This is a genomic window from Gemmatimonadaceae bacterium, assembly GCA_019752115.1.
GTDB lineage: Bacteria > Gemmatimonadota > Gemmatimonadetes > Gemmatimonadales > Gemmatimonadaceae > Gemmatimonas.
In genome coordinates, this window is record JAIEMN010000032.1 from 114,553 (window position 1) to 155,301 (window position 40,749).

Genomic DNA, 40,749 nt, shown 5'->3' on the forward strand with positions numbered 1-40,749 from the left:
TCCGGCGCCCAGACGAGAGGTCCCAATGCGAAAAAACACGGCTGGACCGCAGGGAAGGCCGTCGGGGACGTCGGTGCGCTTGGACGTGGCATCCCCCCTGGTCACCCGTGAGAGCCAGGTGCCGGGGCACGGTGTGCCTCACGATGAGAAGCTGCGGAAGTCGGGGGCCGCCGACGTGCGCGGAAATGCTGTGGTGGAGCGCGCCGGCGGCGGCTTCATCCGCGTGCTGCCCAAGGACGCGTCGAAGCGTCACGGGTGATCGCTGCGACGTGTGGGCGGGGGGGCCCCTGTTTCCGTCGCGTGCCCGTCAGCGGTAGACCCAGTCGAACCGATCTAGCACCACCACGCGCCCTGCATCGATCCGGCGATGCATGTGGCCGCAGACGAGTTCTGGTCGACCCAAGTGGTCCCAAACGTCTTGGACGATCCCTGCTGAGACTGACGGGGTTCCGCCGTGCTCGGCGATCACGTCAGCCGGGGGCGTGTGCGTGATCAGAAGGTCGATGTCGCCCGCTTGGAGGGCGAGGAGCGGGGCGGCGTCGGCCCGGCGGATCGCCTCCTCCTCCGGCCACCAATCCTCACCCGGTACCCAGTACGGGGCGATGTGGTGCGTCTCGGCCCCACCGAGAAAGGCGACCCGGCGACCTGCGAGGTGCAACACCGTACCCCGGGGGCAGTAGCTGAGCCCTGGGGCGATTTCGGTCGGCGCCGTGAGCCCGCGGGTCGAAGGGAAGTGGTGATGGTTGCCGTCGATGAAGTAGACGTGACGGGCCAGCCGACGCCATCGCGCCGAGGGCGGGGTACCCGGTGCTCCGCTGAGATACAGGTCGCCGACCTGCACCACGACGGTGACCTCCGGGGGAAGCTGCTGCTCGACGATCCAGGCGAGGCCGTCAATGTCTTGGTGGATGTCGCCAACGATTGCGAGCATGCGGTGCGGTTTGGGCGTTGGGCCGCAGGGAGGTTGTCGAAAAGGTATAGTGTACTATACACGAAGTGTACTACACCACCCTTGAGGTATACTACACTATCTCTCAGGTATAGTGTAGTATACACTCAGGCGTAGGGATCCGCGTGATCCCCTGTCGCCGCGTCGCTTTCTCGCCCCTTGCCCTCGCCTCCTGAGTATGCGCCCCCCGGCTCGAAGCTTTCTCCGAACCCCCCTCGACCACGTGCTGGGCACGGTCGCGGCCGTGCGGGTCCTGCGGAGCCTCGTCGCGAGTGACGCGCCGACCACGCAGAGCACGCTCATGCGTGAAACGCATCTGACCCGGAAGTCGGTGCGTCACACCGTGGATCATCTCGTCTCGGCCGGCGTGCTCCAGCTGGTCGGCGACCCTGGAGCCCACCTGTACGCTCTGGAAACCTCCCATCCGCTGGTCCCGGCCATCCAGACCCTTTTCGCGGCGGAGCGGTCGCGACTCCCCCAGCTCTCCGAAGCGATCCGGGCGCTCGCGGCGGAGCACGTGCCGCCGGTGATGGGCGCGTGGCTGTATGGCAGCGTGGCGCGGGGTGACGACGACCTCACGAGCGACCTCGACCTCGCGCTGGTGGTAGACACCGCGGAAGCCAATGCCGCGACGGAAGCCCTACGGCGCGACCTGCACCGACTGGGCGACGCGCAGCATGTCCCGATCAACGTGATCGCCTTCAGTCCCGCGGAACTGCTCGCGCTTCCTGACATCAACCCTGGGTTCTGGGACAATCTCCGGGAGGACGCTCGCGTGCTGCACGGCAGTGATCCAGACAGCGTTGCGCTTCGCCTTCGGCGCGTGCTGAAGGCCGAGGCGACGACGACGACGGAGGCGGACCATGGTTAGACAGGGGAAGGTCGCCATCGCGGATGGGCAGGCGTGGGGCTCCCGGCGGCAGGACGCGCAAGCCTTCCGAAAGGCCGCCGAGACCCTCGAAGCCGTGGCCGAAGAGGGCCAGAACTGCAACCCCATCATCGTGCTCATCATCCATGCCGCCATAGCGTACGGTGACGCGCTGACCGCCCGCTTCGGTGGGACGGTGAACCGCGGAAATCACGATGACTTATGGCGTCGGGTGAAGCAGGCCATGAAGGGACGTGCCGACGAGCCCCAGATCTCCCGGCTTAAAGATCTGCTCGGCAACAAAACCGCCTACTCGTACGGCGCCAAGATCGGTCGGCTCAACGATATGCGGGAGATGCTCAAGCAGCTGAAGCGCTTTGAGCTGTGGGCCGAGGAGCAGCTCACGAGCGGGTAGGCGCATTGCGCACCACCCGCAAGCGTTCGTCGCACCGGCCACTCCCGCCGAGCCCACGGCTGAGGGTAGGGTGATGTCGTCCTCTCCTCAGCGTCTCGCTCACGATGACCTTCGCCCGCCGCGCGGTTTCCCGTTCCCTCAGCCCGCATGACCGGAACGCGTCGGAGCCGGACACACCGAGCGGGCGCCTACGTTGCGCGCAACGCCAGACGTATTGGGAACTCCACGCGCGCGTGCTCCTTGGCCAGGCATTGACGGAGGCGGAGCAGCATGAGTTCGTGAAGCTCTCGCCCCTCGTGCGCGGCGGCTGCGCGCTCTGCGAACCGGCACGCTGAACGATACGACGGCCGCGATTCTTGTTTTCAACGCGAGCGGGTCGGGCCGGCGGCGGCGTCCACCGATTTGAGGTAGGCGCGACACCATGCCTGGAGTAGCCGGAGACCAGCGGCTTCGGCCGCGGCGATGCTCGTGGTCTTTGAGACCTCGACGGTGATCTGCTGCGGCGCGATGCCGTCGCCCGAGATCTCGCACATGACCTGATGGCCGGTGAACGTGCTCGTGGACTTCTCGGAAACCCGGATGACACGCGCGCGGGCGGTGAACATGTGATCTGCCAGTGAAGGGGCGGAGAGTGCGCCGGCCGGAGAGCCGCTCGACCCTCCAACCGAACGAGATCTTGAACGTTGTGCACGGTAAGAGAAGCTTGCCCCTCGCGCACCGTCAGGCCCACGCCGTACCTTGCCACGCGTTCATGAAGCCCCCGAGCCTGATCGCGGCCGTAGGGGCGTCGCCGTCCCGCCCGAGGTGCTGTGTCCACAATGCCCGCCCCAATGGCCGCCGTCGCCCCCGAGGTGGCCCTCCGCGCCCTGCGCGACCGCTGGGCCGCCACCAAGGCCGCCGAGCGGGCGAACGCCCAGTCGTACATCCGCGAACTGTGTGAGGCGTTGGGCGTGCCCGCCCCGATGCCCGCCGGCAGCGGCTACGAGTTCGAGCTCCCGATCAAGCTGGTGACGCGGGACGGGACCGAGGCGCAGGGCTTCGTGGACTGCTACAAGGCCGGGCACTTCATGCTCGAGGCCAAGGACGTCGACGGCGGGGCATCGGATGTGGCGTTGCGCCGGGCCTACGGCCAGGCGCGCCAGTACGCCGCCCACGACCCGTCGGGCACCGCCCCGCCGTACCTGCTCGTGCTGGACGTGGCGAAGACGCTGCTGGTCTACCACCGCTGGGGCGGGACGTACCAAGGCTTCGCGGCCGGCCACCGCATCGATCTGGCCACGCTCGATCAGCGCCGGACCGACATCGAGCTGCTGCGCGACATCTGGACGGCCCCGGAGAAGCGCGACCCCCGGCAGCACGCGCAGGCCGTGACCAACGACATCGCCGGAAAGCTGGCTACCCTCGCCGCCTCCCTCGAGGCGCGCGGCTTCGCGTCCGAGCGTGTCGCGAAGTTCCTGATGCGGGTGGTGTTCTCGTGCTTCGCCGAAGACGTCGATCTGCTCCCCCGCGAGGCCTTCCGGCAGACGGTGCAGCGCGCCGGCGTGGAGGGCGACCCGGTCAAGTTCCAGCGCGCGCTCGAGACCCTGTGGCGCGCCATGGACGAGGGCGGGATGTTCGGGTTCGAGAGCCTGCTGCGGTTCAACGGGCACTTCTTCAAGGACGCGGAGGCGCTCCCTCTCGAACGCGCCGACATCGCGCTCGTCCTGGAGGCGGCGAAAGCCGACTGGAAGGACGTCGAGCCGACGATCTTCGGGACCCTGCTGACGCGCGCGCTCGACCCCGTGGAGCGCCACCGCCTGGGCGCGGAGTACACCCCCCGCGCCTTCATCGAGCGCCTGGTGCGCCCCACCGTCGAGGAGCCCGTGCGCGAGCGCTGGACGGCCGTGCAGGCCGCCGTGCTGCAGCTGCGCGAGTCCGGGAAGGCCAAGGATCGCGCCACGGCCGAACAGCGCCTGCGCGACTTCCTCGGGTGGATGCAGGGCTTGCGCGTCCTCGACCCCGCCTGTGGATCGGGCAACTTCCTCTACGTCACCATGCACGTGCTCAAGGACATTGAGTACGAGGTGGTGCGGGAGCTCGAGGCCCTGACCGGCCACCAGGAGCTCCGTATACAGGAGATCGGCCCCGCCAACTTCCTCGGCATCGAGGTGAAGCGCTGGGCCCGTGAGGTGGCCGAGCTGACGCTCTGGATCGGCTACCACCAGTTCTGGAAGCGGCGACACGCTGTCCAGCCGCCGGAGCCGGTCCTGCAGGATACAGGCACGCTGGAGCTCCGGGACGCCGTGCTCGTTTGGGATCGACTAGAGCGCGTGCCCGAAAAGGACCGCCCCGACCCCACCCCGCGTCTGGTCCATCCCGTCTCCGGCGAGCTCGTGCCCGACCCCGCAGCTCGCCTCGAGTACACGGCCTACGTGGGCGCCCGCGAAGCGGAGTGGCCCGCCGCCGACTTCATCGTCTCGAACCCACCGTTCCTTGGGCAGTTCCGCCAGCGAGAGGCGCTTGGGGACGGCTACGTCGAAGCGCTGCGGGCTGCGTATCCGGATGTACCGGATGCCGCAGACTTGGTGATGTACTGGGTCCGCCACGCCATGCGCGCGGTGGCGGAGGGGCAGGCCCTGCGCGCGGGGCTCATCACCACGCAGTCGGTGACGCAGGTGCAGAACCGGCGTGTGCTGGAGGCGGCGGCGGCGCTCGGCGTCCGCCCGTGCTGGGCCATCGCCGATCACTACTGGAACGACAGCCACGAGGACGCACGCGTGCGTGTCGCCATGGTGGTGTTCGCGAAGGAGCCGACGAGTGCGACGCTCGTGACAGTGGACGGCGAGGCGGCGGTGACTGCCACCCATCGGGTACCGCGACTCAACGCGGACCTGACAGCGCATGCAGATGTCGCATCTGCATCTGGGCGCCCGCTGCGCTCGAATTTCGGATTGTCCACACGTGGATTTATGCTTGCCGGCGCCGGCTTCGTGCTCGAGAAGCATGAGGGTTCGCTTCTGCGAGCGCAGCCCGAACATGATCGGGTGGTAAAGCCGTTCCGGAATGGAAAGGATCTCACCACACGTCCGCGAGAGGTCTTCGTCATTGATTTCGCCGGCAGGGTCGAGGCGGATGCCAGGACGTTCCCCGTCCTGTTCGACATTGTTCGAGATCGGGTCAAGCCGGAGCGCGACGCCAACAAGGATCAGGCACGCCGCTTGAACTGGTGGAACTTCGGACGGGCCAACGATCAGTTGCGCGCGGCACTCCGGGCCTTGCCGCGTTACATCGGAACTCCGGAGACAGCCAAGCACAGATTCTTCGTCTTCCTCGACGGCGAGGTGGCGCCCGACAACTCGGTGGTGTGCATCGGCTCCGCCGATGCCTTCCACCTTGGCGTACTGTCGTCTGCCATTCATGGCGCGTGGGCACTGGCGGCCGGCAGCCGCCTCGGGATCGACGGCACCCCGCGGTACAACAAGGGGCCGTGCTTCGAGGCGTTCCCATTCCCGGACCCCTCGCCCGCGCTCCGCAGCCGCATTGCGGACTGCGCGGAGCGGCTTGACCGACACCGGAAAGACGCGCTCGCGCGCAGTGAAAAGGTCGGGATGACGGTGATGTACAACGTCGTGGATCAGCTCCGCGCCGGCGCCGCGTTGTCGAAGTTGGAGCACGAGGTGCATCGGCTTGCCGCGTGCGGCACGCTGCGCGACCTGCACGACGAGCTCGACGCACTCGTCGCCGAGGCCTATGGCTGGTCGTGGCCCGAGCCCCCCGCACTGATCCTCGAGCGCCTCGTCGCGCTCCACGACCGTCGGGTCGAGGAAGAGGCGGCCGGCAGCGTGCGGTGGCTGCGCCCCGACTACCAGATGCCGCGATTCGGACGCGCCGACGAGGCGGCGGCCGCCGCGCCGACGCTCGGCATTCCGGCGGAGACGCCTTCAGCGAAACCGTCGACCGCCTCGGCCGCGGCCACCCCGTGGCCATCCGACGCCGTCGGCCAGATCACGGTCCTGCGGTCCATGGCGGCCACGACCCCGGTCTCCATCGAGGAGGCCGTGCAGCGCCTCGTCGGCGCCAAACGCGAGATCGTGGGCCGACACCTCGAGACACTGGCTATGCTCGGTGAGGTGCGCGACGTGGGCGGCGGGCGGTACGCGGTGGCGGCTGGCAATGCGTAGGTAGCGCCCGACATGCCGATGGTCGCCTTCTTCCCTTGGGCGGTTCAAGAAGAAACGCTCGTCGTCGGCGAGTTCACCATCGCCCCGTTCGGCGCGGCGGTGCTCCTCATGCCACCAGGGCACGCCACAGCGGTGCGAGAGGTCGTCGCGGCCTACGACAAAACAGACGACGACCTCATCGCCCGCGTGCCCATACTGTTCCGCACCGCCACGGGCCCCACGGACGACGTGGCCGACGAGGACGTGGGCGCGCTGTTTCTCGTCGGCGAGATGGTCGCGTGCGCTGCCCTCGCGTCGCGCCAGTTCTTCATGCACGCGTACTGGAATCGCGACTCCTTCCATTTCGTGGTCCAAGGGTTCCGGCCTGACCGACCTGGCGGCGCACTGATCACCTCTAGGCGTCGAGATGGCGCTGCGCCGAGCTATGTACCGGCGAAGCACTATCGGGTACCCCGCCCGTTTCACGTCGGGCAGGGCCGGATGGAGGACCTTGATCGACCGCTTCTCGATGCGCTCGTGGAGGCCCGGGACGATGCCCGAGTCGCCCAACTGCACGACGCCGTGCGAGGGTTCAACGCAGCCAACACCGACAGCCCAACCATCAGCCAGGAGACGGAGCTTGTGCTCTTGGTTGGCGCGTACAGTCGGCTCTGCGACGTATGGGACAAGGACGGCACCGCCGCAGCTGTCCGCGATCTGCTTGACAGGGCGCCGGCGTGGCCCGGCTCGATGCCGGGCACCAAATGGGAACACGCGCCTCTGAAAGACCGAATGGCGAAGAGCAGGAATCCGAGCAGGGTCTACGAGTGGATGGCAGACGCGTATCTCCTGCGCGGCCAGTTCGCTCACGGCCGCGGGCAGTCTCCGTACAAGGGGGCGTGGGGGCTGCGTGATCACCTGTTGCTGGGCACCTACCTCTTCCCGCTGGCGGTGAAGGCGTGGCTTGGCCGCAGCGGTCGATACACACTCAGCCCGACGGAGCTCATGCGGATTTCGGCCTTCGATGCGCTGTCCTCGTGCGATCACTTCGTCGGCGACGAGGGCGGCGGCGAGGGCGATGAGCACCGTCGGCCGTCAGACTTCCCGTGGGTGAGGGTGATCCAGTCGATCCCGATCCAACTGTTCGTCTCCGGGCTGATGCCGCCTGCCGCGCATCGAACTGAGTAGGCGCGCGCCACGGCCACCGCCTCGAACGACAAAGGGAGGCCCCACGGCGGGGCCTCCCTTCTGTGCTGATGGTGTCAAGGATCGGCAAGTCAGTTATCTGGCAAGCCGGTAAAGTCCAAACCAAGCCTGACACGGCGTACTAACAAACAGCGGGGCCGGTCTTTCGACTGGCCCCGCTCCACTTTACCGTGCGCCTTTTCCTCCGTTTATGTGGCGCCAAGACGCTCCAAAGCGCCTGCTCCGCCACACCACACCGCGGCGCTACTTCACCGCATTCACCATGTCGAAGATCGGCAGGTACATCGCCACGATCATGCCGCCTACGACCACGCCGAGGAATACGATCATGACCGGTTCGAGCAGCGAGAGGAGCGCGCTCACGGCGGCGTCCACTTCGTCATCGTAGAAGTCGGCGATCTTGGTGAGCATTTCGTCCAGACCACCGGTCTGCTCACCGACGGCGATCATGCTGATCACCATGGGCGGGAAGACTTCGCTCTTCTGGAGCGGGCCGGCGATCGTGTCACCACCGGCAATGCTGGCGCGCGAGCTCATGACGGCGTCCTGCACCACGCGGTTGCCCGACGTACGGGCCGTGATCTCGAGGCCGTCGAGGATGCTCACACCCGACGAAATGAGCGTGCCGAGCGTGCGCGTGAAGCGTGAGACCGCCGACTTGCGGAGCACATCACCCAGCACCGGCACCTTGAGCAGGAAGCGGTCGATGACCAGCTGCCCCTGCGACGTGCCGTAGTACTGCTTCACCGCGAATGCCGCCCCGGCGCCACCGGCGATGATCGCCCACCAGTAGCCGTTCACGAAGTGCGACAGCCCGATGACCACCTGCGTGGGGAGCGGAAGCTCCTGGCCGACACTCTGGAACATGCTGGCGAAGACGGGTATGACCTTCCACAGCAGGATGACCACGCACAACGCGGCCACGCACATGATCACGGTGGGGTAGATCATCGCGCCCTTCACCTTGCGGACGAGGGCATCGTTCTTTTCCATGAAGATCGCGAGGCGATTCAGGATGGTATCGAGGATACCGCCCGCCTCACCGGCCGCGACCATGTTCGTGTACAGGTCGGAAAATGCCTTGGGATGCTTGCGCATCGCGTCGGCCACCGTGTGACCCGACTCGACGTCGAACACGACCTCACGCACCACACTCGCGAGCGTCTTGTTTTCGGTCTGCTTGGCCAGGATGTCGAGCGCCTGCACGAGCGGCAGGCCGGCGTTGATCATCGTCGAGAACTGCCGCGTGAAAATGACGATGTCGCGCATGCTGACCGAGCCGCCCATCTTCTTCTTGGGCGTGGACTTCGCCTCGTCGACCTTGACGATCGTCAGGCGCTGCCGGCGCAGCTGGGCCACGGCGTCGTCGCGACTGGGCGCGTCGATCGTCGACTGCTTCAGGTCACCGCTGGTGGTCCGGGCCGTATAGGCAAACGTAGGCATTACCGATCTCCTGGGGGATTGCGATACTCAGCGTCGGCCGCCCGCCCCAGCCAGCGGGCGATCGGTGGCACGGTTTCCGATCGGCGTCACCGGAGCCCCGTCGTCGGTCGGCGACTTGCCGATCATCCGCAGGAACTCGTTCGGATCGCCCGCGCACCGGACGCACTCGTCCGCGCTCACCTGGCGCGACACGTACAGCTGGTACAACGCGTCGTTCAGCGTCTGCATGCCGAACTTCTTGCCCGACTGCATCAGCGAGTAGATCTGATGCACCTTGTCGTCGCGAATGAGCGCCCGGATCGCCGGCGTCACCACCAGCACCTCGGCGGCCATTGCGCGGCCGCGCCCCGACATCTTGGGGAGCAGCACCTGCGTCACGATCCCCTCAAGCACGAACGCCAACTGCGCCCGCACCTGGCTCTGCTGATGGCTCGGGAAGACGTCGATGATGCGGTTGATCGCCTCGGCGGCGCTGTTCGTGTGCAGCGTGGCCAGCACGAGGTGACCGGTTTCGGCAATCGTGAGCGCGGCCTGGATGGTCTCCAGGTCGCGCATTTCGCCCACCAGGATCACATCCGGATCTTCACGCAACGCGTACTTGAGCGCCGACGCAAAGCTCTTGGTGTCGGAGCCGACTTCGCGCTGGTTGATGATGCAGTTGCGGTGCCGGTGGATGAATTCGATCGGGTCTTCCACCGTGATGATGTGCGCGCGCCGCTCGGTGTTGATCTTGTCGATCATCGCCGCCAGCGTCGTGCTCTTGCCGGAGCCGGTCGGGCCGGTCACGAGCACGAGGCCACGCGGGCGCTCGGCGAACCCCTTGATCACCGCCGGGACCTGCAGCTCCTCGAACGTCTTGATCGTGAAGGGGATGCTTCGGATCACCATGCTCACGCAGCCGCGTTGCTTGAACACATTGCCGCGGAAACGGCTCAGGTTCGCGATGCCGAACGAGAAATCGAGCTCGTCCTCCATCTCGAAGCGCTTCTTCTGGTTCTCCGTGAGGACCGAGTACGCCAACTGCAGGGTGTCGCGCGGCGTCAGGAGATGGTCCACGGTCGAGTTCACCACATCGCCGTCCACGCGCAATTTCGGCCGCTCACCGGCCGTGATGTGCAAGTCGGACGCCTCCCGCTCGATCATTTCATCGAGGAGGGTGCGGAGCGAGACGGGGGATGGGGCTGGAGGCGTCATTGCGTGGGCAGAGCGGAAATGGCGGGGAATGAGCCCCCCGCGCGCTGGACGAACCGGTGGCGCATGGGAAACGCCACCGTCACAGTTTCTTAATTCGACGTTTCACGGATGACCTGATCGAGGGTCGTGACCCCCTTCAGGACCTTCAGCCAGCCGTCCATGCGGAGGGTCAGCATCCCCTCTTCGATGGCGGCGTTGCGCAGCACCTGCACGTCCGCGTTCTGCATCACCAGCTTCTTCAGGCTCTGAGTCATGAACATGACCTCATAGAGACCCTGCCGGCCCTTGAGACCGGTCCCGCCACAGGCATCGCAGCCGTAGCCGCGGAAATAGGGGAGCTCCCCGAAGGTGGTATCGAGCGACAGCTTCTCGAGGAACGGCACGGCTTCCGGCGTCGCCTTGGCCTTGGCGTTGTCGATCGCCTCCTGCGTGAAACGCAGCTCCCGCAGCGTGCTCGTGGGCTTCACCTTGGCGCCCGCAAACTCCGCCTCACTCGGCTCGTACTTCACCTTGCACTTCGGGCAGATCCGGCGCACGAGGCGTTGCGCCAGAATGAGGTTGAGCGCCGACGCCACGTTGAACGGCTCGAGCCCCATGTCCAGCAAGCGCGTGATGGTCTCGGGCGCGGAGTTCGTGTGCAGCGTGCTCATGACCATGTGGCCGGTGAGCGCGGCCTTGATGGCAATACCGCCCGTCTCCAGGTCGCGGATCTCACCGACCATGATGACGTTCGGGTCCTGCCGCAGGAACGCCTTGAGCGCCGCCGCGAAGGTCATGCCGATTTCGCTGCGCACCAGCACCTGATTGATCCCATACAGATTGTACTCGACGGGATCTTCGGCGGTCATGATGTTCGTGTCGCCGGTATTGATCTTGGAGAGCGCCGAATAGAGCGTGGTGGTCTTCCCCGAGCCCGTCGGGCCGGTGACGAGCACCATGCCGTACGGGTTCGAGATCGCCTCCATGAGCTCCCGCTCGGCGCGCGGCTCGATGCCGAACTTCTCGAGCTCGAGCGTCAGATTGCCCTTGTCGAGGATTCGGAGCACGACCTTCTCGCCGAACAGCGTGGGCAGCGTGCTCACGCGGAAGTCGACCACCTTGCGGCCAACCTTCAGCTTGATGCGCCCGTCCTGCGGCACGCGACGCTCGGCGATGTTGAGCGACGCCATGATCTTGAAACGGGAAATGAGCGCCGCGCGCATCTTCATGGGCGGCTTCATCACCTCCTGCAGCGCACCGTCCACGCGGTATCGCACGCGGAGCTCGTGCTCGAAGCACTCGAAGTGAATGTCCGAGGCGCCCTTGTTCACGGCGTCCACCAGGATGGCGTTGATCAGCTTGACGACGGGCGCGTCATCGACCTGCGCCGCGAGCACGCTGGCATCGGCGCTGTCTTCCTGGTTCTCGAGGACTTCCACATCGTCGTCTTCCGCTGCGATGTCCTGCAGCAGCGACTGCATGTGGATTTCATTCGACTCGTAATGCTTTTCGATCGCCGCGCGCATCGAGTACTCGCCCGCCAGCACGGGGACGATGTCGTAGCGCGTGATGAACTTGAGGTCGTCGACCACCGCCATCGCGTTCGGATCGGCGATGGCCACGGTGAGCTGGCGACCGTCACGCTTGAGCGGCAGAACCGTGTGCTTCGACGCCAATTCGGCGGGGATGAGCTTCAGGAGACGCGTGTCGACTTCGAACTTCGACAGGTCCACGGCCGGCATGCGGTACTGCCGCGCGAGCATGCGCACGACGTCCGTTTCGGAGACCAATCCCATCTTGACGACGGTCAACCCCAAACGCTGCCCCGGCGACTGCGCCTGTTCGGCGAGCGCACGGGTCAGGTTCTCACGCGTCAGAAGCCCTTCGCGAACCAGCAGTTCGCCAAGTTTTTCGGTAGCGCGTCCAGTCAGCGGACTAGCGGGTGCAGCCATGGATAAGGAGTTCCGTCAGACGACGTCATCAAGGAAAGGCGCAATGGATGGAGGGCCCTCACTGAGTAAGGGACTGTGCCGTGAGGAAAACGTCACGAGAGGCAGGAGCAGGCGAACGGTGGAAGGGCCGATGCCACGCACGTGACGGAGGTCCTCCGGCCCCCCGAACGGGCCATGGCGTTCCCGCCACGCCACCATGCGCTGCGCGAGTGCCGGTCCGACTCTCGGTAATCGCTCCAGTTCGGCCGCGGTGGCCGTATTCACATCAATAGGAGGCGGCTCCTGAGCGGGGCCCCGCGACTTCCGCTTACTGGAAGAGGGGCCGGCGAATGACGAGTCGGCGCTCCGATTGGCCACCCGCCGCCCCCGCGACCGCCCCCTCGGCGACGCCGCCCTCGCCGAATCCACCGCCGCCAGCTGGCGGCTCAACGCCGCCGCCCCCGCGTCTCCGCCAGCCAGCCCCCCGGCCGCCACCGCCTGCCGCTCGAAGCGCGACACCCCCACAGCCTGAACCCCCGCGCCGATCAGCGCGATGAGCACCAGGAAGCCAAGGGCCTGCTTTTCGGAGGAGGTCGCCATGCCGCGACAATGCACACCCCAGCGGCCCTCGCGGTAACCCAAATAACGCAGGCGGTGCTCGAACGACGCAGTCCCGCGACGCGTCTGCGCTACCGCAACTCCCCCGCAAAGAACTTCATCTGCAGCACCGCGCTGAACACCAGATTCGAGAACTGCCGGTTGATCGTGCGATCGAACGACACCACATGGCTGCCGGTGAGGTTGAACGTCAGCAGTTCGCTCAGATCGGTGCTCGCGTTCAGGTTGATCGCCCGGCGCCCGTTGTCGGTGAGCACCGCCGGCCGGTCGGCGCGGATGAGCCCGAGGAGGCGGCTGGCGCCCACGATCTCGGAGCGGGCGGTTTCGCTCTGATACGACAGCGCGGTTTGCATCCGCCCGGTGCGGGTGTTCCACGTCGTTGGCAGCGGCAGCGATCGCTCGACGCTGAACCCGACCTGACGGCTGTCGCCCGTAATGAGCGCCCCGGGGCGCTGGTCTTCGCGGTGCTGGCGGGTGAGCCGCCCCGTGGTGCGCAGGTTCCCCATCCCTGACCAGGTGATGGACGCCGAGAGCGGCTGCGAAAACGACAGGGTGCGGTTGAGATCCGTGCCGAGCCCGTTGTCGTTGGGCAGACTCGCGATCTGCTCGCGATACGTATAGCCCCCGCCCAGGATCACGCTGCTGATAAGGGCCTTCCAGCGCGCCGGCTGCCAGTTCCAGGCGAGGTTGAGGTCTGGGCGGACCACCTGCGTGCCGGTGATCAGCGCCTGCGTGCCATCTACCGAACGCTGGGTCCATGCCTCCGACGTCCCCTGCTCAGCGCGTGCCCGCAACGTGAACGACAACGGCAGCCGCAGTTCGGTGGCCACCGTGGTGCGCTGCAGGCGGCCGGCGGAGGTGGCCAGGCGACGGTCGAGCCCACGGAAGGTGCTGATGCCGGCCATGCCGAACTGATAGCCCCACCCCGGAATGAACGACGTGTTGTCGTAGTTCGACGTGAGGCTCTGCTGCCACTGCACATCGATGGGGGAGAGCCAGCGGCTGCGCGCGGCCCCGACGAGGCCGACGAGCAGCTGGCCCACATCGAACGCCGAGCCCACGCCGAGGGTCTGTGCGGCGCCCAGCCGGCGCGGCAGGCGGAAGGTGCCGGTGGTGTCATCGGCGCGGAGCAGGACGAGGGCGTTCGGGTCCTTGGTGAGGCCGAAGGTGCTGGTGAAGTCGGCGCGCGGCCGCCACCAGCCGCGGAGCTGGGGCTGGAAGAGCAGCGACGAACTCAGGGAGCGTTCGCGCTCGAGCCCCGCATCGCGGCCAAAGAGCCGCAGCCGCTCACCCTCGGCGATGATGCCCCGGTTGACGCTATCGAAGGGGGTAAGCGGATTGCTGAAGGCGTCGCGGTAATCGCGCAGGTCGAGCAACTGCCGCGCATTCACCGACGCGCCAATGGACGGAATGGGGCGGAACTCCAGCGCCGCCGTATTCGACCAGAGGTTGTTGAGGCCACTGACCACCTGACCCGTGTCGTTGAGCGCCGCGGCGGCTTTCACAAAGCTCGTGGTGGTGATGGCATTGCGCGCCACCGCGCTGTTGAGGCGGAATTGCGTGGGCGACCAGCGTACCTTCTGTTCACGCCACGCCTTCACCGCCGCCGAATTGCGCCAGCGGCTGGGCAACACGTTGGTGAGCGCGGTAATGACACCCGGCATGGGGTGGGTGCGTTCGTCGCTTTCGAGCGCGAGCCCACCGCCCAGGTTGTAGGCACTCGCATTGGCTTCCTGGAAGGCGCTCTGCGAGCCCATGTTGGACCAGCTGCCACTCACATTGAGCGCGTTGACGAGCGGCGCGTACCAACCGTTCGCGAGGGGCGTCGCACGCCGCAGCGAAAAGCTGTAGGAGGTGCGCTTGTCACTCGGTCGCCGGAGCCCCTGAATGCCGCTGGCGCGGACGTCGGTGCGGTTGACGAACAGCTGATCGATCCCGGTGCCGCTGTAATCGATACTGAAGGGCATGGCGAAGCCGAGGTTCGCCGGCAGGAACCGTTCGAGATGCAGCGTGGTCCCCACCGACACGCCGCTCGTGGTCAGGAACGTGGGCGTTTCGCCCAGCTGTCGGAAATTCGGGTCGCGCCGGCTCATGGACACGCGCACGTCGGCGTAGTCACCGGCGTTCACATTGAGCCCGATCTCGCCGGCCATGCCGATATCGTCCACGACATCGCCGAGCCGGATGTCGTTGACCCACAGTTCGAGCGTGTCGCTGGCGAGTAGCCCGCCGCCGCCCCGCGGCACGGAGTCCACGCGCACGATGCCCACCGCGAGCTCCTGCACGCCCGCGAGATTGGGCGGGGTCACCGCCGGATCGGCGCTGTACACGATGTAGCCGTCCTGACAGACCGCGTAGCGGCGCACGTTCACACCGCGCGGTTTGCCGCTGCGCTTCACGAGTTCGAGATCGGCACCGGTGCAGGCAATGGAGTCCTTGCTCCCTTGCAGGAAGGCGTTTTCCAGCTGCGCGCGCAGCAGCTGGAAGCGCGTGAGATCCACGCGCACCTCGGGGAGCCAGGCGCTCTGACTTTCGCCGGTGTTCACCGGCGTGCGGTACATGTAGAAGTTGTTCTCGTCGCGGCCGATCTTGATGTAGCCGTTGAGCTCTCCGTTGGGCCCCCAGCCGTTGCCGCGGCCGCGCATCCAGAGGCGCAGCGTGCGATAGCCCATGAACGTCTGCGTCCCGCTGCGGAAGCGGAAGAACGCCTCGGCGCGATCGAAGGTGCGGAACTGCCGCCCCGGCAAGCCGGCCTGCAGGCGCAGCGCGCGTTCGTTGACCTGCGTGCGTGCCACCTCGTAGCCGGTGAGACGCGTTTCGGGCGCATCCACCACGCCCGGCGGCGAGGCGTAGGGGAGCGTGGCCGTGGAGTCGGTCGTACCGACGACTCCGGCGATGACGTAGCCGCCCACGGTGCCGCTCGAGTCGCCCGCCATGCCGCTCAGCGGCTCGGCGCTGCGCTTGAGCCAGGGCGCGCCCGGGAGGCGGAGGTTGGCGATGGCGATGCGCACGAAGTCGTCATCGGCGGTGAGCGCGTTGGACACCATCGTCACGCGCAAGGCGCGCATGCGGCGTTCGTTGGGCGCGTTGAGCACCTCGGTCGGGGCCCGCCAGTTGAGGCGTACCTGTACCCAGCAGAGCGAGTCGGCCGTCACGCCCGTACTCGTCGAATCACGCTGCTGAATGCAGCCACCGATGCGCGTCCAGGTGCGCTTGTCGCTCAGGTCCACCGTGAACCGCTTGATCGCTTCCTGCTCGACACTCGCGGCGTTGAGATTGAGCTGCCCGTCGAGGTCGATATCCTCTTCGTCCATGCGGTTGTTGCGCACGGTGCAGTTCACGCGGCTGTCGCCCAGGGCCTGAATGGCGGCGACGGCCTGCGTGCAGAGGGGCACACCGTTCCTGATCGTGGTGACCGGCGTGGCACCGGTACGGTCTACCACCACCAGCGTGTCGGCCACGTCGCCGGCGAGGCCAACGTCATTCTTGATGGCGTTGAAGCTGCGCGTGAGCGGGTCGCGTTCGGTATCGAGGCGATCGAAGCCGACCAGCCGCTTGCCGCGATAGGTGCTGTCGGGGCGCGCGCCGCTGCTCCCCGTCACCGTGAGCGTTTCGGGGGCGAAGGTCACGCTGTTCTCCGACACCTCACCGAAGTCGAACACCAGCGTGGGATTGCGGCGCAGCTTGGCCTGCTCGCTGTGCACGAGTACGAAGAACTCGACGTTCTCCACCGCCGACAGATCCTGCCCGCTGGGGCTCAGCACTCGGCGAATCGAACGCCAGCGGCGCCCCGACGGAGTGAGGCCGACCTGGCTCCGGTCGCCGATGGTCCACGCAAAGCGCCGCTGCGCACTGCCCGGTGCCTGATCGAAAATGCCGCCCGTCTTGAGCGGATAAAGCGTGAGCCAGAGCAGTTCGGCCGCGGCGTCGGCCCCGCTGCCGACCAATCGCACCGAGGGATCGATCTGCGCCTGGGTGAAGCGCGCGATGCCGCCGGTGGTGCTCACCCCAAAGTTCTGGTAGGCGAGCGTGGCCGCGCGATTGAGCGCGAGGGTGCTGCTCCCCTGCCCCGCGAAGGTGCTGCCGAGCGCCGGCCGCGAAGCGAAGTACCAGTTGGACTCGGCGAGGCTGATGGGCGTGTTGGCGGCGCCTTCGAAGCTTTCGAGATAGGCCTGACCGGCGGCGTTGGGCTGCGGCTTGCTCACCGCAAACTCGCCGCGAAGGCCAATGCGCGATGGCGTGGTGGACGGGCGCAGCGGCAGGCGCTCGAGTGCCTTGCTGATGGCCGTGGCGTCCCAGTGCAGGTTGCCGGTGACCCCGGCGACGAGCGAGCCCATCGGCTCGAGACCCAGCGACGGGCGCGTGAGCGACGAGCGCTGCCGCTGCGAGATGGCGGTGAACGCGAACTGCCCGTTCTCGAGCGGGAAGGTGGAGTTGAAGCCCAGGATCGTGGTGGGCGTCGTCACCTGGAACTGCGGATTCTCCTCGTAGCGCACGCTCACCTGGCGCGCAGTGGCAAAGAGTGTATCGGCGCGCGCGAAGGTGATGAGGCCGAGGTCGTACTCGATCGTGTAGTCGCGATCGCGCACGAGGTCGCGCCCATCGAGCACCACGCGTTCGGAGAAGCGGCGGATCTGCGTGGTGGGGAGTGTGATGGTGCGGGTATCCCCGGTGGCGTCGCCGGCGCCGATGTCCGTCTCGTAGTGCAGCATGAGGCGGTAGATCGCCTGCGGCCGCTGCGCCGTATTGAAGTACTCGTTGGGGAAGCTGTACAGCGTGTCGTTGGCCGGGTTCGCGAACGGTTGCGCCAGACCGGCGCGCGCGAAGGGCTGCAGCGACGGGAAGATCAGGAACTGGTCGCGAATGAGCGCGTCCTGCGTGAGTCCGGAGAAGATCGAACGCACGTTGGGGTCATTCGGCCGCGGCCAGACGCGGTTCTCCACATCGAGCAGCGCGGGGTTCGTGGCCTGCGCCACGCCGAAGAGGCGGAGATAGGTCTCGCCGCGCGACGGATCGAGCGGCTTTTCCTGATCGCCCGAGGTGCCGGTGACGATGCGCAGCGCGAGCGACTCGCGCCGCAGATCGGCGCCGCCCAGCCGATAGACCGACTTGATCTCGCGCAGGAAGTACGCGGCGTTGGCCGGCTGCAGTTCCGGCTCCCAGAGGAGGTTGGCGTACTGCGGCGCCGCGGTGAATTCGAAGTCGGGTGTTCCGCCGGTGTTTTCGTTGCGCCCGGGAGTGCCGGCCACGTTGACCTCGTAGGCCACGGCGAGGCGCTCGCGCCCCTCGATCAGCGGCTGCACGAGCACGATCCAGAGGAGCGTGGGGTCCACGTAGTAGTCCACGCCTTCGCGCAGCACCTCGTAGGTCTGGCGGGCGCTGTTGCGGGCCCCGCGCACACTGAGCTGCGGCCCGCGCGGGTTCTGGTTGGCGCCGGTGATGTCCTGCCGGTAGACCACGAGCTTGACCGGGCGCACCGAATCCGGAAGGGTCGACGCCAGCTGACGCAGCCGGGCGCGGTTCAGGATATCGATGTTGGGGAAGCCCCCCAGCCGCCGCGGATCGATCGTGAAGAAGAAGCGGCGCGGCTCGATCTGCATGTCTTCGATGACGCGGTTCACGGCCTGCTGGGTGCGCCCGCCGATCGTGTACAGATTGTCGCGCGAGACGAGCCCCTTCTGCTGGGCCACGATACCGCTGAAGCGCATCGGCCCCCATTTGCCCTCGGCCTGTACGCCGTAGTTGCCGGCCGGGATCCCGGCCGTGAGGAAGCGCGACGCCGGGGTGACGAAGCTGACGTTGCCGACCTGCAGCGACTGCAGCCACGAGGTGGGTTTGCCGTTGTAGCGCAGCCCGATGGTGTTGTTGGCGTCGAACTCGTTCTGCGAGTTGTAGTCGACGTCCACGGCCAGCCGGTCACCAACGGTGCCTTTGGACTTCAGGTCGAACTGGACGTCGAAGATCGGGTTCCAGAGCCCGTTGCAGTTGTTTCCCAGGATGGTCCGCTGCGCCGCCGTGCACCGGTCGTTCTTGAGGCGCTCCATCTTGGACTCGAGCCGGGCATTCAGCCGGAGCCCGAGATTGTCGCCCAACAGGTCCCGGGCGGCGTTGGCCGCCGCGTTGGCGGCCGCCGGGTTGGTGGGGGCCAGCGGCACGAGGGGGGCCGGCCGGGCGGTCGAGTCACGCCGGGTCGTGGTGTCGCGGCGGGCGGTGGTATCCCGGGGGGGGCCACCCTGACCGGCCAGCGGACGCGCGACCGCGGCGAGCCCCACGAGGAGCCCCAGACCCACCGCCGCAGCGCTCCGGACCACCGGCCCGACCCTGCCCCTGGACCCTCCGGACCACAGCCTGCGCACCGAACTCCGGTCGTGGGGTACCAGCGGCTGCCCCCGGCGCCGCGGTACGGTCTCGAGCTGCGAGCGCAACCGATAGAACTCGTTACGGTGCGCCCTTGATTATGCGGGTAGTCATCGGGGAATTTACGTCGTGAAGCTCCTTACCCGCTATGTCATCCGCGAGCACGTCGGGCCGCTGATTTTCAGCCTGTCGGCCATGACGTCCCTGCTCATGCTGCAGTACGTCGCGCGCCAGCTGGCCAACCTGGCCGGCAAGGGCCTCCCCTGGGGGGCCATCGGCCGCTTCTTCGTGCTGTCGCTGCCGTTCACGGTCGCGATGACGATGCCGATGGCGGTGCTCATGGCCACCCTCTACGCCTTCGGGCGCATGGCCGCCGAGCATGAGATCACCGCCCTCAAGGCCAGCGGCGTGAAGGTGCGCAGTCTGATGGCGCCCGTGCTCTGGTGCGCGCTGCTGCTGTCGCTGTTCATGGTGTGGTTCAACGACCAGGTGCTCCCCGCCTCGAACCACCGGCTACGCATCCTGCAAGGGGACATCGGCCGCACCAAGCCGACGCTCGCGCTCAAGGATCAGGTGCTCAATCCGCTGAGCGAGCAGTTCTTCATGCGCGTCGCCCGCACCGACGCCGCCACCAACCGCATGTGGGATGTCACCATCTACGACCTGCGGAAGGGCACCGAGCGCAAGACGATCTATGCCGACAGCGGCGTCTTCTCGGTGGCGAGCAATGGGCAGGACCTGCAGATGCAGCTGTACAATGGCTACGTGCAGGAGTTCACGCGCGGCGACGTGCGTCGCCTGCAGCGCACGTACTTCATCACGCAGACGGTGAAGGTCGGCGGCATTGCGCAGGGTTTTCAGACCACGAAGACCGACGGCTACAAGGGCGACCGCGAGATGAGCGTGTGCGAGATGCACGCGCGCTATCGGGGCGACGCGGCGGAGTTTCATCGCATCCGCCGCGAGTACGTCGACTACGCCTTCCGCCTCGCCAGGAAGGGGCAGGCGGTCACCGCCCCGCGCGATCGCCCCGAAGCCGATCCGCTCGCGGTGTTGTACTGTGAGCAGTTCCTGAGCCGGGCGGAAAAGCTGCTGCTCCCCGCCAAGGTGGGGGCGCAGCCGCCCGCCAAGCCGGACACGAGCAAGCCCAAGGCCGACACCGCCAAGGCGAAGCCCGACAGTGCCAAGCCGCAGCCCCCGGCGTCGGCGCCGGCGCCGCCGCCGATTCAGGGGATGAGCAGCATCCCCGGCATGACCAAGGCCGACTCGATCGCCATGGCGCGCGCCAATGCCATTGCGATGAACCCCGATTCGGTGCGGCAGGACTCCATTCGGCGCATCGACTCCATCCGCGTGGACTCCATGCAGAAGGCGATGCCCAAGCCGCAGCCGGTGGATACGATCGCGATGCTCACGGGCGCGATCGCCGGCTCGCGGGTGCAACTGCTCGCGTCGCGCGAGGGGCTCGACAATCTCGCGGTGGAGATTCACAAGAAGTTCGCGCTGAGCTTTGCCTGCCTGGTGTTCGTGCTCTTTGGCCCGCCGATCGCGCTGCGCTTCCCGCGCGGCGGCGTGGGCGTGACCATCGGCGTGAGCATCGGCGTCTTCGGTCTCTATTACGTCTGCCTGATGGGTGGCGAATCGCTCGCCGACAAGGGCATGCTCCCGGCGTGGTTCGCCATGTGGATCGCGAACATCGTCTTCACGGTGGCGGGCGTACTGCTGCTCTGGGGACTCGAGAACACGACCGACACCTCGCGTGGCGGCGGTCTCAAGGACCGCTTCGACGACTGGCGCACCTCGCGCCGGCTGCGTCGTGAGGCGAAGGCCGGGGCGCGCGCGTGAGCCGTCGCCTGATCACGCCACTCGACCGCTACATCGCCGGCGAGTTCACCCGCATCTTCGGCATCACGATCCTCGGGTTCCCCGTCCTGGTCTTCGTCATCGACCTGGTCGACAACCTGCGCAAGTACACCGAGCGCAAACTGCCCGTGCGGGATGTGGCGCTGAGCTACCTGTACTGGATCCCCGATACGCTCTTCATGGTGCTGCCGGCCGCGGTGCTGTTCGCGACGGTCTTCTCCATCGGCACCTTTACCCGCTATTCCGAGATCACCGCCGCCAAGGCATCGGGGATCAGCTTCTACCGGTTCATCGCCCCGATTCTGGTGATGGCGATGCTGGCACTGAGCCTCGATCTGGTCTTTGCCGAAATCTCGCCGCCGGCCAACGCCATTCGCCTCAAGCTGATCGAAGGGAAGAACAGCGCCCGCGACAGCGACCGGTACAACTTCGCCTTTGCCAGCGACCGGGGGCGGGTCTACCGCATCTACACGCTGCAGCTCAAGCCCAAGCTCATCGAGAATCTGGAGATCGAGCAGCGGGCCTCCACCAAACAGCCGGGCACGCTGGTCGCGGCCGCCACGGCCGAGTGGCACGATGCGCGCGGTTGGACGTTGAAGAAGGGGGTCATGCACGTGACCCCGAGCCCGACGACGGACTTTTCCTTCAGCTTCGACTCCTTGCGCGACCGCAATTTCCACGAATCCCCGCAGGACCTCCGGGCGAGCGAGCGTGAGCCGGCCGAAATGCGGTTCGTCGAGCTCAGCCGCTACATCCGCACCCTCGAGCGCTCGGGCGCCGATGTGAACCAGCTCAAGGTCGAGCGGATGCTCAAGCTGGCCATCCCGGTGACCTGCCTCATCATTGCGCTCTTTGGCGCGCCGCTGGCGACCAGCTCGCAGCGTGGCGGCGCCGCCTACGGTATCGCGGTGAGTCTGGCGACCACCGTGCTCTTCCTGGTCCTCATCCAGCTGACCAAGGCCATCGGCGGAAAAGGGCTGATGCCGCCAGATTACGCGGCATGGATGCCCAATGTCGTGGTGGGCGTATTCGCGCTCGTGCTGCTCTACCGGGTACGCACGTGAGCCGCTGCGCCCGCCCCGTTTCCCTGACCCTCCGCTGATGCTCGGTATGGATATGGTGCTCCGCCTCGCCGAGCGGCGGACTGGTGGCATTCTGCGCGCGCTCGGCAAGCGCGGCTATTTCGCGCGCGATATCGTGCGCGGACTGCGCGACCCGGGGACCTGGCTGCCGGAAACGATCCGGCAGATGAAGAACATCGGCGTGGACTCGGTCCCGCTCGCGGTCATCGTGGCGGCCTTTCTGGGGGGCGTGACCGCCTTCCAGACGCGCTACCAGCTCTTCCCGGGCGTGCAGCTGTCGGTGGTCGGCCTCATCACGCGCCAGTCCATCGTCCTCGAGCTCGGACCGCTACTGACCGCCCTCGTGCTCACCGGGCGCGTGGGGGCCCGCATGACCGCCGAGATCGGGACGATGCGGGTGACCGAACAGATCGATGCGCTGGAAACACTGAGCTTCGATCCGGTCGCCTATCTCGCCCTGCCCCGGTTCATCGCGGGCGTGATCATGCTGCCGACGCTCACGATCCTCGCCAACGCCACGGCCATCTTTTCGGCGTGGGCGATTCTCGTGACGGCCACCGACGTCCGCACCGCCGACTTTCTCAGTGGCCTGCGGCTGTCGTTCGCGGCCTTTCAGGTGATTTACTCGCTCATCAAGTCCACGCTCTTTGGCGCGGCGATTGCGTTCGTGTGCTCCTATGAGGGGTACGTGACCGAGGCCGGTGCCGAAGGGGTGGGTCGTTCGACGGCGCTCGCGGTGGTAATCGCCTCGGTGTCGATTCTCGTGCTGGACGCCATCGTGGCGGCGGTCCTCGCGCCCTTCATTCAGGCCTGAGCGCCTCCCCCGCTTCCTCTCCCCTATGTCTAGAACTCGACGCGACGAACTGCTGGTGGGCCTGCTGCTGCTGGTGGCGGTCGTCCTCGCCCTTGGCGGCACGATCTGGATCGCCCGCGGCGGCCTCGCGCGCGGCTATCCGCTCTATGCCCGCTTCCCGTGGGGCGCCGGCCTCAAGCAGGGGCAGCCGGTGCTCCTCGCCGGCGTGCAGGTCGGCTTCGTGGATCAGGTCGAACTGATTCCCGACGGCACGATCGCGGTGAAGCTGCAGGTGCAGCAGCAATACAAGATCCCGGCGGGCACCTCGGCGTCGGTCGAACCGAACGGCATCTTCGGCGACCAGCTGGTCGCGCTCACCCCGATCAAGGGCGCCACCGGCTTCATCCCCGCCGGCGACACCGTCAACACCGGTGCCGGCGCGCCCGGCATGACCGCCCTGCTCGAGAAGGGCGACTCGATCGCGGTGAACGTCCGCGCCCTGACCAGCGAAGCCCGCGGGCAGTTCGTGGACAGCGGTGGAATTAAGGAAGTCCGCAAGACGCTCAACGATCTCACCAAGCTCGTTGCCCAGCTCTCCGCCGTCACCGCTGAGCAGTCGAAGCAGCTGACGATGACGCAGCAGCAGGTGCGCAAGACGCTCTCGAGCGTGGACTCGTCGAAGGTGGACTCGACGATCGTGAACCTCCGCGCGACGTCAGCGTCGTTCGAAAAGCTCGCGACGGAATTGCGGGCGACGAATACGAAAGTTCAGGGGCTGACCGACAAGCTCTCGAACGGCACCGGCACCGCTGGGAAGCTGATGAATGATCCGGCGGTATACGCGAGAGTGGATACGCTGTTGATACGGTTGGATTCGTTGGCGGCGGATATCAAGAGGAATCCTCGGAAGTACATAAACTTGAAGATCTTTTGAGAAAGGATGGGGCGGCGCTGAAAGCGCCGCCCTTTCATTTGGTGAACCCCTGAGAGCTCAGGGGGGAGGATGTCAGGGGGTGGGGGTCAGGACTGCGTGGAATTGGCACAATGCGCGTGCAATTGGTGAGACTCGGCTTCGCCTTCGTTCGCATGTTGGGGAATGCAAGATCCCAACAATCTCATGGTGTACCGCCGCGCGATCGACTTCGCGGTGCGTTGCACGCGGCTCACGCGGCGCGTTCGCGCGCGTGAGGCACCGGGTATGGCGTCGCAACTGTCCCGCGCGGCGTGTGCCGTACCGGCAAACATCTCCGAAGGCGTCGGCCAACCCTCGGATCAGGTCTGCGCACGACATCTTGGCATCGCCATCGGCAGCCTCAATGAGTGCGACACGCATCTGCGAATCATCAAGGCCCTATCGCCGACGGTCGGTACGATAGATCCACTGCTAGAGGAGAGTAGCCAACTCCGCCGCATGCTCTTCGCCCTGCGAGCACACCACCTGCACCGAGCCTCGCAGCCCCCGCAGTCCTGACCCCAACCCCCTGGCGTCCTCCCCCCTGAGCTCTCAGGGGTTCACCCAAAAAGAAAGGGGCGGCGCCACCGGCGCCGCCCCAATCCTTTCAACAACCGCTGTCAGCTCAGAACGACACTCGCAGCGACGTCTGAATCTGATAGAACTGACTCGCGCTCGCCCCACCAAAGAACCGGATGAAGCCCGGGTCGAAGGTCGCGACCGGGACCTGCGTCGCGGCGTCGGTGCTGCTCATCGCCTGAACCTGCATGAGCGTGAGGTTCGCGTTGCCCGTCGCCGAGCGGAACTGGCCCCACTTGCTGTTCAGGAAGTTGGCGAAGTTGAAGATCTCGACGCGCGCGGTGAACCGCTCGCCGCGGATCTGCGGCAGCTGCTGCTCGATCGTCAGGTCGACGCGATCGAACATCGGGTTGCGGCAGCTGTTGCGCTTCATGAGCTGGCCACGCTGGTTGGCCAGGCAGGGGTAGTCGGCGATGAACTTGTCGAGCGCCGCCGCCTGCTGCGCCGCCGTGTAGGCCACACCGGCGATCGTGGTGTTCTGGAACGGCTGCTTCGGATCGCTCGGGCCCGTCGGGATGTAGATCGGGTCGTTCGCGTTCGAGCCGTCGCCATTCATGTCGCCACGGCCCGCGTTGCCGCCGTACACGTATGTGAACGGCGTGCCCGACTGCCGGTTGAAGTACATCGTCACCGACGTCTGGTTCTTCTTCCACGGCGCCGTGTAGGTGCCGTTGAAGAGGATGCGGTGCGGCTGGTCGAAGATGCTCGGGCCGAGGTCCTTGTTCGTCTGAACACCCGAGTACACGCGGCCGAACTGCCAGTTCGAGAGCGCCACCGACGACGTGAGGTCGGTGACCGAGAAGGCGCGGCTGTACGTGTAGGCGAGGGCGCCTTCAAACGCCCGGCTGAAGCGCTTCCGCAGCTGGCCCGTGCCGCTGTACGAGTAGTCCTTGGACTGGTTCGACAGCTGGATCACGTTCGAGCCGTAGACCGGGAAGAGCGGCGCCACCGTCGGGATGCCGGTCGCCGGGAAGTTGGCGAAGACCGTGCGGCCCTGGGCGTCGATGCGACCCGTCTGCGGGATGTTGATGTTGTTGTAGAAGAAGTTGTTGATACTGCGCGAGTACAGGCCTTCGAACGTCGCGACCACGTCGCCCGGCAGCTTGCGGTCGTAGCCCAACGTGGCGCGGAGCAGCTGCGGGAACTTGAGGTTCGGATCGGCCACGTTCACCGTGCCGAGGAACGTGCCGTCGTCGAGCGAGCGACCGGCCGAGCCGTTGGTGCGGAGACCGCAGCCACGCGGCGCCACCGGCGTCGGCGTGAACGCCGGGGCCGTGCCGTTCGTGGCCGACACGCCGCCGCCGCAGGTGATCTGCGCGAGGCCAACGCCCGTGTTCTGGTACTGGTTCGACATCCAGACGTACGCCGGGATGCCCTGGAAGAGACCGACACCACCGCGGAGCTGGTTCGTCTGATCACCCGTGACGTCCCAGTTGAAACCGATACGCGGCGAGATCTGCCACTTACCGCTCGGCAGCTCCGACGTGTTGATGCCGAAGTCACGGACCACGGCCGGCGACGACGACGGCTTGTCGAAGAAGTACGGCGCGTCGAAACGGATGCCGTAGGTCGTCGTGAAGCGCGGCGTCACGCGCCACTGGTCCTGCGCATACACCGCGAACTGGCCGGCCGTGAAGTTGGCCGCCACATCACCACCCAGACCGCCCGAGCCGCTGAAGCTGGCCGCCTGGCGGCCGGCAACGAAGTCGGCGAGGGTGTTGAAGGTGTAGTTGCCGTACGAGTTCTGGAGGAAGGCGTTGTACGCCTTGTAGATCTCGTTGCGCGTGCCGATGGCCACGATGTGGTTGCCGAGCGGCATGGTGAAGTTGTTCGCGATCTCGTACAGATCTTCGTTCAGCTGGTTGCCCTGCGAGCTGTTCTCGGTCCCGGCGCGGAAGCCGACGCCCGAGCCCGTGCCGCCGATGTTCTGGACGAGGATCTGCGGGGCAATCACGCTCGGGTTGCGCTTGAAGCGCGTGCGCGTGGCACCGGCCGTGAACTCGTTCGAGAACCCGTTGGCGAAGTTCGAGAACACCTGCATCACCGTCTGATTCGACTTCTCCGTGCGACGGAACTGGTTCGACGTGAAGTTGAACGTCCCGAGCGAGCGCGAGAAATCGTCCTGCTGCTGGTCATTGTAGATGTTGCGGAGCACCACGCGGGTGTTGCCGCTCACCTGCCAGTCGAGACGGGCGAAGGTGTTGAGCAGCGGGTTCTCCACCGACACGAGCCCGGGGCTGCCGGCCGCAATGCCGTAGCTCGAGAGCTTGGTCGTGAAGGAGTCGACCTGCGCCTGCGTGATACGAGCCGTCGCCGAGGTGCTGTTGGCGATGCCGTTCGCGAGCGACGGATCGAAGTACGGGCCGGCGACCGGGTTGAGGTTCTGGCTCGTCTCGACCGTGGCGAAGAAGCGGAGCTTGTCCTTGAGGATCGGGCCGCCGAACGAGGCGCCGAGCTGGCGACGCGTGAACGGCCGCGTGCGCAGGAAGCTCGTGTCGCGCGCCATCTGCTGGTCGCGATACGTCACGAACGCCGAGCCCTTCCAGCTGTTCGTGCCCGACTGCGTCACCGCGTTTACGAGGGCGCCGGTGAAGTTGCCCTGGCGCACGTCGTACGGCGAAATGAGGACCTGGAATTCCTTGATGGCGTCGAGCGGAAGCGCGCGACCGTTGACCTGGGCGCCCACCGTCGGCGACGCGCCAAGACCGAAGCGGTTCGCGAGCGAGACGCCGTCGATCTGGATGTTGTTGAAGCGGTTGTTCTGACCGGCCGCCGAGATGTTGCCATTGGCGTTGACGTTCACCTGCGGGTTCATGCGGGCAAGGTCGGTCACGTCGCGGTTGAGCGTCGGGAGGCGACGAACCAGGGTATCCGACACGACGGTCTGGGCACCCTGACGGGTCGGCGCGAACTCCGCCGCCGCCGCCGCCGCGCGCGTGGTGAGCGCCTGCAGCTGCACGGCGGCTTCCTTGAGCTGGAAGTCCACCGCCGCGGCCTGCGTCAGGCTGACCACGATGTTCTCACGCGTCTCCGGCGCAAAGCCGAGGCGGCGCACCGTCACCGTATAGATGCCGACTTCGAGATTCGTGATGTAGTAGCGGCCATTCTCGCGGGTCGTACCGGACGCGCGGCCGCCGTTGGCGACGTTGCGAACTTCAATGACGGCTGCGCCAACCGGACCCTTCTTGGAGTCGGTAACAAGGCCGGCGATAGCGCCGGTCGTGTTGCCCTGGGCGAAGGCCCGGGAGGCTGGCAGTGCCGAAAGGCTCAGGGCGGCGAGGGCCGCGCTCAGCCAACGCATCATGCGCATAGCGTGAAATCCGTATGAGGGAGGAGGATCACTCCCGGACGGATCGAAAGGGACGGCCGTCGTCGGGAGCAGCGAAAAGCTAGGCCGGCAGGGTGAGCGATTCAAGGAAAGGTCGGTCACGGTCCCGCCAAGCATCCTGTCCCTCCCAACAGCCCGGAACGCCGCGAGGGTCACCCGCCGGCCGGAGCCGGGCGGATGACCCTCGCCGGCTCTCCCGAAGGAGAGCCGAACCGATCACACGGGGATCAGTTGAACGTGTACCGGAGGCCGAGCTGCATGCGCCAGGTATCGCCGGTATTCACGCCGGCGGTGTGCTGGAAGGTCTTGTTCAGCAGATCGGTGCCGAGGTTGCGGAGCCGGTAGGTCAGCGCCCCGTTCGCATCGGCGCCCAGCGGGATCAGCGGCGACGTCGAGGTCACGCGCCAGCCCGAGCCCCAGTTCTTGTTGATCAGGTTGTCCACGTTCAGGATGTCGAGGCGCATCGAGATCGTGTTCTTCTGGCCCGCGACGTTCCGGAACAGCTCCTGGGTGATGCCCAGGTCGGTGCGGAAGTTGACGGGGAGGAAGAGCCCGTTGCGCTGCGCGTACTGGCCGCGGCGGGTCTTGAGGTACTTGTCCTGCGCGATGTAGGCATCCCAGGCCGCCGCCTGATCGGCCGCCGTGAAGGTCTTCACGGCGGTGGCGCAGTTGCTGAGCACCGTGCCCGACGCGTTCACGCAGTACTGCTGGAAGCGCATCTCCGACTGATCCTTTGGCACATAGATCAGGTCGTTGGCCGCCGCGCCGTCGCCGTTGGCGTCGGCCGAGAAGACGTAGCTCGCCACGCCAAGCGTCTGGGCCTGCGTGAAGAGACCGATCGTCGTCGCGCCCATCTTGAAGTACTCATGACGGTACGACAGGGCCAGGAAGAAGCGCTTGCCCGGCGTGTAGTCCGAGTAGCCGAGGCCCGGGTTGTTCGGATCGTTCGGCGTGCCGTTGGCCGTCCAGTTCGTGGCGGCCGTCGAGCCCGGGTCATACGAGTTGCGGGCGATACCGTACGAGTACGCCGTCTTGGCGACGAGGCCATTCGCGAACGTCTTCGAGATGGACGCCGCGAGGTTGTAGTTGTAGCCGTTCGTCGCGTTGTCGATGACGTAGTTCGCCGTGACGTTGCTGTTGATGCGGTTGCTGGTCCACCGCATGCGGCGATCCGGGCCGTTGAAGTTGGTCTGGGCGAGCGGCAGGTTCGCGTTGATGTAGTACGGACCATTCAGCTCGCGACCATAGATGCCTTCCAGCGTGGCGATGAAGCCCCACGGCAGCTTGCGGTCGATGCCCAACGTCGTGCGCCACTGCTGGGCGAACGTGTAGCCGGGCGCCGTCACGTTGAGCTCGTACGACGCGGCCGGCGCGCCGGTCACCGACGTCGGCTTGTAGGCATCGACGTTCGGGGTGAACGGGCGGAGCGAGGTGTTCGACAGCTGGTCGAAGCCGGTGAGCACCCCGGTATTGCCGACCTGGTTCGAGACCCAGACGTACGGCGGCGTGCCCGAGAACACACCGGTACCGCCACGCAGGATCAGGCTGCGGTCACCGCTCACATCCCAATTGAAGCCGACGCGCGGCGAGATCAGGATGTTCGCGTTGGGCATCTTGCCCGTGTTGTAGAACTGGTAGCGCCCCTCGCGGTTGATGAACGCCAGCTTGTTCGCGAGCGGGTTGTTGTACGCCGTGTTGCTGAACACGGGCAGGTCGAAGCGCGCGCCGATGTTGACCTTGAGGGTGCGTGACGGACGCCATTCATCCTGCAGGTAGGCCCCGTACGTCATCACCTGCAGCGGCTGCACCGGCTCGGTGTTCCCCGGGATGTTGTTGTAGCGCACCTGGTACCGGTTAAGCGTCACCGGCGCCGTGGTGCGGTTCGGGTTGCTCAGGTAGCCATTCGCGTCGGCGTAGAAATCCGCCAGCGAGTTGTAGATGTAGGCCCCCTGCGCACCCGGGAAGAAGACGTTGTTCGAGTTGTACTTCTGGAACGTGACACCGGCCGTGAGCTCGTGCTGGCCCAGATACGCCGTGAAGTTGTCCTGCAGCTGCCACGTCTTGTACTGCAGCTGGTTGTTCGGCGTGAACGGCTCGAAGCCGAACGAGATGTAGTTGGTGCCGTTGTTCAGAATGTCGACGAGCGGGAACAGGCTGTTGAGCTTGTACTTGCGGTCTTCGACATTGCTCGTGTAGCCGCCGATGATCTGGTTCGAGAACCGACCATTGCCCAACTGGGAGTTCAGTTCGCCGATGTACGAGTCACTGTTCTCCATGATCGCGTAGCCGGAGTTCTGGAAGCTCATCGACTGATTGTTGTCGCGGCGATTCCCGAAGCCCAGCGCGTTCGAGTTGGAGATCGGCTGGTCCGACTGCGAGCGGAGGCGGCTGTAGCGGAAGCTGAACTTGTTGTTGTTGTTCACGTTCCAGTCGATCTTGCTGATCACGCGACTCGACGGGACCGCGAGGTTCCAGCCCTGATACGGACCGGTGTCGTAGTTGAACTTCTCCTTCAGGAACTGCTGCAGCGTCTGCATGTCGCTGTCGAGGACGCGCGTCTGGTTGCCGACGAGCGGCTGCGAGCCGCTGTTCGTGAACCAGGTGTTGCCGGGCTGCGTCAACTCATCGCTTTCGTAGTCGGCAAAGAAGAACAGCTTGTTCTTGATGAGCGGGCCGCTGATGTAGCCGCCCGGCTGGCTGAACTTGAACGTCCCGCGGCTCACAAAGAGGCCAGCCGAGCTGTCGCCGACGAGCCCCTGATGGCGCCACGTATAGTAGAAGCCGCCCTTGAACTCGTTCGTACCGGACTTGGTCACGGCGTTGACGCCGGCGCCGACAAAGTTGCCCTGGCGCACGTCATACGGCGCCACGTTGACCTGCAGCTGCTCGATGGCGTCGATCGGGATCGGCGAGACACCCGTGCGCACACCCGGCGAGGAGCCGAGGCCGAACGAGTTGTTGTAGTAGGAGCCGTCGAGCGTGATGTTGTTCAGGCGGTTGTCCATGCCGGCGAAGGAGCCGGAGCGGCCCGACTGCGGCGTCAGACGCACGAAGTCGTTGAGGGTACGGCCGATGGTCGGGAACGCCTGGATCTGCTGCGACGTGATCGTCGTGGTGGCGCCGGTCGTGCGCGACGAGAGGGCGCCGCCGGTGGCGGTCACCTGCACGCCCGAGAGCTGCACGACCGCGTTCTTGAGTTCGAGGGTCACGTCGGTGGAGGTACCGAGTGTCACCTCGAGGCCCGACTGCGTATTGGCCTCGAAGCCGAGCGCTCGGCCAGTGACCGTGTAGGGACCGCCGACGCGGACCGCGGGCATCGTGAATCGCCCTTCGGCGCGGCTGAGGACTTCGTAGCGGGTGCCCGAGGGCTCATGCACCGCGACCACGCGGGCCCCGACGATGGGTCCGTTCGGCCCCGTCACCTTGCCCACGATGGAGCCGGAGGTGACGCCCTGAGCCTGGGCCCCCTGCATGGCGCTGACTGCCAGCGCTGCCAGCAGCGCTGCCTTCCGCCATAGATGACGCATTCCTGGTGTTCTCCTGAACCCACGAGGTAGAGACTGCCGATCCGGCGATCGCGTCCGTCATGGATATCGAGGAGACTCAAGCGCTGCAGTGCCTGAGGGAGCTCTGCAACCCAGCCGTTACACACCGACTGTCCCCGCGGGTCCGGACACGAACCGTGAAGTCTGTCACAAAAACAGACGTGGAAATGTACAGCGGTCCGGACGTGCGCTCCTATAGTGCCAACGTACTACGTGACTATTGGCGGGTGCGCTTTCCAACTGTCAGAAAATACAACGGGACGCCGGCGAGAATCACCCCAAACACCTGCAGCGTCGGCACCCGCTGGGCGGGATCCATGAGCGCGTTCACCAGCAGGAAGAGGACGGCGGCCACGAAGAGCACGGGGACCACGGGGTAAAGCGGAGTCCGGACCGGCGGGTTCCAATCGGGGCGCCGACGTAACACGAAGATGGCGCCGATGCTGAGCACGTAGAACACCAGCGATGCGGTCACAAAGATGTCCGCCAGCTGCTCAAAGGTCCGGAGGAGTACGAACACGATCCCCAGGCTCGCGTTCACCATCACCGCCACGTACGGCGTTTTGAAGGTGGGGTGCACCTTGGCCACGCTCTTGAAGAAGAGCCCGTCGTCGGCCATGGCAAAGAAGATCCGCCCGCCGGTGAGCATCGAGCCGTTCACGCTGCCGAAGGTCGAGAGGAGCACCGTGATCGACACCAGCGTCACGCCCACCGGGCCGATCAGGCGTTCGGCGACATTCGCCGCCACCAGCGGCGCCTTCCGCATCTCCTCGACGGGCAACACGGCCAGATAGGCCACGTTGGCCAGGACATAGATGAGGATGATGGCGAGCGTCCCCAGCACCAGCGCCCGCGGCAGGTTCTTGCGCGGATTGGCCACCTCGCCCGACACCTTGGTCAGGTCCCCCCAGCCGTCGTAGGCCCAGAGGACCGAGACGAGGGCCAGGCCGAAGGCACTCACCGAGATGCTCCCGGCGGGGACGGCCGGCGTATAGTGCCCGCCGGTCTTGGGCAGTCCGATGGCGAGCGCGAGGATGACAATGATCACGAGCCCGCCGTACTTGGCGAGCGTCGTGGTGTTCTGAATGAGCGCCCCCCACTTCACCCCCACCACGTTGATCACCGCGATGGCGCCGATCGTGGCCGCCGCGAGCCAGTGGGCGTACGTGTCGTACGGTTGCACCGCCGGATCGAAGCCCAGCCCGCGCAGCGCATACTGCGCAAAGGTGGTGGCAATGCCGCCCAGCGCCGCGGCACGAATCAGGGTGAGTTCGGACCAGCCGTACAGGAATGCCGGCAACCGCCCCCACGCTTCGCGGATGTAGACGAAGTAGCCACCGGTGCGCGGCAGCGCGCCGGCCAGTTCCGCGAGCGTGAGCGCGCCGCAGAGCGAGAAGAGCCCACCCATCGTCCAGACGAGCAGAATCGGCAGCGGACCGGGGAGCTTGTCGGCAATGCCGGCAGGCGAGCGGAAAATACCGGACCCGATCGTCGTCCCCACGAGCACGGCAATCGCGCTCCAGAGGCCGAGGGTCCGCGGCAGTTCCGTGGGCTGGCCAGACGAGCTGGCCGCAGGAGGCGAGTCAGGGGCGGAGGCCATGGGGGCTATGCTAGTACGTGGCGCTCCACTCTGCACGGGGGACCGCCAAGAATCTCCGGAACCGGGTTCCCCATTTCGCCTCGCACCTCTCTAGTTTTCGGGGGCCATGCCTCCCCAGTCTGCCCCACTTCCCGCGATGCTGAGCACGCCCCTCTTCTGGGGGCTCGTGATCGCCTGTGTCATCGCGCAACTCTACATCGTGCGCGGGTTGTTCAACGCCGATCCCTCCGGTGCATCACCGAATGCGCCGCGGGACGGTGTGCCCGCGCCCCGACATTGGATGGAAGTGGCGTGGGCGTTGCTGCCCATTGCCGGACTGGTTGCGACGTTCGTGGGGACATGGCGCCTGATGTCGCGCTGATCGTGCGCTGAATCCGCCCTTTCGTTCTGCCCCTGCCATGTCTTCGTCTGCTGCTCCCGTTGCGGTGCGTCGTGCGGCGTATGCCGCGCTCGGCGTGTCGCTGGTGCACATCATCTTCGGCGCCATCGTGCGCATCTCCGGCTCCGGCATGGGATGCGGCGACAACTGGCCGAAGTGCTACGGCTACTGGATTCCGCCCTTCGAGCGGATCGACCTCATCATCGAGGTCACGCATCGCTATCTCGCGCTCGCGCTCTTCGTGAGCATTGCCGCGCTGGTGGCGACGGCGTTCTCGCATCGCAAAGTGCCGGCGGTGGGCGCGTCGGGTGGCGTGTGGAACGCCGCGCGGCTCGCGCTCGCGCTCTGGTTTGCGCCGGCGATCTTTGGCGCGGTGACGGTCTTCACCGGCAACCCGGCATGGGCCACGGTGGTGCACAAGCTGCTCGCGGCCTCGCTGCTCGGCGTGCTCGCCACGGCGGCGATTCGCGCGGGTGGGCTCGGTGGCGCCGCTGCGGTGGTGGCGAAGGGCACGCCCAAAGCGGTGGGCGGCGCGACCGCGGCCGCGGGCCTCGCGCTGATCGTGGTGCTCATGGGCGGCCTCACGGCCAAGGTGGAAGGCGCGGCGGTCGCGTGCGCCGGCTTCCCGCTCTGCGGCGAAGGCTCCATCGCGGGCGGCGCGCAGCATGTGCAGCTCACGCACCGGTTGCTCGCGTACGCGCTCGTGCTGCATCTCATCTCGCTGCCCATGGTCTTCCGCAAGCGCGGAGAAGCCTCGCCCGTACTCAAGGCCGCGTGGCTCGGGCTCGCGCTGGGTGTGCTGCAGGTCGTGTGGGCCGCGTGGATGGTGACCGGCGGCTTCCCCGGCGTGGTGCGCTCGCTGCACCAGGCCACGGGCATCCTGATCTGGGTGACGACGTTCAGCATGGCCTACCTCGCGCGGATCGCGAGCGGGCGCAGCACGGTGGGCGCGCAGGTGACGGGCACGGCCCCGATGGGTCGCCCCGCGGTCTCTGCCGCCACATGAGCGGCGTCGTGGCCCCGACCCCACCAGCCGCGCAGGACACCCCGCTTTCCCGCGATCTGGTTTCGCTCACCAAGCCGCGCATCATCTCGCTGCTGCTGGTGACGACGGCGGCGCCGATGTACGCCGCCGGCAGCCCGAGCTGGGTGACCGTGCTGTTGGTGATGATCGGCGGCTACCTCATGGCCGGCGGCGCGAACGCCGTGAACATGTATCTCGACCGGGACATCGATGACGTCATGGCGCGCACGCGCCTGCGGCCGATCCCGAGCGGGCGCATGTGGCCCATTCAGGTGCTGGCGTTCGGCGTGGCGTGCGCGACGCTCGCCACGTGGATGCTCGCGCACTTCGTGAACGTGCTCACTGCCGGCCTCGCGCTCGCGGGCTTCTACTTCTACGTCTTCATCTACACGCGCTGGCTCAAGCGCACGTCGCCGCACAACATCGTGATCGGCGGCGCCGCCGGCGCGTTTCCGCCGCTGGTGGGGTGGGCGGCGGTGACGGGCTCGCTCGACCTCACGGCGCTGATCCTGTTCCTCATCGTGTTCTACTGGACGCCGCCGCACTTCTGGGCGCTCGCGCTGCTCAAGCAGGTCGATTACGGCCGCGCGCGGGTCCCCATGGCGCCGCTCGTCTGGGGCGAACGCGAAACGATGCACCAGATGGTGTGGTACACGGTCATCCTGATCGCGCTGACCATCGCGCCGGTGCTGTATGGCGCGTTCGGGCTCGTGTATCTGATCAGCGCGCTCGTCTTCGGCGGGTTGCTGATGTGGGGCGTGCTCAAGGTGCTGTGGGCCGCGCGCGCCGGCCAGCCGTGGACGGCGCCGGCGTGGTGGGTCTACAAGTACTCCCTGCTCTATCTCGCGCTGCTGTTCGTCGCGATGGCCGTGGACCGGGCGGTGACGCGGTGAGCCGCGGGCTCGCGTCAACGCGGGTCCTCGTTCGCCTTGGGCCGCTCGTGCGGCCCTACGCCACCCGCCTCGCGGTGGCGTTTGTGTTTCTGGTGCTCGCCGCGGCCGCCGGCCTCGTCTTCCCGGCGGTGCTGCGCGCACTCCTCGATGCGGCGTTCGAACTCAAGGACGCGCGCGCCCTCGACCGGCTCGCGCTCCTGCTCGTGGGCGTGTTTGCCGTGCAGGGGCTCGCGAACTTCGGGCAGGTCTACCTGCTCTCGAGTTCCACCGAACGCGTCATCGCCACGCTGCGCGAGCAGACGTTCGCGCACCTCATCCGCCTCTCGCCCGGCTTCTTCACCGAGCGCCGCACCGGCGAGCTCACGAGCCGGCTGAGCAGCGATCTGGCCGTGCTGCAGAATCTGCTCAGCACGTGGATCTCCGAGTTCTCGCGCCAGCTGCTCTTCCTGATCGGCGGCGTACTCATGCTCTTCGTGACGAATACGCGGCTCACGCTGACCACCCTGGCGATTGTCCCGGTGGTGGTAGGGGCCGCGCTGGTGTTCGGCAAGTCGCTGCGCCGCGCGAGCACCACGGTGCAGGATCGCATCGCCGAAGCGATGGGGATGGCCGACGAAGCCTTCGGGGCCATCCGCACCGTGCAGAGCTTCACGCGCGAAGCCGAAGAAACGCGACGTTTCTCGGCGCTCCTCGCGGACCTTGTGCGCATTGCCGTGCTGCGCGCGCGCACGCGGGCACTGTTCTTCAGTGTGGTCGGCTTCGTGGCGTTTGGCGCGGTGGCCGCCGTGCTCTGGCAGGGTGGCGCGCAGGTGCTCGCCGGCAAGCTCACCGCCGGCACGCTCGTGGCCTTCCTCTTCTACGCCCTGTTCGTGGCCGGTGCCGTGGGCTCCATGGCCACCCTCTTCGGCAACGTGCAGGAAGCCGCCGGCGCCGCCACGCGCGTGTTCGAGCTGCTCGACGCCGAAGCCACCGTGCGTGAGCCGGCGCAACCACGTGCACTGGCTACCCCGGTGCGCGGTGCCGTGTCGTTCGACGCGGTGAGCTTCCGGTATCAGGACGATCAGCCCGAGGTCGTACGCGGCGTCTCGCTCCACGTCGCGCCTGGCGAAGTGGTGGCGCTCGTGGGGCGCTCCGGCGCCGGCAAGACCACGCTCGCCAGCCTGCTCCCGCGTTTCTGGGATGTCACTGCGGGGTGCATCACGCTCGATGGCGTCGATGTGCGTCACCTGCGCTTCGACGATCTGCGCGGCGCGATCGGGGTGGTGCCGCAGGAGCCGGTGCTCTTCAGCGGCACACTCCGCGAGAACATCGCCTACGCGCGCCCGTCCGCGAGCGACGCCGACGTGAAAGCGGCCGCCCGCGCCGCCCACGCGTGGGAGTTCATCGAACGCCTCCCCGACGGGCTCGCCACGCGCGTCGGCGAGCGCGGCGTCAAACTCTCCGGCGGCCAGCGCCAGCGCATCGCCCTCGCCCGCGTGTTCCTCAAGAACCCGGCCGTGGTGATTCTCGACGAAGCCACCTCCAGCCTCGACACCGAAAGCGAGCGCTACGTCGAGGAGGCGCTCGAAGAGCTCCTCGAGGGGCGCACCACCCTCATCATCGCCCACCGCCTGAGCACCGTGCGCCGCGCCGACCGCGTGATCGTGATGGATCAGGGCGCGATCGCGGAGGAAGGGACGCACGAGGAGCTGCTGGGGCGGGAGGATGGGGTGTACGCGCGGTTGTACGCGATCGGGGCATAGCCCAACCCAGAACCCACGACCAAAAACCCGAAACCCTGAACTGATCAGTTCAGGGTTTCGGGTTTTTGGTTGTGGGTTCTGGGTTGTCGTGGGTTGCGGGTTGTCGTGGGTTCAGTACGTGACTTCCACCCTCGCCTGCACTCCCGCCTCCACCCGCACCGTCGTCTTCCGCGCGCCGAGCTTCTCCTGCCACACCACCAGCGTGTACTTGCCGGGGGGCACGTTGTCGAAGCGGAACTGGCCATCGGCCTGCGTGATGGCGACGAACGGATGCGGCGCCACGGCGAGCCAGCCGCGCACCCACGGGTGACGATCGTCGCGCACTTCGACGAGCGCGGGGGGCATCGTCACGTCGCTCGTCGGAACGATCTGTCCGGCGTCGGTGAGCAGAATGGTCGCCCGGCTCACCGTCTCACCGGCCGCGACGAACTGCAGGCGGGACATCATCGCGTCGCGGCTGTTCACGAGGACCGTGCCGCCCGCCGCGACGCGCTGCACGCGCGGTTCGAGGTGGCAGCCGTCGAGCGTGAGCTTCACCCGGCGCGGCGCATCGTCCTTGGGCCCTTCGGCAATCCCTTCAAGCCACACGACGGCGTTGCCAACCCCGCCCTGTTTGCTTGGCACCTGGGCCTCGGTGAACGGCTTGCACACCGACAGATCGTGTGTGGGCGCGATGCTCGTGTCGCGCGGCGAGCCGCCCTTCACGAGTCCCACGATCACGCCCGGGACCGCCGCCGGTCGCTCGACATAGCGCCGCCCGTCGGCGCCGCCCGCGGCACGCGCGAGGCCGCGCGCGTCCACATTGCCGTACGGCTTGAGCGGCTGTCCCGCCGTAACCGTGCGGCGCTCCGTCAGCGCGTTCGTCAGCGTCTCCGCCAGCGTGCCGGCACTCTCGCCGCCATTCGCCGGGACGACGGCTTCGGCGATACGCCCGCTTGCCGGCGCCCCCGATGGCGCCCGCTCGCCGCAGGCGGCCAGCCAGGCCACACCAAGAAGGGTGAACCGATGCCGCATCACACGATGAAGAGATCGCGCTGCGCCACGCCGGGCGTCACCAGCAGGGCGTCGTCGCCCACGAACGCGTTCACTTCACTGCGCACGCCAAACTGCCCCGGCAGATACACACCGGGCTCGATGGAGAAACCGACGCCGGGAATCAGCACCCGGTCATCGCGCGACTCGAGGTTGTCGATCTGCGGGCCGCTCCCGTGCAGTTCGCGGCTGTCGATGCTGTGGCCCGTGCGATGCCAGAAGTGCGGCCCGAAGCCGCGCGCCTCGATCACCGCGCGGGCGGCGTCGTCGGCTTCACCGCCGCGCACAAGCTGGCCAGCAGCGATCCGATCACGCAGCAACGTGAGCGCCGCGTCGCGCGCATCACGGACCGCTTCCCACACCTGCACCACGTGATCGCTGGGTGTGCCGAGGGAGCCCATCCACGTCTGATCGGCGTAGACGCCGTTCGGTTCCTTGGCCCAGAGATCGACGAGCAGGACATCGCCCCGCTGCACCAGCCGTGGGGTGTCGGCCGACGGCGCGTAATGCGGGTTCGCCGCATTCTCCGAGGCCGCGACATCGGGGCCATGATCCGTCTCGAGACCGGCACGCGCGAACGCGGCGAGAATGCGCGCCTGCAGTTCATGCTCGGCGGCCGGCGTGCCGGCGGCCACCATCGCGCCGGCATGATCGATCGTGTCGCGCGCAATGGCCGCGATGTGCGCCGCCGCGCGCTCGTGCGAGGCGCGCTGGGCCGGTGTCCACGTGGCGTACACCTGCGAGACCAGGTCGCCCGACGTCACGACCGTCGCGCCCGCCGCGCGCACCATCTCGAGCACACCGGCCGGCACGCGATCCAGATACGGGATCGCATCGCCCGGCGAGTACTCCATCGCGACGCGCTTGCCCGCGACGAGCGACGCCACTTCGGCCTCGAGGGCGCGCCAGCCGCTGTACACGCGCAGCGGCCACGCCTTGGGCCACCTGGCCCACGGACCGGGCTCGATCGCGTGCTGAATGCCGATCGGCAGCCCTTCGCGCGGAATCAGCGCAAAGACGCGACGGGAGCAGAGTCCTTCAAAGCCGAGGAGGCCGGCGGCGATCGCATTCGTCCCACGGAAATCGTACAGCAGCCAGCCGTCGAGATCGGCGGCGGTGAGCAGCTGCTGCAGGCGCGGCAGCATCTCGGGCGTCAGCATCGGGGAAGCATCGAAGGGTGGGCACCGCTCGCCGCGCGCGCGCACGATGGCGCGCGGCGTTCAGACAATCAGCGACGTGGTCAGCGGCGTCGCCAGTCCGTGCGCCACTGACAGCGCGCATCACCGCGCGCGCGGCACATCACGTGCTCAACGGCGCCGTCGGCATCGGCCAGCTGCTGGAGCGCCTCGCGGAAGGCCGCTTCGTACAAGCCGCACCCCACGCCCCGCGGGCCGGAGTCGGCCGACACGGGCGCCGCGACCTCGAGCAGCAGCGTGCTCCCCTGCCGCACGAGCGTGCCGTCGAGATGGCGACGCGCGAGCCCCTTGAGCACGCTGAGCGCGATGGGTCGCGCCATGAGCGACGGCAGGGTGCGGGCCGCGCCGCGGCGCACGCCGCTCACGCCGTCGATCAGGGCCCGGGCCCAGCGGCGGCCGGCTTCACGGAACGCGAGGTCGGCATCGGGCCGGCGGCCGATCAGCCGGGCCAGAGCCAGCACTTCGTCGTAGCCAATGCGCTGACGGGCCCGCACCGCGTCGGCGTAGCGGCGGATCTGCTGCAGGACGGTTTCGCTCAGGCCGAGCCGCTTGTTACGGAGCTCATGCACGAAATCGGCATCGAGCTCAGCCGCAGGAGTGTCGATCGCCTTGACCGCCTCGAGCAGGGCCAGCGGCAGCCTGGCATCAACGGGCCGCCCGGAGAGGGCAAGCTGGAAATCGGCAGGGGGCGTGGCGCGGGCGAACCGGCCGTCAGTGGTGATGGACACAGCGGAGCGAAGCTAACGTGTTCCCGGTCACGCCTTCAAGCGGACACGGGGGAACATTCTGGCCGATTTTCGTGGCGCGCACGCCTTGCGTTGGCGGGCCGATTGCGCCAGCGTGTCCTGCCGATGGACCATTCTGTCCGCCTCGAGAGCTCCCTGCCATCTGCCGCGTGCGCCGCGGTGCGTGAGCGGCTCGACGCCTACGTCGACGACGAACTCGTGGCCGACGCGGGGGTCGATGTCGCGCACAGCGGATCGGTGCGCACCGCGTTCGGCCCCAGTCAGATCATCGACCATCTGGTCCTGTGCCCGCCCTGCCGCGTGCTCGCGCAGCAGCTGCGGGCCCAGAAGCAGCGGCTGCGCCTGCTGGCGACGCGGGTCGCGTCACGCGCCGAGGAGCGCGCCAGCGACGCGCTGCGCGAACGGGTCGAACGGCTCCGCGCCGGCTGATCGGCGCGGGTGCGCATCGCCGCGAGTTCGCCCCTCCTGTCCCTGCTGCTGGCGGCAAGTACCGCCACGATCATTGCCGTCGCGGCCCGCCGAGCGGGGGCGCTGTCCACGACGGGGGCGGTGGCGGCGATGGTCACCGGCACCATCGCGATGGCGGCCGGCTGGCCGTGGGGCGCCTTTCTGGTGGGGTGGTTCGTGGCCGCCTCCCTGCTCTCGCGGGCGGGCCGCGCGGCCAAGCAGGCCCGGACCGGGGACATCGTGGAGAAGGGCGACACGCGCGATGCCGGCCAGGTCCTCGCCAACGGCGGGGTGTATGCCGCCGGTGCGGCCGCAGCGCTGATCCACCCGGAGTGGGCACCCTGGGCCGCCCTCGCCGGCGCTGGCGCCCTGGCGGCCGCCGGCGCCGACACCGCGGCCACCGAGGTCGGGACGCTGTGGGGCGGCGCACCGTGGTCGCTCCGCACCCG

29 protein-coding genes are annotated in these 40,749 nt (G+C 67.2%); 16 read left to right on the forward strand and 13 right to left on the reverse strand.

Annotated features, from left to right (window positions below):
* Positions 1-85 precede the first annotated feature (85 nt).
* The gene (locus K2R93_16035) at positions 86-259 is read left to right on the forward strand and encodes a hypothetical protein (protein ID MBY0491354.1); all 174 of its coding nucleotides are present in this window, start codon (positions 86-88) and stop codon (positions 257-259) included.
* Positions 260-307: 48 nt separating this feature from the next.
* On the opposite strand, the gene K2R93_16040 is transcribed toward K2R93_16035, so the two are convergent.
* On the reverse strand, positions 308-931 hold the full coding sequence (locus tag K2R93_16040; GenBank protein ID MBY0491355.1) for a hypothetical protein: 624 nt from the start codon (positions 929-931) through the stop codon (positions 308-310).
* Positions 932-1,172: 241 nt separating this feature from the next.
* On the opposite strand from K2R93_16040, the gene K2R93_16045 reads away from it, so the two are divergent.
* Positions 1,173-1,820 (forward strand): MarR family transcriptional regulator, encoded by a 648-nt coding sequence (locus K2R93_16045; protein MBY0491356.1) that lies wholly within the window; start codon positions 1,173-1,175, stop codon positions 1,818-1,820.
* Positions 1,813-2,232, forward strand: a complete 420-nt coding sequence (locus tag K2R93_16050) for a hypothetical protein (GenBank protein MBY0491357.1) — start codon at positions 1,813-1,815, stop codon at positions 2,230-2,232. The genes K2R93_16045 and K2R93_16050 overlap by 8 nt, the downstream gene beginning before the upstream one ends.
* Positions 2,233-2,594: 362 nt before the next feature.
* Here the strand turns inward: K2R93_16050 and K2R93_16055 are convergent, their stop codons facing one another.
* Complete coding sequence (locus K2R93_16055) at positions 2,595-2,837, reverse strand: hypothetical protein (GenBank protein MBY0491358.1); 243 nt, start codon at positions 2,835-2,837, stop codon at positions 2,595-2,597.
* Positions 2,838-3,041: 204 nt separating this feature from the next.
* Here K2R93_16055 and K2R93_16060 point away from each other — a divergent pair, with 204 nt between their 5' ends.
* Positions 3,042-6,392 (forward strand): hypothetical protein, encoded by a 3,351-nt coding sequence (locus tag K2R93_16060; protein ID MBY0491359.1) that lies wholly within the window; start codon positions 3,042-3,044, stop codon positions 6,390-6,392.
* Between the two features lie 12 nt (positions 6,393-6,404).
* On the forward strand, positions 6,405-7,559 hold the full coding sequence (locus tag K2R93_16065) for a hypothetical protein (GenBank protein MBY0491360.1): 1,155 nt from the start codon (positions 6,405-6,407) through the stop codon (positions 7,557-7,559).
* Between the two features lie 261 nt (positions 7,560-7,820).
* Here the strand turns inward: K2R93_16065 and K2R93_16070 are convergent, their stop codons facing one another.
* The 5 genes from K2R93_16070 to sprA all read right to left on the reverse strand — a co-directional run bounded on the left by K2R93_16070 (position 7,821) and on the right by sprA (position 19,053).
* Positions 7,821-9,020, reverse strand: coding sequence for a type II secretion system F family protein (locus tag K2R93_16070; GenBank protein MBY0491361.1), 1,200 nt, complete (start codon positions 9,018-9,020; stop codon positions 7,821-7,823).
* Positions 9,021-9,047: 27 nt separating this feature from the next.
* Complete coding sequence (locus K2R93_16075) at positions 9,048-10,214, reverse strand: type IV pilus twitching motility protein PilT (protein ID MBY0491362.1); 1,167 nt, start codon at positions 10,212-10,214, stop codon at positions 9,048-9,050.
* 89 nt (positions 10,215-10,303) lie between these two features.
* Positions 10,304-12,145 (reverse strand): Flp pilus assembly complex ATPase component TadA, encoded by a 1,842-nt coding sequence (tadA, locus tag K2R93_16080; protein ID MBY0491363.1) that lies wholly within the window; start codon positions 12,143-12,145, stop codon positions 10,304-10,306.
* A 15-nt stretch (positions 12,146-12,160) separates the two neighbouring features.
* Positions 12,161-12,724 (reverse strand): helix-hairpin-helix domain-containing protein, encoded by a 564-nt coding sequence (locus K2R93_16085; protein ID MBY0491364.1) that lies wholly within the window; start codon positions 12,722-12,724, stop codon positions 12,161-12,163.
* Between the two features lie 89 nt (positions 12,725-12,813).
* Positions 12,814-19,053, reverse strand: a complete 6,240-nt coding sequence (gene sprA, locus K2R93_16090; GenBank protein ID MBY0491365.1) for a cell surface protein SprA — start codon at positions 19,051-19,053, stop codon at positions 12,814-12,816.
* Between the two features lie 175 nt (positions 19,054-19,228).
* Between sprA and K2R93_16095 the strand changes: the two genes are divergently transcribed.
* The 5 genes from K2R93_16095 to K2R93_16115 all read left to right on the forward strand — a co-directional run bounded on the left by K2R93_16095 (position 19,229) and on the right by K2R93_16115 (position 24,308).
* Positions 19,229-20,944: an LptF/LptG family permease gene (locus K2R93_16095; GenBank protein MBY0491366.1), complete on the forward strand. Its 1,716-nt coding sequence runs from the start codon at positions 19,229-19,231 to the stop codon at positions 20,942-20,944.
* Complete coding sequence (locus K2R93_16100; GenBank protein ID MBY0491367.1) at positions 20,941-22,026, forward strand: LptF/LptG family permease; 1,086 nt, start codon at positions 20,941-20,943, stop codon at positions 22,024-22,026. Before K2R93_16095 ends, K2R93_16100 begins: the two co-directional genes overlap by 4 nt.
* Before the next feature lie 37 nt (positions 22,027-22,063).
* Positions 22,064-22,858: an ABC transporter permease gene (locus tag K2R93_16105; GenBank protein MBY0491368.1), complete on the forward strand. Its 795-nt coding sequence runs from the start codon at positions 22,064-22,066 to the stop codon at positions 22,856-22,858.
* A 25-nt stretch (positions 22,859-22,883) separates the two neighbouring features.
* Complete coding sequence (locus tag K2R93_16110; protein ID MBY0491369.1) at positions 22,884-23,771, forward strand: MlaD family protein; 888 nt, start codon at positions 22,884-22,886, stop codon at positions 23,769-23,771.
* Positions 23,772-23,933: 162 nt separating this feature from the next.
* Positions 23,934-24,308 (forward strand): four helix bundle protein, encoded by a 375-nt coding sequence (locus K2R93_16115; GenBank protein MBY0491370.1) that lies wholly within the window; start codon positions 23,934-23,936, stop codon positions 24,306-24,308.
* 106 nt (positions 24,309-24,414) lie between these two features.
* Here K2R93_16115 and K2R93_16120 read toward each other — a convergent pair whose 3' ends face one another.
* The 3 genes from K2R93_16120 to K2R93_16130 form a co-directional block, all read right to left on the reverse strand.
* Positions 24,415-27,672, reverse strand: a complete 3,258-nt coding sequence (locus K2R93_16120) for a carboxypeptidase regulatory-like domain-containing protein (GenBank protein MBY0491371.1) — start codon at positions 27,670-27,672, stop codon at positions 24,415-24,417.
* A gap of 251 nt (positions 27,673-27,923) precedes the next feature.
* Positions 27,924-31,223: a carboxypeptidase regulatory-like domain-containing protein gene (locus K2R93_16125; GenBank protein ID MBY0491372.1), complete on the reverse strand. Its 3,300-nt coding sequence runs from the start codon at positions 31,221-31,223 to the stop codon at positions 27,924-27,926.
* Between the two features lie 235 nt (positions 31,224-31,458).
* A complete protein-coding gene (locus K2R93_16130) occupies positions 31,459-32,841 on the reverse strand; it encodes an amino acid permease (GenBank protein ID MBY0491373.1) in 1,383 nt (460 codons plus the stop codon).
* A 136-nt stretch (positions 32,842-32,977) separates the two neighbouring features.
* Between K2R93_16130 and K2R93_16135 the strand changes: the two genes are divergently transcribed.
* From K2R93_16135 to K2R93_16150, 4 genes are read left to right on the forward strand one after another with little or no spacing between them, the layout of a single operon-like run.
* Entirely contained in the window at positions 32,978-33,202 is a 225-nt protein-coding gene (locus K2R93_16135) for a hypothetical protein (GenBank protein ID MBY0491374.1), read from the forward strand.
* A gap of 37 nt (positions 33,203-33,239) precedes the next feature.
* Entirely contained in the window at positions 33,240-34,226 is a 987-nt protein-coding gene (locus K2R93_16140) for a COX15/CtaA family protein (protein MBY0491375.1), read from the forward strand.
* Positions 34,223-35,137 (forward strand): heme o synthase, encoded by a 915-nt coding sequence (locus K2R93_16145; GenBank protein MBY0491376.1) that lies wholly within the window; start codon positions 34,223-34,225, stop codon positions 35,135-35,137. Before K2R93_16140 ends, K2R93_16145 begins: the two co-directional genes overlap by 4 nt.
* Before the next feature lie 47 nt (positions 35,138-35,184).
* A complete protein-coding gene (locus tag K2R93_16150; GenBank protein ID MBY0491377.1) occupies positions 35,185-36,879 on the forward strand; it encodes an ATP-binding cassette domain-containing protein in 1,695 nt (564 codons plus the stop codon).
* Positions 36,880-36,990: 111 nt separating this feature from the next.
* On the opposite strand, the gene K2R93_16155 is transcribed toward K2R93_16150, so the two are convergent.
* The 3 genes from K2R93_16155 to K2R93_16165 all read right to left on the reverse strand — a co-directional run bounded on the left by K2R93_16155 (position 36,991) and on the right by K2R93_16165 (position 39,835).
* Positions 36,991-37,896 carry a carboxypeptidase-like regulatory domain-containing protein gene (locus K2R93_16155; protein MBY0491378.1) on the reverse strand — a complete coding sequence of 302 codons (906 nt, stop codon included), beginning with the start codon at positions 37,894-37,896 and terminating at the stop codon, positions 36,991-36,993.
* Complete coding sequence (locus K2R93_16160; GenBank protein ID MBY0491379.1) at positions 37,893-39,071, reverse strand: M24 family metallopeptidase; 1,179 nt, start codon at positions 39,069-39,071, stop codon at positions 37,893-37,895. The genes K2R93_16155 and K2R93_16160 overlap by 4 nt, the downstream gene beginning before the upstream one ends.
* A gap of 80 nt (positions 39,072-39,151) precedes the next feature.
* Entirely contained in the window at positions 39,152-39,835 is a 684-nt protein-coding gene (locus K2R93_16165) for a hypothetical protein (GenBank protein ID MBY0491380.1), read from the reverse strand.
* Positions 39,836-39,958: 123 nt separating this feature from the next.
* On the opposite strand from K2R93_16165, the gene K2R93_16170 reads away from it, so the two are divergent.
* Positions 39,959-40,282, forward strand: coding sequence for a hypothetical protein (locus tag K2R93_16170; GenBank protein ID MBY0491381.1), 324 nt, complete (start codon positions 39,959-39,961; stop codon positions 40,280-40,282).
* A gap of 9 nt (positions 40,283-40,291) precedes the next feature.
* A partial coding sequence (locus K2R93_16175) for a DUF92 domain-containing protein (protein MBY0491382.1) occupies positions 40,292-40,749 on the forward strand: 458 nt, incomplete at its 3' end.

Excerpts from the sequence above, each read along its gene's own strand:
- K2R93_16040 (MBY0491355.1), bottom strand. The coding sequence starts at position 931 with ATGCTCGCAATCGTTGGCGACATCCACCAAGACATTGACGGCCTCGCC.
- K2R93_16050 (MBY0491357.1), top strand. The coding sequence starts at position 1,813 with ATGGTTAGACAGGGGAAGGTCGCCATCGCGGATGGGCAGGCGTGGGGC.
- K2R93_16055 (MBY0491358.1), bottom strand. The coding sequence starts at position 2,837 with ATGTTCACCGCCCGCGCGCGTGTCATCCGGGTTTCCGAGAAGTCCACG.
- K2R93_16065 (MBY0491360.1), top strand. The coding sequence starts at position 6,405 with ATGCCGATGGTCGCCTTCTTCCCTTGGGCGGTTCAAGAAGAAACGCTC.
- K2R93_16070 (MBY0491361.1), bottom strand. The coding sequence starts at position 9,020 with ATGCCTACGTTTGCCTATACGGCCCGGACCACCAGCGGTGACCTGAAG.
- K2R93_16075 (MBY0491362.1), bottom strand. The coding sequence starts at position 10,214 with ATGACGCCTCCAGCCCCATCCCCCGTCTCGCTCCGCACCCTCCTCGAT.
- tadA (MBY0491363.1), bottom strand. The coding sequence starts at position 12,145 with ATGGCTGCACCCGCTAGTCCGCTGACTGGACGCGCTACCGAAAAACTT.
- K2R93_16085 (MBY0491364.1), bottom strand. The coding sequence starts at position 12,724 with ATGGCGACCTCCTCCGAAAAGCAGGCCCTTGGCTTCCTGGTGCTCATC.
- K2R93_16105 (MBY0491368.1), top strand. The coding sequence starts at position 22,064 with ATGCTCGGTATGGATATGGTGCTCCGCCTCGCCGAGCGGCGGACTGGT.
- K2R93_16110 (MBY0491369.1), top strand. The coding sequence starts at position 22,884 with ATGTCTAGAACTCGACGCGACGAACTGCTGGTGGGCCTGCTGCTGCTG.
- K2R93_16115 (MBY0491370.1), top strand. The coding sequence starts at position 23,934 with ATGCAAGATCCCAACAATCTCATGGTGTACCGCCGCGCGATCGACTTC.
- K2R93_16120 (MBY0491371.1), bottom strand. The coding sequence starts at position 27,672 with ATGATGCGTTGGCTGAGCGCGGCCCTCGCCGCCCTGAGCCTTTCGGCA.
- K2R93_16125 (MBY0491372.1), bottom strand. The coding sequence starts at position 31,223 with ATGCGTCATCTATGGCGGAAGGCAGCGCTGCTGGCAGCGCTGGCAGTC.
- K2R93_16130 (MBY0491373.1), bottom strand. The coding sequence starts at position 32,841 with ATGGCCTCCGCCCCTGACTCGCCTCCTGCGGCCAGCTCGTCTGGCCAG.
- K2R93_16135 (MBY0491374.1), top strand. The coding sequence starts at position 32,978 with ATGCTGAGCACGCCCCTCTTCTGGGGGCTCGTGATCGCCTGTGTCATC.
- K2R93_16140 (MBY0491375.1), top strand. The coding sequence starts at position 33,240 with ATGTCTTCGTCTGCTGCTCCCGTTGCGGTGCGTCGTGCGGCGTATGCC.
- K2R93_16145 (MBY0491376.1), top strand. The coding sequence starts at position 34,223 with ATGAGCGGCGTCGTGGCCCCGACCCCACCAGCCGCGCAGGACACCCCG.
- K2R93_16160 (MBY0491379.1), bottom strand. The coding sequence starts at position 39,071 with ATGCTGACGCCCGAGATGCTGCCGCGCCTGCAGCAGCTGCTCACCGCC.
- K2R93_16170 (MBY0491381.1), top strand. The coding sequence starts at position 39,959 with ATGGACCATTCTGTCCGCCTCGAGAGCTCCCTGCCATCTGCCGCGTGC.